The sequence below is a fragment of the Bradyrhizobium sp. CIR18 genome (assembly GCF_014198295.1).
Lineage (GTDB): Bacteria > Pseudomonadota > Alphaproteobacteria > Rhizobiales > Xanthobacteraceae > Bradyrhizobium.
The window spans coordinates 1-54,786 of record NZ_JACIHF010000024.1; the positions used below are offsets into that span (position 1 = coordinate 1).

Consider the following 54,786-nt stretch of genomic DNA (forward strand, 5'->3'; position numbering starts at 1 on the left):
GGTCCCCGCAAGGACGGCCCATGTGGTGTTCATGTCTTCCTCCGAAGCCGACGAGTCTCATGGCTCGTCTTTCGCGGAAAAATATGACGAAGGGCCATTGACCGGCCAAGTGACGGGCACCTCGTGGCAGTGCTTGCTCGCTGAAATTATGGCGATGATATCGATGATTGCGATCATGAATTGTTGCGTGCACGACCGCATCAAAAAGGATCCACGACAAATCTTCATTGACTGGCTGATTTCGTCAGAGGGCCAAGGGGCCATCGCCGACTACAAGGTGAACGGCTAGCAACTATTCTTCCCTAGCACCGACGATTCCAACGTAGATGTCCGCTTCGGGTCAAAGGCTGCCTTCGGCAGCTCCGCGAGGGCGTTCCGCTCAGCCCCTGGAAGCGGACCGTGCGAGGCAACGATGGGGAAGTCAGCCACGGGCCAACAGCGGAAGTCAAGGTAAGCTGAAATGAAAGAGGCCGCCAACTGAGGCGGACTTAATTCATCTTGCGACGGAGTTTCCGAATGATCTCACGGAGGTCTTCTACGTACTCCTCAATAAGGCGACGTGCGTCGTCCAGCCGTGACGGCTTGGCTTCCTTGCCCTCAGTCTGTTTATCGGGCGCGGCCATGGCCCGACGATCTGGCGTGGCGCTATGCGCCGCTTGAGATAGATCAAGGGGGGGCAGCTGAGGCGGCCTTACCACGTCTCTTCTTTGGGGAAGGGCTCTTGTCCGATCTATTCGATCACCGGTCGGTAAGTTGCTGGAGTTGCTTAGACAGGTCGAGCCCAAGCGTCTGGCGGTCCTCAATTGCGCGGCAGCATCCGTCGTCATCGAAAGCGCTCATGGACGCGACGAAGAAGCGTGCCGAAAAGCTGCAAGCCAAGGGCAAGGAGGTCGATTTCAAGCAATTGCTGCGGATGGAGCCCGATGGCGGCACGACCAACATCCGCAACGTTAATTCAACCCGAAACATAGGCTGCGTTCTATTTGGTTAGAGGAGCTCGAACGGCGCGGCGAGGCCGTCGACGGGCTTAGGCGCCTTCTCGATCGAAGTCCGCCTTCTTGGGGTGCTCCGCCCCCGAATGCGGCCGATCCCGACCTACCGCCGATGCCGCCGGAGAAGCGGCCGCAGGATCCGGCTTGTATGGCAGCGACGCTTCGAGGGCTAAGCGATTTTGCCGTTGTTCGATTGAGCACCAGCTCGAACTTGGTTTGCAGGTAAAATGGGATGTCAGCCGGTTTTGCGCCTTTCATGACTTGATCTGTCATATCGGCAAGACGACGCATGGCGTCCCCAAGGTCACTGCCGTAGCTCAGCAGACCGCCGACATCGACGAATTCGCGATGAGGATAGATCGCAGGCAGACGGTGTTTGGCTGCGAGATCAGCGATTAGTTGGCGGCTTGTAAGGTGCTCGCCGTGATGCGAAACCATAAGACCGTCAAGGCGGTCTGCTTCCATTTCATCGAACACCCGCTCATACGCTGCTCGGTCGAGCCTCTCGCTGAGCAATGCAGCGGCAATCCGAATACCAACCCGGCCAGTGGCTTCTCGGAGCGGTGCGAGACCCGTTTCCCAAAACAGCATCGTAGATGCAGGAAGGAGCAGCCGCACTTTGCGTAGGTTTCGCGCCGTCTCGCTAAGGAATTGCAGACGCTTGTCGTATACTCCCAATCCTGCATCAACACTCACTCCAGTGACATTTCCATCGGGTCTGGCCAGGTTTCGTCACAAGACCACCGGCGACTGGATCACCGCTGCTAACTAATATTGGAATTGTAGTGGTCAGGGGCATCGCGAATGGCGCTTGCGGGCGCGGCTTTTCGTTACTGGTCGTGATGATGGCTAGATCGCCGATCAACGTTTCGCCGTTCTCCAGACTTACGTGAAATTGCTCTCCCTTCCACGCGAGGGTCGTGGCACGTGAGTGGATGTGCCGAAGAAGCGAACCGGAGGGACTTCTTGCGGCGTGTTGTTCAAACGTGAGGTGAACGTACGTGCCTAGTTCGGTTCGTCGGGGGAACAGACTGCCGTCGGCGACAGTCATCTCTGGGTCGCGCTCGACGCGGCCTGTCTGTCGCAACCAGCGGTCAAACCCTTCCGCATCGTCGCCCACGACGAAATGGCTCGTGGCCGGCGCATTGATGCGGTGGTCGTGATCGGTGGCCGAAAAGGCCACCCCGCGCCCAAACTCGACGCGCGGTTCGATAACGGCGATGTCAAGGGGCACGGGGGCACGCCGGCATAGGGCAATCGCCAGCGCAGCTCCGGTGAAACCACCGCCAATCACGATGACTGCCGTCATGGCACCTCCTGATTGTTGCGCACGCGCTGCTGGTGGCCAGGTCCAGTAATTGCCTCCGCTTGACGTGGGTCCCTAGCCAGCAAGAGGCATCGTACCGGTCAGGTTTCCGCTGTGGAAGAGCCGTTCAAGTCCGCTTTGGGTCACATTCGGGCGTCGCGGCTATATTCATGCTCCGTCCGTTCGCAACCCGCAAGCCGACGTCAAAGCCACGGATGCAGACAGGCAGCTTCTCGGGCAGCAAAAAAATGCGCGCGCCATAAGATGCAACATTGCTTCAAACTTAAACGTACCAGTCTGGGGATGCAATCTCAGGCGCCGCCAGCAAACACATTATCAGTATTGTCAAAGTGACGACGGTTTCCGAGAACGCGTGCCCGCCGCAATCAAGTCCTGTTATGGGCAAATGTCCGTCATCAACCCGACGTAGTGTGGATACCGAAGCGCGATCGCCGTGTTTCTCTACCGTCCGCTGCCAAACATGAATCGGAGTTGTTATGCGCCGTTTGCCCAATGACACGATCACGCTGACCATCCCGGAAATCAGTTTCGAAACCCTGTTCGGCGATCCTGATTTCCCGACCTATGGGCATGGCGGCGACGACACCATTACGATCAACGTCGAGAGTATGACATTCGTCAATCTCGTGGGCGATACCGCAACCCTGCTAGAGAATTCGCGGGGCGGCAACGACACACTCACGGTCAACATCGAAGGCTCGCTCAACACCGTCATCGTCGACGGCGACGCACAATCAATGTCCGGCCATGCCAAGGGCGGCAACGACACGGTGACCGGTGACAGCACGAACTCGCTGCGGAACGGTTTTTCGCTTTATGGCGACACCGAGGGCGCCATGTCTGACCATGCAAAGGGCGGCAATGACACCGTCATCGGCGTGTTCGGCGGCAGGTCATCCAACACGCTGGTTGGCGACGGCGGCACCATGTCCGGCGACGTCCACGGCGGCAACGACACGCTGGTCGCGTTCCAGGCCAACCAGGATGGTTCAGCGGCTTTATACGGCGATGCTCTCGGCATGAGCGATCAAGCGCAGGGCGGCAATGACAACCTCATTTTCATGATCGGAAGCAACGCCCAGAACGGAGGCGGTGGTCTGTACGGCGATGCGCGTGAGCTCGCGGGTGATGCAAGCGGCGGCAATGACACCCTCACCGTTGTCGATCTCAGCGGTCATTTCAACTACGAATCTTTCACCATGATCGGCGATGCTTATTCCATGTCCGGCAGCGCGCGTGGCGGTAACGACGTCCTCACGGGCGGGTCGTACGGCGACTACGTGGCGGGCGACGCCCTGCACTACAGTCCCGCCGCGCCTGGCTCGATAACGGGCGGCCGGGACATCCTGAACGGCAAAGGCGGTAATGACGAGATGTGGGGCGGACCGAACAGCGACATCTTCGTGTTCGATAAGGGTTCGGCCGAGGATCTGATCCACGATTTCGACCAAGGCAACAAGATTGCCGGCAGCACGGCGGCCGAGCACGATCTGATCGACGTGCAGGACTACGGCTTTGCGAATTGGACTGCGCTGAAGAGCCTGATCGGCGACGATGGCTCGGGTAATGCCGTGATCCACCTCACGGCCAGCGATACGATAACGCTGCAGGGCGTCCGAACGGCGGACCTGCATGCGACGGACTTCATCGTCTAGTTCTTATCGTCTGGTTCTTAGTGGCCGGCGCGATGGCCGCGCCCGATGTATTCGCGCCGGCCCTAGGTCCGCAGGCTGCACGTCGGGCATGGAGCAGGTTTGAGCAGCCTAACGGTCGCCGACGGGTCAACGGAGATACATCGAGAAGCGCAGCGTTGCTGATTTGGTCTGCTTTGGGTCAAAAGCGCCGGTTTGAATGGCGCCGCGGCACTTCCAGTGTGCCCTGATCAGCAGAGCTTATCTGAGCCAAACCGAGCTTCGCCTCTGGGCCAGGAGCGGACCTTGAGGGGCGACGTTGATCCCCATCAAACACCGCCGCAGCGCAATTCTCTACGCTTACCGAGGCTATCGGCGAGGATCGCGCCATGCTTCCCTTCACGCTTGAGCAGTTCCTCAACGTCTTCGTGACCTACAATAGGGCGATCTGGCCCGCGCAGATTGTGGCTTACGTGCTTGGAGCCATAACCGTGGCCGCCGTTCTTCGGCCGGGCCGTGCCTCTGATCGCGTAGTCTCAGCCGTCCTAGGATTGATGTGGCTATCCACCGGCGTTCTCTATCACGGCGTCTTCTTCTCGTCGGTAAATACGGCTGCCTTCGCCTTTGGCGCCTTGTTCGTGGTAGAGGGCGTGGCACTACTCTACACAGGCTTCGTCCGCGACGGTCTTCGCTTCGCGATCAATTACGGCTTTCGAGCGGTGATCGGCGCGGGGTTTATTCTCTACGCGTCTCTCGTCTAACCGCTGGTCGGAATCGCGACGGGGCATTCTTGGCCAGCCTTACCGATGTTCGGCGTAGCGCCGTGCCCCGTCACGATTTTCACCTTCGGCCTGTTACTCACGACGACCCGCCGCTTCTCTTACTGGCTTCTAGTGATCCCCTTCATCTGGTCACTCATCGGCGGTAGCGCTGCTATCCTCCTCGACGTTCGACAGGATTGGCTGCTTTTGGTTAGTGGTCTCATTGCTGTTCCGATCATCGTCGTCAGGGACCGGCATGCAGGCCCAGTAGCCAGGAGGCCAACCTGACGCCTTCAGTCGAATTGCGTCCATGATCGACGAGGAGCAGCGACCGCGCGGTTATTTGGAAAGCCACTCCTGAGAACGGGTGACCGATATCATTCCTTCAGGCGATAGGATGTGGAAGGCAGTTGTTGCAGGGTTGTGCGGAAGCATCACGCATTCGCTGCTGATGTGTTTCAAATCTTGGGCTGAACTGCTTCCGTCATTCCAGCCCTACGAAAGTCTCCAGACGACACTGAGCCATGTAACGGGCACTGCAATCCATCCGGTGGTGCCTTGGTTATTTTCATTCCTGAATGGCTCAACCTTCGTCAGTTTCATCTTTGGACATCTTTATCGGTGGCTGCCAGGCAACGTCGATGCGATCAAAGGAATAATATGCGGTGTGCTCGGATGGGCGATTATGGGACTGGTGTTCTTTCCTATGATCGGCCTTGGGTTATTCGCACTCCAGGTTGGACTTGGCATTTCACCCGCACTGTTCTCGCTGGCAATGCTCCTAACCTACAGCGTAACGCTGGGCATGGTTTACAGCGCACTCAATTCCTGACTTGTTTGAATGTGAGCAGCGCATGTCCGTTTGGGGTCAAAACCGGCGGTCTAAGGGCCTGCAAACCGATTCCGATTTGCACTCGGCAGCCGACCATCGGAGCAGCATTTGGCAGCATCGGGCCACGAGCAGGCCCGTCGCAAGGCAGCAGCTCGCAGCCCTGTTTTATCCGATCGCCTCCACCGCCTCGCTCGCCTTCTTCAGCTCAGGTCTATACCTGACAGGCCGCAGAGATTTGCAATTACTCGATCAGCAGCAGCCCGCGCTTCTTATCGCCATCGTACGTATTTATAGCTGCGAACAGCCGTTTTCGCTCGACTAGCCATGGCTGGTAGCTGGAATTGACATCGAGCACGAAAACTAGATCGTCGGCTTCCAGATAGCCGCCAATGGGCGAATGATGTCCAACACCAGCACCAAAAATTTGCGCGCGATTGAAGTTCACGATGTAGCGTCGGCCTGGATCGTTGGAGCGACGCAGATGCTCCAGAAACTGGTCCTCGCTGAGATCACGCAAGACAGTGACTTTGCGGCTCGTGTTGGTCCCCGCGACCTCGGCCAGCTCGTCAAGCGTGAGACCTAGGATGCATAAGCCTGTCCAGCACCGCCCGGTGCCGGCCAGCACCTTGCCCTCCGTGCTTGCCGCCTCGCCGAGCGACCTATACGCATTCGCAACAGCTGCAGGTCCGCAACGCGAGCTATTTGATTGCCAGTTAACGTTCCTGTGGAACGTGGCTGCCACTGGGAGGTGCCACGCGCGTTCCATAACCTCCGGTGTACGTGTTACCGATGACGCTATGGCTTCTGCCGGTACGCGTGACTGGCCAACGACAAGGGCCCCGGCACCCAGTAGGCCCGCAGTGACAACCATGCAGATAATGCTGACTGGGCGCCACCGCTTCATGGGCCTGAACCTAGCAGCAGTCCGACTGGAGGCTGGCCAGATTATATCCTTAAGCAGATTGGCGGGAAGAGACCCCAAGTAAACGTCCGTTGAGGGCAATCGCGTCGATTTTTCCCGCCTTCTCGGTCCGCCCGGTCTGGCCTCCATTACTGACATGCCGAGCGCATTCGCGATCTTCGCCTTAGGGCCAATTCCGGACGTCCGCCGGTATAGGTCGGCAGCAATGATCTGTTAATCGTGAGCGCCTGCTTGACGTGAGATTTGATCGATTAGCGCTTAAGTTGTACCACCATAGTTGAAAGCTCTTTGGCAGTTCGCATGCAGCGATGGTACGGCGGTGAAGCATCCCAACCCAAGGAGACATCGATCCATTCGACGGTTCCACTGGAGTGCGGATCGTGCGGGCATTGTGTGGATGCTCGTGTCAGCTGTTATTGCAGTCGCCATCATTGCGACGGTTGTCATTTATTCCCCATTCCTGCCACAGCGGAACTCCAATGCGGGCTTTGGACCGGACTGGGATTGCACACCTCACCCCAGCGGCGAGCCCACCTGCATCAAGAAGATTGATCGCTAAAAAGGATGCAATATTAGCGACGCCCCCCGGGGTGAGCTAACCCACGGCCAAACAAAGGAGAGGTGGAGGTGACCGCTATAATCCTGCGGGCAGGTCTCGCGAGCACGCTTTTTGCGGTGTTGATTACTACCTTTCCGGCCGTGGCTTGCCGCGGCCCTCAATTTGAACATCGCATCCTGCTCGACGCGATCCCATCGGCAGCCGAGAAGAGCGAGGTCATCGCCAAAGTCGAGATCATTGAGGTGAACATTCAGGAAATTCCGGGAATGCATCCCTTTCATGTGGCTCGGGGTCGGGTGCTGCAATCAATCCGCGGCACCTCGGACGGACAGATGGTCGAAATCTACGCTGAACCGGATTCATGTGGCGGTGGGCTTGATCAGCGTGCCCTCGGACGCATCGGGTTCATAGCAGGCCGCTTTAGACAGATATCCAGCCAAATGTTTTTCGAGGGCAGCTGGACTAACCGTCAACTCGGCAAAGACTAAGGTTGGCAAGGCTGGTGCCTTCGCAGAAATCGAGTCGGCTTTGGGTCAAAAGCTGCCGTGCCGCACCATGTTGCTATGGTCCGCTGAGGGCCGATTTTGTTGCAAAAGTCGGTTGAGTAAGACCTCGAACGGTGATTCCGTTGGGTTGACGCGATTCTCGGCGAGGTCGATCCATGATGGGCCGTCTGAAGAGTGACCAAGGTCAACTGTTCTACGAGTTTCATCTCAGCGACGCGGTCCCCGAAGATCATCTGGTGCGGAGGATCGACACTGCTCTTGATCTGACTTGGCTTCGCAGCGAACTTGCTCCTCATTATTCGTCCACGGGGCGCCCGTCGATCGATCCGGAGCTGATGATCCGGATGCTGATCGTGGGGTATGTCTTCGCGATCCGCTCGGAGCGGCTGATCTGTCGCGAAGTGCAGGTGAACCTCGCCTATCGCTGGTTCTGCAAACTGGGTATCGAGGATGCTGTGCCGGATCATTCGGCGTTCTCGCGTGCCCGCAATGAGCGTTTTCGCGCGGGGGATGTTTTTCGTCGCGTATTTGAACGTGTCGTCGAGGCGTGCATTGCGGCCGGTCTGGTTGGTGGCGAAGGCTTTGCCGTTGATGCGAGCCTGATTGCGGCCGACGCTAACAAGCAGCGCTCGATTGCGGGTCAGGATTGGCGCAGGGATCGTGATCCGGCGAGGTCAAGCCGCGCGGTGAAGGAGTATCTAGAGACCCTCGACGATACGGCGTGGGGCGCTGCCAGCGATGTTATTCCGAAGTTCGTTTCGCTCTCCGACCCCGCGGCCCAGTGGACCGGCGCTCACAAGGGGCCGGCATTCTTCGCTTACTCCGACAATTATCTCATCGACGTGAAGTTCGGCGTCATCCTCGATATCGAAGCCTCCCGTGCCATTCGCCAGGCCGAGGTCGGCGCAGCAAGGACCATGATCGAGCGAACAGAGGAGCGCTTCGGCACCCAACCGGAAAGGCTTGTCGGGGATACCGCTTACGGGGCAGCTCCGATGCTGAACTGGCTGGTCGAGAAGGGCATCGCGCCGCATATTCCTGTTCTCGACAAATCGAAACGAGATGATGGCACCTTCTCGCGCAGCGACTTTCGATACGATCCGACCGCCGACGTCTACCACTGTCCGGGCGCAAAGCAGCTCGGAACAAGTGGCACCGTGCACGAGGGAAAGACGCTTCTATATCGTGCAAGCAAGCTCGACTGCGATGTATGCCCCCTCAAGCCGCAGTGCTGCCCAAAGGAGCCGTCACGCAAGATCCCGCGCGATATCCATGAGCATGCCCGAGACGTCGCCCGATCGTTCGCTGGCACCGAGGGCTTTGAGCGGTCCCGCCGCGAGCGCAAGAAGGTCGAGATGCGGTTCGCGCACTTGAAGCGCATCCTGAGGTTTGGTCGGCTTCGCCTTCGTGGTCCACAAGGCGCCCAGGATGAGTTTGTTCTGGCTGCCATCGCTCAAAATCTGAGGCGCCTCGCTTCGCTGGCTGCGCGACCACCACCTGCTCAGACCCTGTGTATTGCGTAGCGTAGGAGTTGCGTTGAGAGCGTCAGGGGCGGCGGGTCAAAGCGCTCGGCCCCTAGCGAATGGCCGAACGACACCCATCGGTTACAGCCGACTTTTGCAACACACAAGCAGACATAGGTTCAGCTCTACTTTATCCAGCTTATTGCAGTTGCCGCTGTGTTCTTGAGCATCAATATGTCGAAGAACGGTCGCGTACCACGGGATATGGCTGACTGCACCTCCGCTTCTGACGTTGCTACCTTGCTCTTTTGGTACCTTCGCGGCGGTTGCCGCAACCAGGGCGGCAAGGCAGCGAGCCGTTGCATGGTTCTTCGCCACACTGCCCCGTCCTTACTCAGAAATCGAGCCGCTTTGATGCTATTTTGAGCGCCCTCGACATTGCCTTCGTGAGGAGGGAAACTAACATGGTTCTTGATGCATCACGCTTTTGGAGATTTTATGAAATACATTGGCGTTATCACAGCCGCCGTGCTGGCAGCAGCCGTCGCCACACCTGCACTTGCAGGGCGTGCGGCACAGAACCCCGATTGGCTTACGAGGCAGAAGGCTTGCAAGAAGGAGGCTTCTGCGCAGGGGCTTCATCTGTCGAAGAAGAAGGCGTTTGTCAAAGAGTGCATGGCTAAAGCCTAACATTTACCAGCTGCACTGCATCAACAACCCCGCTTCGGCGGGGTTTTTTTGTTCATCGTTTGCCGCTGCTATTTCCCGTTCGCCTTTATGACCTTCTTGAGCACTCTTTCGCGGCTCGATAGGAGCGTTGTGCAAACTGCAAAGTATTGCGTCCGTGCCATCAGCGACACTCCGCTCTGCCTCTCGATGGTCAGGGAGCAAACTGAACAAATGCAAAAGTGATCTGCAAGCCGGACCGATGACGTCCAACTTTTCGCCGGGGACAGGGAAGGCTCCAAGTCCGTTTCAGGTCAGAAGCGGAAGCGGCGCCGCCCCTCATCGTGGCTCGATCAGGCGCCATTCACCGTTACGGCGCTCGATAGAGCTGGAGACCTTGCGTTCGGGCGCACTCAATGACGACGCGAGAAGTTTGACGCGACTGTTTCCTTCCCAGCCAGCAAATTCATAGAGCCATTGCGCATCGTCTGGGGTGCGATAGTGCCATTCCTTGAGAGAAGGAGTGCGTATGCTGGGTACGACGTCCATACCGTTGGGAGGTCCAGCGGGGCCCACAGACGAAGCAACCGATACAAGCCAGTGTCTGTCTGGCGAATAGTGCGGGGGTGCAACGATTGCCGTGTCGTCGCCCGTGTCGGCCCTTACGAGAAGCCAACTCGCACCTTCCCAATAATCGACCTCGATCAACATGAGGTCGTGTTCGGGAAAATATCCGGTCAGTTGGTACTCGATGCAGCCGTCAGCGTCGTTGGACTGACACTTCGCTTCCTCGTCGAGATATATTCTTGTCTTCCCATTCCTAAATTTCAACTGCAAGCCATGGCCGACGCGTTGGGCCAAGTCGCCAACCTGCGCCAGACAGGCCTTTTCGGACCGGTCAATTTCGCCTACGCTCTGGTCGCCGACGCAACGGCCGTCCTGCGATGGGTAGTCAGAAAAAGAATAGGGAGCGCCAGCCGAAACGGTCGCATAAATCTGCAAAAGAGCGAACGCAACGATTGTTGCGAGCCGTGTCATGGAAACCTTCATCGCGAAGCCTACGTCTCTCGAAAGTCCGCACTTGACCGCAGAGCCTGCTTTTTCGTCAAGTTAGAGCTGGGCGCAAACCTAATCGGCCCTAAACTTCCGCTTTGGGTCAAAGGCTGCCCTCGGCGGCGCCGGGAGGCGTTCCGCTCAGCCCTTGGAAGCGGACCGGGCGAGCCTAAGCGGGAAGGTCAGCGAGCTGACGTTCCATTTTGCGCGACAGGCGATAGATAGGGTGCGGCAGCCAACACCGATTGGTAAGGAAGCCCAATGCTGTCATTCTTGGGCTTTGCGGAGGTTATTGAAACTCCGCAGTCCCCCGAGGCGTTCGCTTTCCCTCAAAGGGCGCCAACGGCAGCGCAGGAAGTTGACGAGTTGACGAGAAGTCCGCGAATTCCTTTGTCCGCAGATCGTCAGCCTCCTGGGATCCAAGAATCTGGAAAATCTACCTCCCCTCCTGCCCAGAATCTTAGGCGCTTGAACGTATTGCTTCCGCCAAAATGCAGGGTGTGACCTCCGATGAGGGGTATGTGTCCCCACAGTCCGTGTCCGATTGTTGTCCAGCCAAACGTATCTCCACCGCGTGAAGTCAAGAACACGTAACCAGCGGAAAGCAAAAAGTCGGTGCCCGGACCACCTGAAGCAACGTTGCATCCATCAAAGTATATCCTGGTGGGATGGGGAAAGAGGCTCCCGAAGCCAACAAACTTATCCCTCAGAATGCTCTTGTTGAGAGCTTCTGAACCGAACCAAATCGTGCCGGGGCTCCCGTGCGTCTGGAACAGCACACGGTCGAATTTCGCTCGGGATTTTGCAAGCTGTTTGAAGGCATCCAGCAACTGCTGAATGCCCTTATCTACTCCTATGGTGAAGACGTTACCGTCGCCCGAGAAGCGACCTGCGGCTTGGCTCCGGTCTATATCGCTGCTCTTATCGTATATGTACAATTTGGTTGGACTCGTCACGACGTCCTCCTCCATTTTCACGCATATCTCGGAGAGAGCAGATCAGTGATCGGAAGAAGTTTGCTCCGATACTGCCGGCGGGACAAGAGCCGGACCGATCGCGAAAACAGCGCGCGAGCAAAGAATGTCATGCTTGCTAACCCAACGGAATGCGAGGTCCGGAACGGGTCAAAAGCAGTCGATCACGCTCAAGGTGGTGACTTCCGCTTTACGGTGGTGAGCCGACATTTATGGGTACACGCCCTGATTCAAGGCGCACCGGCGGCCCCGCGGCCTACAGCTTGGCCGTTTTCGCGTCGGTAAAGGCGCGGCTGCGCGTCGGGAATCGCACGTCAATGGGATAACATTTCTCTATCCACCGTTGTGTCGCGATCCGATGCGTCAAAAAATTTTTCCATCCATAGGCATCCACGCACCAGCCTCGGCCCGGCGCCGCCCTACCATCAATGCAGCAGCCGTCGCTTAAGCTTCCTGATCAGCTCTCGCAGATCGGCCGCGTACTCCTCAAGGTTCTTCATCGCCTGCTTCATTTGCCACGGCTTGGGCTCGGGCACAGGTTTCGGTGGGCGTGGAGGTTGGTCCGGGCGGCGGACCATGGGGTGACAAGTCGCAACGGACCGGCGGGGGACCCATTGAGGTGGATCAACGGACCACGCTTCCTCGCCGACCGCGACAGGGCGTCGTTCGGCTATCAGTTCGACCGCGCGCCGCGGCAGCTCAGCGAAAGCTTACCTTAGCTTGACCCGGAAGACCGCTGCAGCCAATCGCCGAATGCTCTTTGTAAACGGCTTCAGACCTGCCGTGATGAACGCGAAGAAAATCATCAGCCATGTCGCGAGCGCGGCGCACCACAGGATCACTTCCAGTATCTCGGGCATGAAGCCCTCCCGTATAAAAATTGCTTTGAAAATAACGGGGAGTGTTTCTGAACAGAGCCGCTGTGACAAGCTCCGGAAAGTTGCAAGCTAGCCAATATACCGGAGCATACTCGGTTGGCGGCCTCTTTCAATTCACATCCTGCTATGGCCGGGTTGGGTTGACTGGGGGTGGCGATCTGTAATCCGACGGGGTCATGATCGGATGGTCGCAACAGGCGGAGGGGAAAGGTTGAGGTGGATCAAGGGTCCGGAATCTGATCGAGCTCCCGTCATGAACGAACACAGGACCGCCCAGCGTCGTCGCATATTTAAGGCCGGGACGATAGAATCCGGCGGTGGTGGGATCGACTGCACTGTGCGGAATCTGTCAGAGACGGGCGCGCAATTGGAAGTCGTCTCGCCGTTCTACATCCCCGACCGCTTCACGCTGTTTATCCTCAGCGACGAGTTCAAGCGCCGTTGCTACGTCGTATGGCGCAAAGAAAAGCGGATTGGCGTCGCGTTCGAGTGACATTTTCCGAGGCATGAGAGTTCCGCCACGGGAACACCGGTAGTTGTACGGCCATGATCCGGCGGTGTCGTCAGACTATGATACCGGCTCCCGTCACTCACATGTGGGAGGGTGCCCGCATGGAGCGGTACATCCAAAACGAAAACATTCGCCGCTATCGCAAGCTCCTTGAAGAGGAGACCGACGAGGAGAAGCGAAGCACGATCCGGAGGCTGCTGGCTGAAGAAAGAGGCGCGCGAAGTCGCGCCGGACAAGCCACACCATCGCTGAGACGGCCTGCGCCCAAACTCTTACGTATCAACCCGTACCGCGCTCCACCGGAATAGCCGCGCTGCGAACAATCCGGCAAAGCAACGGTGGATTCGATCACGCAAGCATCGTCGCATTCACCCCGCAGTCCTTTGAGCGGCTGCCGGTTTTTTTGCTGCGCGACGTGGATGCGGCGGGCGCAGGATCAGTTCTGGACGGCAAGCTGCGTGGCGGCAATCCAAATGCAAAGACCCCGGCGCCAGGGTTGAGGAGCAGGCGCCGAGGTCTAGGCTTCCCAGAAAGGATGTCCGGGCGTGCGAGGCCGGACGTTATACGTCTTTAGTCGAGATCTCTTAAGCAAGCGTTACCCAATCGCCGCCCGGTCGCGAGCCGCACTGGGAAATTTCCCAATAGGAAGGGGACGGCGCCATCGGCTTTGATCCGTCAATTTTGTTAAGCCCTTGGAAAACGACATGCTCCGCCTTCGCGCGCTCGACCCTGACGATTACATTGTGTTTGAAGACGGCCAGATGATCGGCCGCATCCGGCTTGCTCGCGAGCGGTCGCCAGCACTCTGGCTGTGGACCGTCGTCGTTGCCATGCCAGGCGCACCGTTTGGCAATGCCGAGAATATCGAGCAAGCCAAGTCGAAGTTTGAGACGGCGTGGGAAGCGCTCAAAAGCGAGCATGGACCGGAGCAGATCGCAAAAGCGTTCGAGCGGATGAATGTGGCCAACAGGCCGGGACGGTTCGAGCGGTGATCGGACTGAGCGGATTGCTCATCCTCCGCTTGACCCATCCCAATCAATTATATAGGCGCGGCGCTATTGCCCTCCGCCGCTTTGCGAATGCGCGGCCACTACCTTCTGCGCCTCTTGCTCGATAATTTTTACCGCAGCATCAACGGCCCGCTCGTGATCATCGTCGAGAGATTTGTCCCTCATCCAAGAATATAAGTAGACCGCCAACGCATCCTGCAGTGTCATGGCAGGCTTCTCCCTCCAACAGCGCGTCATGTACCCCCGTTCGGAATGATCCTGCTTTACGGACACCGACGCAATCCGATGGAGTTCTATATCGAGATTAAGCTTGATAGCAGCAATGCAGTTCAAATCTGCGCGGCCGGCGCGGCACGGAGGTGCGGCCGAAATTTCCGAGGGGGTGACACGCAGGGGCCCTTAGATTCACCGGGTTAAGTCGAATTTTCCTGAGGAAAAGTCCCGCATCTCTGATCAAAGCACGAACCGAAGTGTCAGATTGATGCAGCTTCCGGTAGTGGACTTTGAGGGGATCATCTCAATGCAACGCGTCGATGCTTTCTATCTCTATTCGGTTGGCGGCCAACTCCGTCCGCTTAGCCAGATTAGGTCCGGCGGTCCGGATGCAACAAGTACCTATGGAGAAGCTTTTTTTCCATTGCTCATTGCAGAGGGGGCGCTTGAGCCACTGCTGTATCGAAGCATCTTCCGGATTCGAACGTCACTCGCAGCTGGCCAGCAACTGCTCCATGCAATCAGAACAATCAAGGACAAATCAAAAGCCGGCGAGAACGATGGGGAAGCGCTCGATTGGCTAGATAGCTATCACCTTAGTACCAGCCTCTCGACTTTCGAGTCGGTGCTTCAAGCTGAGCTTGCTCTTATGCCGCTGTACGTTGTGATGCCAAAGGCCGGCTACGATGTCACTACGCTCATCGAAGCCGGTAGCCACTGCTTTCCCGCCGAGGTCATGTTCAAAGTCCCGGAGGCGATAAATGACTTGCGCGAGGGTACGAGGTGTCTCGCTTTTAAGCTGAATACTGCGGCGGGCTTCCATCTGCACAGAGCCAATGAAGCAGTATTGAGAAAATACTGGGATGTTGTCTCCGACGGAGCACCTCGGCCAGTGCGCGGAAATATGGGGGACTATCTCAATCAGATGAAGCAAAACAACTTCGGAAATGAAAACGTCAGGGCGGCTCTAGAGCACCTAGTCAAATTCCACAGAAACCCTCTGATGCACCCAGATCAAAGCCTCCAGAATTCTGACGATGCCATCGCGCTTATGAACGGCATCCATACCGCAATGGTTCAGATGCTGAAGGCTATACCGCTTCCAGAGGAGGCCATCCAACACCAAGTTGGGGGCATGCCAGCGCCTCTACCCAACCCGTCCCCTGTGCTGCCGGATTGAGTGCGGCGCGCTCACGCTGCCCTCGGAAACCGGGTCCCAAGTTCAGGACAAGATCACCGCACCATCAGCGCCGCAGGATGGGCGCGTGCCATCGTGATCACTCTTCAAGGGGAGCAAGTCTTCAACATGGGGTACCTCACCCTCATCGGGTATCACTTTCATCGGCGTGATAAACCTAAGCAACGTGGTCTACCCGGTGGGTCTGTTGTCGAAATCATCCAATTGCCCCCAGCAGTGCGTTGCGCAGAAGACGGGGCATGCCCTGATCAGCGCCGGACGGCGCCGGGATCGGGGGTTAGATCGCCGCCACCTGTCGGCGTGCGGGTATAGCATCATGTCTAAACCCGTCGTACAGTGCCTAGCCGGTCGGATTTAGATGTCATGGCACAAGAACTACCCGCGAGGCTTGAGCGCAGGTTGGCGGCTATACTAGCCGCTGATGTAGCTGGGTATTCGCGACTAATGCACCATGACGAGGAAACTACGCACGCCAAATTGTCCGCCGTCCTTGCGAACGCTGTCACGCCGGCGATCTCCGCACACGGAGGCCGCGTCGTTAAAAATACCGGCGACGGGTTCTTGGCAGACTTTCCAAGTGCGGTCGAAGCTGTTCGATCCGCCTTGCAATTCCAGAACCGCATCAGAGAGCTTACATCGACCGATACCGAAGACGAACGGATTGCCCTCCGCGTCGGCATCAACGTCGGCGATGTCATCGTTGAACCGCACGATATTTTTGGCGACGGCGTAAACATCGCGGCGCGGCTTGAGAGTATCGCAGAACCAGGCGGCATCTGCATCTCCTCATCTGCTTACGAACATATTCAAGGTAAAATCGGCGCGCGCTTTATTGATATGGGCGAGCTGAGCCTCAAGAATATCGACCGCCCGGTGCGCGCTTATGCTGTCGTCTCGCATGAATTAGCGACGGCGACCGTTGGCGCGCGTTCTGGACCGAACTCGATTTTAGCGCCTCATCTCTCGATTGTTGTTTTGCCGCTTGCGAACCTCAGCAGCGACCCCGGTCAGGATTATTTCGTAGATGGCGTGACCGAGAGCCTGACCACGGATTTGTCACGCATCCGTGGTTCACTCGTCGTCGCCCGCAATAATGCCTTTTCATACAAGGGCAAATCTATCGACATCCGGCAGGTCGGCCGCGAGCTGAACGTCCGATACGTGCTTGAAGGATCCGTGCAGCGTGGCGGCAACCGCTTCCGGGTGAACGTTCAGCTCGTAGATGCACAAACCGGCAACCACCTTTGGGCCGAACGCTTCGACAAGCCTCTTGCCGACCTCCTCGATATGCAGGATGAAATCGTATCGCGGCTAGCCAATACATTGAATGCCCAACTTATTGCGGCCGAGGCGAAGCGCGCGGAGCGCTCGTTGCATCCCAACGCATTGGACCTGTATTTCCAAGGAATGGCTCGTTGGAACAAACGCTGGACTTTGGACAATTTGGTGCAAGCGCGAGGCTTTTTCGAGCGTGCCCTAAAACTCGATCCCGATCATGTTGAAGCGCTGGTGGGTATCGCTTCTATTGATATATCAATCGCTGGCTTCTTGCTTAGTGACAACATTGATGAGCATTTTGTTGCGGCTGAAAAGGCGTTGGTTAAGGCGATCTCCTTGGCCCCGCACTACCCTCCCGCTCACGCATTTTTGGGCTGCCTCCAATCATTGACCAACCGGGCCGCACAAGGCATTGCTGAGTGTGAGCACGCATTGGCGTTAAATCCGAACTTGGCCGACGCCCATGCTTTTATTGGCGTCGGAAAAACCTATCTCGGTCGTGCCGCAGAAACGGAAGCTGATATAAATGAGGCATTTCGTTTGTCGCCTCGCGATGAAGGCGCGCATCGATGGATGTTTTGGATTGGGTTCAGCAAATTTATACTCGGAGCTGATGACGACGCTATCGTCTGGTTACGTCGAAGTCTAAAAGCAAACCCAAACTATCCTATAGGGCATTTTCAGCTCGCCGCTGCACTGGCACTTATCGGAAGGCTGGATGAGGCACGAGCTGCCGCGAAGGAAGGGCTTGCGTTAGACCCATCGTTCACTGTCCGTCGCATAAAGAAGTATGCATTTAGCGATGATCCCATGTTTCGCGTCGCAGGCAAGCGCACTGTTCAAGGCATGCGCATGGCTGGTGTGCCAGAGGGTTAAAATCATAGACAAGGCCAAGGTGCGCCCAGTTTGACGAGGTCCGGACTTGCATCAGTTCGTTCCAGCTCCGGAATGCGGTGGCGCAAAAGTCTCGGGCGGTGCAGATTTACAACCCGCACAGACATTCCAGATACTAAACTCGTCCATTGATACGGCCGAAACATATTTTACTTCATACGAACAGCGGGGGCGCAAAGTGTTTGATGTCTATCGCAATGGCAAGCGGGACTTGCTCGTTCTAGGCACAGGAGCCGCGATACCCGGCGCTTACTCAGCAAATAGCTGGCGTAAGAGCAGGAAAAGAATTCGCAAAGTAAGCGACGAAATTAGGTCAGCCGTTCAGCGACAAGGATATTATGTTCGTAGCTTCCGTGTCGCGAAGGAGGGCACGATTAAGGGAGCGCCGTCGGCGGCCCTGATGCGCCTACTGGAATGTCTAGAACATCTGCAGCCACTACCGTCCGCGTCGCCTCCGCGCATCAGCTCGCGAGTCCGGTATTTGGCAAACCCATTGTTCGCCGAATTTCGATAAGCTCCCGACGCAACTTGCGTACTACAATACCGGTTGCTTGCAACCTGCTAACTCTTTTTCAACTGCTTTGACTTAAATTTTGTACACGGACAGTTTACCAGCAGGTCGACGCGGCCATCTTTGCAACGGCAATGCTTGCCCGAGTGTCCCGTTGTACTCGCTTTTCTATCATCGCTTTTTGGTTCTTTCGGCACGGCAACGCGAACCGCATTACAGAGAGATTTGCGACAGATGTCGTCAGTGCTGGAATTTCGACGGCCATACAAAAAAACTGCAGCAAGCCCCTCGTGCTATGGACTGCCCGATGTTTTGAGGAACGTCGTGGCTTGGTTGGCGCAGGTTCAAGCTTTCGAAATTCAGACAATAGATGACGCTCGTCAGGCCATCTTCATTCTTGAACTAGCGAATGGCTGCATCCAGTTGATCGTCGGACAGACCCGACTGAAGGAGACAACCAGAACGACTCTACTGTCTCAGTCGGCGCGGATCGATCTGCTGATTGCAGAGACGCGCAGAGAGGCAACCTGTTTATTTGAACCAACTGATTTAAAATCGTGGATTGCAGATGACAGAGAACAATCGAAAGGCGCACCGCGTTCAATTTGAACACAAGCACATCGTTGGCGAACTCCCGATCCCTCAGGACAACTTAGAAAATGCTCACTGCGTTCGGGACGCAGGGCAAGTCAGATCACAACTTGGACCGCAACCAAATTCGGGGGCGGCCAGCTTCTCTTCCACCTCGTCAGCCGGCTCTACGAGCGCGCCTCCGTCATCATGACCACCAATCTTGCCTTCGGCGAATGGGCAAGCGTGTTCGGCGACGCCAAGATGACCACCGCGCTGCTCGATCGGTTGACCCATCACTGCGACATTGTCGAAACCGGCAACGACAGCTGGCGGTTCAAGAGCCGCGACGACGATCACGCCACCCGCGCTCGTCTCGCCTCCGCTATCCCGACCAGCTCCGACGAGACGAGCGCTACCACCAAACATCGCTGCGCTAAGGGGTCAAAATTGGACGCCGATGAGGGGTCAAATTTGCAAGCCGATTGACACCAGACATCCCCCAAACTGCATCAAAAGTGAGTCAGAGCCAAATTTGCAAGCCGATTGACACACTATCTCGTTCTTAGCAAACGTGCCCTCAAGAAAACTGCATTCGCGGCCGCGCCACAAGGCACTCGGGGGTGAGATTATCGCAGGTCTCTGATTTAAAAAGAAAATTGTGCAACCTTAGCGGGAATCCCTCCCTCTCCGCCATACTAAAATCCCTCCCTCTCTGCCACTTGACCCTTTGATGGCGTCCGATTCGCGGTAACTTTGCTGCATTTGATTAGGCTGGAATTGCTCGACTTTGCGGGTTGGGTTCATGTCTTACGGTAACAAATCCCAGCAATTTCAACGGTTCTAATCAGACTACGAATCTGAGGGCGCCATGGTCTGGAAAGGGTAAGAGGCCGGTGTGTGGATAGATGTAAACGCGGGTAGCCCGCGCTCTTGCGTGCTCCGCCGTCAGATGTGCGGCGCCGCAGGTATCGATCGCTCTTCCAATGCATTTAGCGTAGCGCGCCCTGAACGATGCGATGTTCGCGTTGCATTTGTTGTCTCGATGCGAGAGCTACAGGTTGTCACAACATCAAACTAATTCAGGGGGGCGGTGGCATCTCTCTCGCGCAGCAGGGTCTCCACCATTCTCCGAAGCGTTCTGACTGAGCCGCCAGGCCAGTGATTGCGTAAAGCCTCTCGTTCACTTCCGTCAGGCAGCGCCACCCACCTCGCATCAACCCCGCGCTCCCTGGCGATATCGGCAATAATTGCGGGCAAGAGGCCATCCAGATCGGCGCACGTCGGCGTAGGAAAACGCACAATGCGGAAGCGATCAAGAATTGGAGGAGGAAGCGGATCAATCGTGTTGGCCGTCGATATATAAGAGACATGCGACAGATCGAGGTCGGTTTGCAGCGCCGGGTCGGGATAGCGCGCTGACGTTTCAGGCTCCAGAAACCCGAGCAAGACGTCCCAGAGTCGTCCGTAGTCACGACGCGTGCCAGCCTTCTCGATTTCGTCGACAATCACGATCGGGTTGGCAGCAGAGCTGCGCGCGATGGAAAGGAAGGGATGGCAAGGCTCGGTCGAATGCCAGCGGCGATCGGTACCCCCGAATGTCGCGCCATCCGCCCGGCTGGCATCGGTGCGCCAGATCGCCCGCGTGCCGACGAGGGTTTCGCCGAGCCGCCGCGCAAAGCGCGACTTGCCGCTGCCTGGGGCTCCGACGAGCAGCAGCGGGGGCAGCTTGACAGTCTGCCGCCCGACCAAATCGGCCAGCGCCAGATCAATGGCATTGCCAGCATAAGGGAATTCAAACAGCAGGGTGCTACGGACATCCCCCAGTCGCGGCACTTCGATCAGAGGGAGCGCAGCATTGATGGCGTGCCTGACGAATCCGATCGTTTCCTCGGTTTCTTCCCGAGTGAGCTCTGCGTTGTTCATACGCGCGATCACAGCACTCGGCCCGCTGCTCATGGACGTGGCCAGAGCAGTGGTGTTGTTCGTCAGATCGGCCGGCTCCTCCTTTGCTGCGTCGTCCCTCGCTCGTTCGATCTCCCGCGATTGCTGCCACGCCTTATGCTCGGCTGCTCCGATCCGGCGCTCGGCCAGACGAGCGCCGACGGCCGGTGCGTTTACTACCGCGCGGTTCTGCCGCCAGATCAGATCGTTATAGACGGGCAGGGCGGCCCAGCCGGCGACGAACGCCTCAAGGGTGAGGGCTACCTCGTCGTCGGGCTCAAGATTCGCAAGGCGGAAAGCCTGCAGCAACGATCGCCCGACCCGGCGGTAGTTGTCGTAGTGCGCGCCATCTAGCGGCAGAGGCATACAGATCATTCGGGCACAGTCGGCGAGACTGCGCAGGTGCGGCTCGTCCTGGTTGACCGCGCGTCGGTCGAGCTCGGCGGCTAGTTGAAGGCCGATGGATGGATCGAAGTTCGCCGCCCACTCGATATTCTCGGCGAGTTCAGGGCAGGCGTCGGCGACCTCCGCGGCGAGGCGTTTTTCAAGATGATCGGCGTCATCGCTGACTAGCATCGCATAGCGCAGAATTCTTGGAAGGTGACTGTATCGCTGATCGTCAGCCGAATTCGCCGCGGCGCCCGTCGCGATGGTCTCGCGTGCGTCGGCAAGCATTTCAGGCGTGTGGCCTCGATCGCTGTCTCCTGTCACGAGCCTACCTCGACAACCAAGGCGCCGTTGAAGGCGGGGTTTTCGTCTCCGTAACCGTGGGCGTTGCAGACAATACGGGTCTGTCCAACGTGATAATTGAACGATTTGTGCACGTGGCCATGCACCCACAGGCTCGGCTGAGCCGTCTCGATAAGCTGGGACAGATCGGAAACGTAGGCGGCAGTTAGCCAGTCGTCGCGATAGGCCGGATCCGCGGACTTCAAGTGTACCGCGTGATGCGTTACGACGACGGTCGTCGCGCCGTTAGACGGCGAATTCAAGGCCTCCTCAATGAACGAGCGCGAGCGATGATGCAGCAGCTCGGCCTCCTGCGGGCGAAAACGTCGCCACGGCGACTTTTGATAGCCAATGCGGCGGTGATCGTTCATGTCGCTGCCGCAAGTCTGCATCACTGGGATCTGCAGGGCATTGCCGAACATGCGATAATCAGTCCAAAGCGTTGCGCCCAAGAAGCGGACGCCACCAAGGGTAATCTCGCTGTCCTCCAAGAGATGAATATTGAAATCCGGCGCGAGCATGCGCGCTTCCTTCAACTCGACCGGAAGGAAGCGACGATAATACTCATGATTTCCCATCACCATCACGATGGGAATGGTGATAGGAACGATCTGGCGCAACCGGGCGAAGGCGCGCGATGCGCCTTCGCTCGTGTCGCCGGCGACCACGACGGCATCGATATCGTCCGCGATCGTGATGGGTTTGATCGGGAGCACATCAGCATGCAGATCAGAGAAAATCTGGAGTCGCATGCTTACCCCTCATCACGGCAGAAAGGTTCGGAAAGGGCAACTTGGTAAGCCGCGAACTGCTCGCGGCTCATCGGACATGACGTGTGGCGGTCGAGCCAGGCAAGGCCGAGGTCTTCGGCGCTAGCATTGCCCCATCCTCCACGTCCCAGGATATGCGCCAGCACGAGGACCGCAGCGGGATCGCCGTGAAGCGCGATGGACATCAAGGCCGTCATCGCAATATCGACCTTCAAACTGAGCTCGCGGACCGGAGCCAGGGAAAGTGCCGCCGCGATGGCGGCCGCGGCGTCACCCGCGAGCGCCGCGGTAAGGTTCTGGTCGGCACCAAAGACCGCGAGCGCGGTCAGCGAGTTGTTGAGATACAAGCGCTCGGGCTCGCCGAGGAAGCGAGGCGGAATGATGCGCCACCACGAAATCGGGTGCCCATCTGGCGGGCGATGAGGCACCGCAGGCGGATTGTGGGTCGACTTGCGGCGCGTCCGAGGCGTCTTCGGCGGCATGTTCGAGGAGGTCATGTTCGGCTCTCCCTTACATCATGACCAAAATCGGCTGCGCGTGCGGCCGCGGCACCCAGACGCTACTGGGAACGTGGGCACCGGTGACGACCTTGCCGGCAATTGAGGAAGACGCGAAGCGGACCCCGACGAGAAGGCGCTCTCGACCGGACCCCGGAATCTCCTCAAGGGCTCCAACACGCTTGAGCTCTTTGCGCCGCGTGGTCACAATTTTGTGGGCGCTCGCGTTGATTGCGCTCCGGAATTCCGCGCCTGGCATGACAACGAAGCTGCCGTCAGCTTCCGGCCACCCGCGCGCCCAGAGGCCGCAATAGCGCAACTCGTACTCGCCGCCGGCCGGTGGATGCAAAGGGACATCGATCTGCATCGCACCCTCGGCGCCCATCAGATCTTCCTCGTTGTCCGTCGCCGACAAAATGGTGCGGTACTGGCTCTCGAAGGCCGAATCAAAGGTCCGGCAGCCTGCGTCGAATATCGCCTGGCGGGCATCCCGGAAGTAGCGTTCCAGCGTGCCCCGCTCGTCCTCGGGCACGACCGGAAGAGTGGGGGTCTGCTTGTTGACGACGTTCATCAGGCCCGCCGCTTGGGCGACTTCAAAAAGGCGGTGCTGCAGAAAGAGCACGGGAAGCTTGTTCGGCCAGGGATCGGGCCAGGCGGTCACGACCAGCGCCTCGCGTGCGAATGACTTGGCAGGATCCAGCAGGTGCTTAATGAGACGCGTCTCAGCGCTGAGAGTCTCGCCCAGATAGACCGAATCGTGATTCTGGAGCACGTAGACCGCGGGCCCGGCCGGAAACACGACGTTGGCGAGCTCGCGCATGGGGAATGCGGTGACGGCGATGCGGCTCGCATTGTTGTAAATACACCGCGGTCCGGCGATTTCATCGCCGACACGGATGATCTTGGACGCGCAGGGGAGGTGATTGGAATTGGAAGACATTGTTCGAAATCCCTTTTCTGTCAGGGATCGCGAGGTCGAGATCACATCGGCGCTGAACTGCCAGTTCCGTCAGTCGGAAAGCGAGCAATCCGGACCCGTCGGATCCGCCACGGCGGACCAGATCGGGGAGCAAAGCGTCGTCGCGATCGTCACTGCGCCGCAACGGCGACGCAATGAATCGAACCTCGCGATCGGGAGGCCTAGCCGATGTTCGAGGTGCTGAACGCAGCTATGAAGTCCGCCAGAAAGCGGAACTCCCAAGCGTGCGAGCGAGACGGCTGCATCGCGTCGGGGCGGGGCACTGACAAGAAGAAAGGAAGAAAGGACGCCGAATCGGCGTTATAGATGGGCTTAGCCATGGGGATCTCCTACGGATCAACGTGGTTAGGCCGTCGCTCGGTATTACGAGTACTGGGCGGCGGCCGCGCGAATTTCGCGGTCTCACTGAGGTATTGTCCGATTCGACGCGTGTCAAAGGCGCGGCGAAAATTCTTCAAGTTCGTTAGTTAACGAACGGTTGGTGTTAGAACGAATTCGCGGGGCGCTCGTCGTCGTAGTGTTCGAGAATTGAGGCGCAGTCGTCGTTATCCATCTGAAATGCGGTCCTTTGGGGCTTGGGACGGTTGGCGCGCAACAGATCGAGGCGCCAATTGCCGGCAAGGTTAGAATACGGGGTCAGCCGCGAATTGCCGTAGCGGCGCCAGACGTCGGTCAGCGGCATGAAACGCCACTCGCCTTCGAATAGATGGCGTTGCCATCCTTGTGCACTGCCCTGGCGGGCAGGATGTCCCATTCGGTCACTCGGACCGACCAAGGCAGTTCGCTGACCTTGTTGACCACGTTGCCGCCGTAGAGTTTGTCGCGCGCATTCGGCAACCAGCATGCCTCGCGCGCGGACTGAGGGTCCTGCAGGGATTTGGTTATCTCGTCGTCGCGTTCCCGGCGCAGCGATTTGTGGATGAGCCCCAGCCGCATATCGAGCACCCAGAGCACCAGCTCGTCGGCCTCCGCGATGATCATCTGATTGCAATCTTCGAGCAGGAGCGGAAGGTCGTCGACCGAGACTTCAACGGACGGCACGCCCATGGCGGCGAACATCGCGATCGCGTTCTCGGCAACGCTCCGGTAGGAAACACGATGAGCTTCATCGCAAAGGGGTCTTCCGGATCGCAAATCCAGCGACGCTGCCAGAGCGGAGGCACGTTGCGATTCGAGGTGCTGCTTCATGTCCTCTGCATCTGCGCCAACCGCCACATAATAGACCCTTTAATCCTCACGCTCGCGCGGCGTCTCATGTCGGGACAGGGGGGTCTGCAGATTCATGCCGTGGTACGTTACGTCGCGCAAGAAGGGCAGCAGTTTGCGGGGCATCGTCTTTTGTCTCCTGGTTGGAAAAAGGCTACTTTCGGGTGTATCGCGCCTTTGGCGCAGCGTTGCTGATCGTTTGCTCCAGTACGCGCCAAGTAGCGCACACCAGGCGCGAGGATTCCTAATGAGCCTAACTGGGACGCGCGTTGAGCAGCGAGGAGGACGTCGAGATGGCGAGACGGCCCTGCAGCCACTCCAGGGTCCGGTCCGTCACGCTTTGATCGGCCTCTTCGAAGACCGTCATGGCCTCGATCGGGAATGTGACCCAGTCCTTCTTGGCTTCCGCGAAAACCGTATAGCGTGTCCGGGCGATGAACAATTCGACAGAACCGAGCGGGCCCGATCTCTTCGGCGCTCTCGGCATCGAGCGGAAGAGCCTGGCGATCGCAGCGTCGAACAAGGGCGCCATAATCAGCTCGAAATGCGGGTGATCGTGGGGGACCCCGCACCCAACATCATCGATCGTCATGTCGTTCTGTACGATGTCTTCCGTCGTCGCCCGCACGTACTTGACGTTGGGGTGTGCCGTGGGCCCGCAGCAAGCATCGCGATCCTCAGCGGTCGCGAAGACCTCGAAGCAATAGTAATGACTGGCGAGCGCAAGCGAGCGGTCGGAGACGGACGCGCGAAACTGAGGCTGGGCGAAAAAGAACTGCGGGGTCGGCATGAGATTTCCTTTGATATGATTCATCATGGGCGTTGCGCTTCAGGATCCGAGCGTCGAGAGAATATCTTCGGCTTCCTCATTGAGAGGCGTGCAGTCGAGCTTCTCCAGGCATCTTACGATGTCGCCTGCCGCCCGGATTGAGCCAGAGTCGATCTGCATCGGTGAGGCGCGGCACGGCCGCGCGCACCGTCCCGTATCTCACAAGACGCTGGATTTGCGCGAAGAGAGCCCGTGCACAGAGGCGCGCCGCGCGTTCGGGGACGTCGAGATCCAGAACGGTTTCGATGCGCGGCCGCAAATGGACTTCCTTGTGGGAGTCCGCCAGCCGCTCGATTTCGGCGTTGATCTCGCCCAACCCAAAGGCGCGGGAAAATTCGCAACAATCGCGCTGTTCGTCCTTGGCGGGTCCAGCGGTCCAGAGCGCTGAGCCAGCCTCGTCTGATCGTCGAACGCGACGAAAGAGCCGAGCTCGCCCTCGGCAGCAAATTCGATGAACTGGAGAACACTGACGGGACCGTCATCGGTCATCAGCGGCCACCAGCAACTGCCTTCGAACGATCGTACTACGTGCAGTTGTTCGGGATAGTCGTCGAAACATTCAGCGCCAGCGTGGATGCGATAGGCGTTCGGCGCCTCGCTCGGATCGATCTCGCGGACAATGATGATGACGTTCTCCGCGAGATGCACGCCAAGCTCTTTGCGGCACCTGTACAGCCGATAGGGCTGGTAGTAGGGCATGTGCAAGTTGATGCGCTGTTCCGTCACGTGAAAATCTCCTGACTTTTCTGCTGGCATGACCCTGGACGGTCCCACGAGAGACACGGCATCCGGCCGGGCGACGCCATACATCTTGCTTCGATCGATCTGGTTCGGCATCGACTGCTCGATCCTGCTAAACGTGCTGTTCCGGGCCGGACGTGTCCGGCTTCGGATCCTTGCCGAGATCGGGCTGGGAGTAGCGCTGGCGGACCCGGGCGATTTCCAGGGCGTCGGGCACGGGTACCGGGTAGCGCTTGTCGCGGCCATCCGCGCGCGCGTAGTGCGCCGTCGCCGACGCATCGCTGGCGTGGCCGAGCAGCGCCGCCACCATCGCGAGCCCGCGCAACTTTTCCTCCTGGGTATTCGCGGTTGCGACGTACGCGGCCTTGAAGCGGGCCGCCGCCGCATGGCGCACCGACGACAAGGTCGGGTGCTCGGTCTCGGTGCGGCGGGGAAACAGCGCCTTCGTGGTCCTGCGCATCAGGGATTCAAGGGTGTCCTGCAGGGTGTCGAAGCGTTCTTCCGAGGCGGCGGTCTTGGCCACGGTGATCCAAAACTGCAACTGCGAGACGAGATGATCAGGCAGTTCCGTCCAGCGCAGCGTCCGCGTCTCTCCGTGAGTACGGCCGTTGCTATTCTTGCCGTTCGTGAGCACGAGCTCCCACGCGTAGCCCTCCGTCGTGCTCGGTCCGAAGATGGCGGTCGGCCATTCGACGAAACGCGCGCCGGTCAGTTCGCCGCAATCCAGAGCGGCGACCAGCTTGTCGGCGTTCTCGCTGGTGGTGGCGAGCGCGTGATGGCGGATGCGAACAAGATCATCCGCGACGTCGGCCTTCTTCTTCCACTGCGACGTGCGCAAGTCGGCGGTGCTGCCCCGGCTGCGCCAACCGCTCAGCAGCGTGATGGCGGCGTTCAGATCGGCTGCGTGCTCCGGCCGAAGCCTGACCCCTTCGTTCATGGTGAAGGTGAGCGCAGCCCGGTACTGTCGGATGCTGGCGGGCCGCAAGTCCTTCATCATCACGACGGTGACGAGCTCGAGGGGAGCGAGCTTGCGGCCCGCAGTCTTCTCTTCTGTCTGGGCGATCCGCCTGGCGCGGTCGCGGTAATTTTTCACGGTCTTTGCATTACGGGTCATGTCAAGTCTCCTAGGCTTTCGTCCAGGGCGGCTGCAGCGGGTCGTGACGGCGGCAGTGACGGGCGATCTCATGCACGAACGACTCCGCGGCCGCCTTCGCTTCGCGGAGGTAGAGGGGGCTGTAGGGGCTGTAGATGATCGTCGTCTCCCTCGATTGCGGAGGCTGGATGTGACCGAGCCACAAGGCGATCTGTTCGTCGGGGACTGACTTCGCGCGCATATGGCGGCCGAGCGCGTGGCGGACTGAGTAGGTGTTCGCGCCGGGCGCAAGCTTGGCGCGGCGGCACGCGGCGTCGAAGGCGGTGTCGATCTCGCCGACCGGCTGCCCTCGCCATTGAACGAGATGGCCCGGCGGGAGATCAGTGGTCCAGGGCAGGAGCGTGCCCGGAATGGGGAGCGTGGGCCGCCATTTGCTGGTCTGAACCCGGCCAGGCGGATTGAGATCGATGATGTCTGAGCGATGATCAATCTGCGCTGCGATCGCATCGAGCAAGGCGCCGATCCGGCAGCCGAGATTCGCGAGCCAGACCAGGCAGATCAAGAAATGGATGAACTCGGCCTGGTCGATCGCGGCTGCAATTTCCTCGACATCCATCACGCGACCCTTGGGGCGCGCCGCGCGCAAATCATTCTTGGTGCAGAAATACGGCACGTCCGGCGCATGATGCCGGGACAGGCGGCGCTCTCCGACCGCCACCGCGCACGCCTTTCGTAAAACGGTCAGCGTCCGGTCAACGGTTGACAGCGCAAGGCCCTCTTCCATGGCTGCGTTTTTGAAGCGCTCGAACGTGCTCGGCACCATATGCTGCAGCATCGAACCGCCCATCAGACGCTCCATGCGCGCGATCGCGATAATGTTGAATTCAGCGGATGCCTGCGCCTCGGCCTTCGAACGATTGAATTCGAGCACTTCGGTCACCGTGCGGAGCGGTTTCTGGACGAGCGCTTCCTTGGGGTCGCCCGTGATCCCGCGCTCGATCAGGGAGCGCACAGCGGCCATCGCCGCTTCGAGATCGGTCGTGCCCAGAGAACGATAGAAAGAGGTTTTCTTGTCCTTGTCGTACCCGCCGACGTAGAGATTGTTGGTCCCGTCGTACGTGCAGATGATGTAGGGATCCATCGTGTGTCGAAGGGTGTAGGCCATCAACGCACCATGCCCACGCTCGCGTTGGGACGGCGTCCGGCCAGGCATTGCACGGCGGAGATCGCGGTCGCCAAACCGCTGAAACGCGGCGACCAGCGCATCGCCTGATGCTTCTCCGCGTCGGAGACGTAGAACGCGTCGCGGTATCGCAACACGCGGTACGCTTCGGTTTGATGGGGCTCGACGTATGCCATTAGCGCATCATCTCCATCGGGCTGGCATGGGCCCCGGCGTCCTGCGCCGCCGGCGAGGAGCTTCCGTCCGCCACGAAGTCGCGCACGGCCTTCACCGAGAAATAGAAGACACGAAATCCCTTGATCGCCTTGAGCCGGCCGTCCTTCTCCGCCTTGCGCACCAAACCGGCGCTGATGCCCAAGGTCGCCGCGACCTCAGCGGTCGACAGCAGTTGGTAGGACGAGAGTTCGTCGAGATTGATACGCATGATACTCAACTCCACATGTCTAACATCGCTGATATATTGCTTTGCGCTTCAATATGAGCCCTGATAGCGATTGTCAAGTTTATGTATAACAGATATGAGACATGATCTTCATGAAAGAATGTCCTCCAGTTTAATCAAAGTGCGCGAAATGCCTAGCATGTGCTCGATCTCGCCGCGAAGGCGGATGCGTCGCACCGTCGAGCTTGAAAGAAGCGTCGTGACATAGGCGGCCGGCAGCCGCCTGTGCTCTCGATAGTACCGGAGTACAAAGGCGGCTGCCTGCGGGCGCTGAACTTCGCGCTGGCGGAGCAGGAAGGCCACGCGGCGGGCTAGCCTATGCGGCGCGATTGCCATCCGAGCGCTCCGCGATCTTGGCCAGCGTGTTGCCGGTGAGCCGCCACCACAAGGCCAGCTCGGAGGCACAAGCGCGCGAGCGGAAGAGGTCAATGCCGAGACGGCGCGCTAGCGCATCACCATCCATCATCATGGCGCTAGCGACGTCGAGACCGGCGTCGGCACAGGTCTCGAGCGCCCTGCCGGCAACGCGCGGAATGGTGACGGTCGGAATCTCACCCGCCTTGTTGCGAAGACGGGTCAGACTCTCGGCTTGCTCGCTCAGGGGAGGAAAATCGAAATTGCCGGCACGGCCGCTCAGAACGAGCGCACGCTGAAGACCGGGGCGTCGAGCCTGTGGAGGGAAGATACTCCGGCCCAATCCACCACCACCGCGCCCTGCGACCTGGGGATTTCGAGGATTTCGTCCCAGAGAGCGGTGAGTACACCGCTCAGGCCGCCGGTGCGGCCAGCGGCCGTCGCGAAGTCCTCGGTCTTGATATAGACCTCGCGGTTCGCCGCGCCGGTCTCCGCGGTCTGGCGACGCCCCGTTTCAATACGGACCAGGGTCACCGAACGCCCGGCTTCGCGGAAGAGATGGCAGAGCCGGTTAGCGACGGTGCTCTTGCCGACGCTCGTGCCGTCGGCAACCACTTCCACCAAATCGGTGGGCTAAAAATGCACTGTTTTCTTCTTAATCGTCATCCTGCTCACTCCTTAATTGTTCGAGAAGTGCCGCTGAGCGGCGAGTGATGCCGGGACCTGCGTGGTTGCCGGCGAATTCGGCGAAGGCCGAATTTCTGGAAAGTGCGGGGATGCGGGCTGGGGGGAAGCCGAACGTCCCTGAAAGCTTGAGGGAAATCCTGCCTCGCTGCGCCGGTCTGCGGGATATTGCAGTGCATTCCCGGGCCTTGTAGGGACCTGCATGTCCCTGCCGAACGCCGCAGGTGCGTGCAGGGGGGCATCGAGGCGGGGGGCCGCGCGCTCTCGCGCGCGGGAAAGGGCGCTTGAGACCGTCCCTGGCGGCAGCGGGCTGCCATCCTCCCGGGCGATGCCGACCTCGGCCAGCATCCGGCCGATCATCACAGCGGTGGCGCCCCGCGCGGCGAGGTAATCGAACAGCGCCAGGTGGTCGTCGAAAACCTGTTGATAGGCGTAGCCGAAGCGGCAAAGCGCTTCCCGGCCGATCGTGATCAGCTCGTTTCGCCTGTCCTGCGGGAGGCGATCGATGAGAGGCTTACCGGCCTTGCGCGGTGTTCCGACGCTCATGACAAGGCCTCCGTCGCGCTGAAGGCGTTTCCACGAGACTTCCACGAAACCGCGAAAAAGCGTGAAAACCGGGCTTCATTGGCTGTCACGGAGTTGAACGAAAGCGAATTGAAATCAACGAGATGCGCCGGCGACCCCCACGTTGCGTGCTCGACGATCTGACTTGCGCGATCGGCCAGTGGACACAGCCGATTGGAGGGGCATGCAGAAGCGGATCATCGCGCTTATGGACGCGTTCGAGATGCATGACACGAAGTGATGCCGTGTCTGCAATGGGTCACAAGCGGCGGTGGAAGTGAGAACGGCCCCGCGTCCGGTCTACCACCGATAGCCGACACCGCAATGGCCGCGGCCTTGTTCGGCTAGGGCCATAACCCGACATGATTCCGCTGTGTGCGCATCCTCGATTCGGAAGCGCCGGGTCGCATCAGACGCTGGGTCTGCGACTACTTCTTGCGCGGATCGTCTGCTGGGTTGATGTAATCGATGCCTCCAGGACCGACGAACTGAACTTGGAGAATCCCCTCCTCATTTCCGGTCCAGGCGTAGTGAGCGTGTTTTGCCGGATAGACCCACAACGAGCCGGGCTTTAACGGCTCGCCTTTCTTCTCGAACTTTTCGCCATGGCTGGTCCCGACGTTGCCGCTGATGATCGTCACAACTTCGGAATAGGGATGAGTGTGCGGCGGCATTTGAAAGTTGGGGGGAAACTTGATCCGTAAGACGACCACATCTCCTGCCTTCGTCGGGTCGCCCACGAGAGTTGCAATCAGGACGCCCTTCGGGAAGGCCGGGTTCTCCGCCCACTTAAGCGCCTCTGGCGTGACCCGCGTCGGCGTATCTTGCGCCGTCGCCGGCAATGAGAATGCAATCAAGCCCGCTATCACCAAGAGTTCTCTCATGTGAGTTCCTCCCATTGTGAAGTAGAGCAAGGGACTATTAGAACTCTTACGGCGACCGGAGTCTATTAGAAACGAACTACCGGATTCCTGCGGAGGGACAAGTTTCGACAATGCCCGCTACGGGTCAGAAACGGCAATGCTCTAGCTGCGCGGAGGATTTCTGCTTAGCCACCAGCAACAGACTTCTGCGCCTTTGTGATTTTTGGCTTGCTCACGGCCCCTCAGGTTTAGCTGCTCATCAGGCCAGCATCGCGTCGAGCCATGGATCGGCGTCCGACCCATAGCTCGACGATGTGTGCGGTGCTTCGGCGTCGCCACCAAGCGAGGACAGCGTCAGACAAGCCGGGGTCTTGCCACTCCAGCTATCGAGGCCCGAACGCAAACCTCTCAACGTCTTCAAGGCTGGCGTCATACTGCCGGGTGCCACAGGCGCTGATCACGACGTTCCTGTGATCGACCACCATATAGCCGGGGCTATAGAATGCTCGCAGCCAGGACCGCGCGGGCGTCTTGCAAAGGCGCATATCCCGCTTGGCGAGCTGACGACGAACGCGATCTTCACGGATTTTGATTGAAGCCATAACAATGGGTTCCTTCTTAAAGGAAGTTCCACTGTTGTGGCGATCCCGCTAGCTCGCTTGTGGGTTGGCGAGGGGCGAGGGCAACCTTGGTTGCGCGCACCATCCAGCTAGATCGCTTTCGATCGCTCGTCAACGGCGACCGACAGCCCGCACATCGCTGCGGCGCGCTGGCCGCCCTGCGCGAGTTTGCAACTCGAATTCCGACCGCGAATGTTTTCCGAGCTGCGCATTGAGGGCCTCTTTCGAACGCCGAAGGGCGCAACCTGTCGACCATCGCGTTGTAGTCGGTCTGCGGGACGGTCGCGATCCACTCGTCCTGCGCTGCTCTCGTTCTTTCAATCCAGCCCGATGGGCCGCCCACCGAGCTACACGGAACGGGATGCGCAACGACCATATTTTAACGCTCAGCCAACTTGGAATTTGCGATGGCATCGGGAGATAACGGGAGCAACGCCAAGTCGCTCATCCCCAACGGGCCTCCAGCATCAGTTATCACCGGGCGGTAGCTTCGCAACCGCCCGACGCAGCTTGATTTCGATACACCGCGCGCAGATCAGCTCGCCGTCCCCGGCCGATGGCGCAAGAACGGTCAGTTCTTCTGGCGCGAACTCATCTTCGCAGTGATCGCAGCGGCCTGGGATTTCGAGCATCCGCGCATTGGCTCACGTAGTTGTGGCGGAATTCGGCAAAGGCCGTCGGAATGAACCCAAGAACCGCACCGCTGGTCAGTTGGTGTCTGAAGAACACAAAAAGTCGCGCCGACAGGGATGGGCGCGACTTTTCTCAAATAGCCAAAGACGATCAGGAATGATGCCCTCGACTATTTCTCCTTGATGACAGTCGTGCTGCTGCTGCTACCAACTGTCCCCTCCTCGCAGACTTTGGTCTGCTTGATGCGATCTTCGGCTTCCACGCGGCTCTTGAAAGCCAGCGGACCGATCTGTGTTATGACCTCCTTGTCCGCCGGACGTGTCGTGGTAACGGTGCATTGGCGGTTCGGACCCTGCACGACATAGTACTCATCGGCCAGTGCCGGGGCGACGCATCCGATGATGAATGCGCCAGCAAGAAGAAGTGGTGCCTTCATTGTCGCCTCTCTCTGTTCAAGTGCTGCCGACCGGCGCGATCGAAAACCATCACGTGCTATCGCGCACGCGACCGCTCATGCTCCATCCAGTCGGCGGCTCTGTAACTCATTGCGGACTGCAAGAGTTCCGAACGGCCACGTTCTGTGGTGAAGATAACAAGTGAGACCCAAGGGACCGTCTCAGAATTCAATTCACGCGCCCTGGAACTCCCCCGATTGCGTGCTCGCGTCAAAATACCAGAGTGGTAGAATACAAGAATTCGCACCGAACAGGGTGCATTCGAGACGGAGCTGGTCGGCAAGACCGTCGTCTTGACTGACGGCAAGGCTGGCACAGTTGATCGCGTCTTCCTCGATGATGAGCACGGACTTCGCATCTCGGTCGCGGGACATGAAGGTCGCTGGCCGATTTCGACGGTGAAGCACATTGAGGGCTGATCGGCCGTGCGCCCGGTGGCAGCGCACCCTTCCAGCAGCGCGCGCTCGGCGACCTGCGATCAATCAGTGGATGGTTGACTTCACCGGGTCTGCCGATTGATCGAGAGCTGTATTCTCCTCGGCCTCTCGCACTCGGCCCCGAAGGGTCTCAAGTTCGGCAAGCTGAGAAAGAAGCGCGTGAGCGCGCAGGCACAGGACAACGCGGTTGTATGCCCGATTACGTTTACTCACTGCACGCCCCCGATGTTTGTACAGTCGGCCGTGGGTCGGTTTTCAGCACCGTGTTGCAGGAGTTTCCTCACCCAGCCGGATCAAGTGAGCTGGTTGAGCTAGCGATGTTGCATTCCCGGAAGCGGGACGACAGCTCAAGCTCAGCCAGGTGCTTCCCTCGTCGAGGGGACTTTGAGCAACCAAAAGCGCTCACGCCGCCATATCCTGCGCCGATGGCGTGAGCGCATCATCTCGCATTGTTGGGAACGAGAAACTAGATGTGCACGGGTGATCGCGCACCGCATCGTTGGCTAAATGCTCCCAATACTCAGCTTCGGCGAGCAGTTTCCAACTTCTATCGGGATGATGCGCGGCAGTCTGACGGCACAGTAATGCCATCGCGCGCAGGCGACTCGCAGTATCCAACTACTCCTCCCAATGCTTTTGTTTTTTCCACCCTATTTTCTATTTTTGCGTCGGAGTCATTATGATTATGACGTAGAACCAATTTTAATTTCTAAGGCCCGATTCGGCTTTCGTTGCGGCTTCAAATCGCTTTTCAGAAGCTAAAGGCCAGCGCGGCCGACCTACAGCCCAAAGCCTCGGCCAATCTCCCGCGCAAGCTTGAGCGCGGCGTCGGTATGGCGGCCATAGAAGAACGCTTGATCAAGCTGTGAGAAGATGCCCATTGCAAATAGCGCGATGGCAATGCCTCTAAACATGGTTGTAGCCGTATTGAACGCATGGGTGCGAAAGTTCAAAACGGCCCCAGCCGCAGGATCGGGGTAAACAGCCGGGGCCGGTATTCCCATTCCAGTGTGCCGCATCGGCGGTAATCGGCACGCTTTCAGCTAGCCACACGAAAGCTAACGAACTGTTTCGAAGGACCCGAATTCGAATGAAAGTGCTTTGGAGACCCCGCTCACATTGCGGCAAGCCGCCGTAGGCCCTCTCTCGTGACTTGCTACGTCATACGAACTTGAAAGCGCGGCGGCGTCATGCTGAGCGCCAGGTAGACATCAGATTCGATGCCTTGACTTTCCCTCCGACCTCGCTTCGGCAAAGGCGTCTCATCGGGATCATCGATGTACGGTTGGATGATCTGCCGGGCTTCTCCTCACCTTGGCCTCTCGGCGCGAATGTGCAGAACGTAAATCGTGTTCTGAAACTCGTCCGTCACTTCCATCTTCCAGTCTCGACCCGGCACTAGCTTCCCGTCGATGCCTTGCAACGTCTGTCCAGCCATGACTGTGGCCTCCTTCCAGGCTGCATGTTTGTCAGGAAGCTCCTCGCCCTCGCTGTCGATCTCGATGCGCTCATGCGTGACGTGAAAGAAATATTTTGGCATGCGCGGTAATGCGCTACGTCAGGATTGGGTTCCGACGGCGACTTACCTCAGTTACCGCAAACCGGGCGAGGTCAGCCACTCGGTCATGTGCGCCCCGGTCTCGGCTTGGCGAGCCCTGCGTAATGCTGCATCGCGCACAGGTCCATGCGGCAGTAGTCCGGCTTCTTCGCGGAGCCTTCTAGTTGCTTCAGCAAGGCGCTCCTCAAGCGGGCGGGTCTGCTTTATTCGGCGCCGCTCTGGCATTGGCGCCCTCCTTAGACAGCGAAAACTCCTTAACGGCATCATCTATCTACTTTCAGTTCCAAGGATGAAACCGGCTTGGGAGAAAATGGGGGCGGCACGGGGCGGCTTTCGGGACTGACTGCCCAGCTCTGCTCCCGCTCCGGTGGATTCAGCCAAGCCAACGGTTCCGCAGATTTAGGATGCCATCAGATCGACCAACAGTCAAAGCTGGTCTTTGGCGCATCACCGGGGTCTAGAGCCACGTGTTGAGGTAGCTTCAATCCGGTTTGCTCCGTGCAGCAATCTCGTTGACCTTTGTTAACGTTCGCTCGAAGTCCGATCGAAGAAATTGCTCATGCGCGGCGTCTGTTGGCCCCGACAGAAATGCGACTTTCACGAAAAAGCGGTTTAGCAGCGAGGCGATCAAAAGATTGTCGGAGTGTTTCGAGCGCAGTGCCGTAAGTTGGCAACGCATCTCGACGAGATCAAGCTTTTCGTGGTCCGGCTGTTCACTCAAATGGCGCTCGCGACTATCCAGTTCGAAGTCGCTGCACCGAGTATAATGGTGCGGCGACTTCGCTGGGGTAGACCGGACAAGGGCAATGTCCGGTGTGAGCAAACCTAGCCCTCTAGCGCGCGCGACCGCAATCACGGTCTGGAATTAAGCTTGATGTTCGTGTTGCAAGTTAATTCTGGAACTATGGCTGAGGCGAAGGATAGGAAGGTCGACTTTTTCAGTGCGCCCTGGCCGTCAATGTTGAGCACAGCGTGGACACTCCCCGTCCGCTGCTAGGCTCAGTCGGAGCGCGATTTCTTCCTTGAAGTCTTGCGTCTCCCAATTCGCGCCATCGCTCCGAACGATCCGCTTGGCGCCCTCGAAGGCGTGGCTCTAGGCCGCATCGTCGCCGACGCGGATGGTGACTTCAGAGTGCGCAAGGCGAACTTGGAGCGCTTGCTGGCGCGGCGTCCTGAAGGCGCGTTCGTCAATCCGTTTGAGCGGGACGAGCTTGGGCTTGATCTGTTTCCAGAACATGGGGCTTGAGGGATTGGTGTCCAAGCGGCGGACCGTCCTTATGAGGGCGGCCGCTGTCGCTATTAGATCAAAGTGAAGAACCGCAAGCATCCAGCGATGGAGCGGGAGCTATGACCAGCAGAGCTTGTTCGCGCTCGCTTCCCCGTGCACTAACAGCGGACCTCAACGGCCGATCTGCACCGGAGGGATGACTTCGGCTCTACTCCCGGCTCCAGACCTGCCGCTGCATTGCGCCAACCGACGCGATGGCCAGCAACGGATATTGTCATCGGGCAAATCCTAGAAGCAAATGCGCCAGCGCTGACTCTCTTCCAAGCTCCCCTACCTGAAAAAAATGAAGGTGATTACTGCAAACAGCGGAAGCAATATTCCGCCGGACCAGAGCATGTAGCCGAAGAAGCTCGGCATACGAATGCCCCTCTCTTCACAGATGGCTTTAACCATGAAGTTGGGTGCATTCCCAATATACGTATTGGCGCCCATGAACACAGCGCCAGCCGAAATGGCGAGCAGCGTTTTGAACAAAGGCCCCATGAGCTGTTGCGCATCGCCGCCTGCGAGATTGAAAAAGACAAGATAAGTAGGCGCGTTGTCGAGAAAACTGGATAATGCCCCCACCAGCCAGAAATAGGCGGCCTCGTTTGGGCGTCCGTCAGCCGTCGTGACGAGCGTTAAGAGGTGGGCCAATGCACCGTCTTTCCCTGCGCGAAGGATCGCCAGCACGGGAATGATGGTGATGAAGATACCGGCGAAGAGGAAGGCCACCTCTTGAATCGGGGTCCATGCGAACGCGTTTTCGACCCGAATTGACCGACGCGTTGTACGCCACGAGAGGTAGCCCAGAGCAAGAAGAACGACGTCCCGAACCAGCCCTTCCAAGGGCAACGCCACGCCAAGGCCGAGTGGAATATCCACCTCCGGCTTCCACACCCCGCTCAGCAGCACTACAACCATAATGCCCGCCAGATACGCGACATTGTGCAAACCTTCGATCCTCAGTTGACGGGGTACGTGACTGATCGGCCACTTTGCTCCTTCTTTTCGCCAATGATAGTGGTCAATGCAGTAAAAAAGCAGCAGAAGCACAATACTTGCGACCGCCATTGGCGGAAACAAAGCGGTCACCGTCCAGAGAAAGTCCACGCCCTTTAAGAATCCGAGAAACAGTGGCGGATCGCCAAGTGGCGTCAGCGAGCCGCCGATGTTCGCGACAAGAAAAATGAAAAATATGAACACGTGACTGTTCTGGTGACGATCTTGGTTTGCACGGATGAGGGGACGGATCAACAACATGGCTGCGCCAGTGGTCCCGACGAGACTTGCCGCCACCGCCCCAATGCCGAGCAGGGCCGTGTTCGTTGTTGGGTTGCCTATGAGATTTCCCGCGAGCTGAATGCCGCCTGCCACGACAAACAGCGAGAACAGAAGGATGATGAACGGGAAGTATTCTAAAGCTGCGGCGTGAAGCACTTCAGTTGCGGTGACCAAAATGCCGAACGACGTGGCGCAGGCCACCAAGAGCGTTGCGGCCCAAAACGCGGTGATCTTGCCGAAGTGGTGCTCCCAGAAATGCGGCGCTACCAAAGGAAAGAGCGCGATCGATAGGAGAGTTCCGGCGAACGGCAATCCCCACAGCAAGCTTAGCCGAGAGCCGATGAGATGGGCCCCTTCACTTGCAGTAGCGGTTGCGGGAAAAACCATTGTCAGCACGGCGCCAATGGCAGCCACGCGGCGCATTTTGTCCACCAACGAAAGCCCCTTCTCTAGCTGTTCTGGAAGCCCAAGCAAAACGGCAAAGAATGGTCGAGAGAACTAGCCAAGACCAAAGTCCGAAGCTAGTTTGTAAACATCGGTTAAGCGACCACGCTCTTGCCGAAGCTGGCCTCCAATCGCGTCAGCCATTTTTCGCAGGCCCATAAGCTCTCGGGCTGAAGCTCGAAGAGGACAAAGGCATCGCCAGTTTCGGAGGCTGCCAGCAATTCCTCTCGAAGTTGGGAGACTGACAGGTCGCTGTTGAAGACCCATACTGACTCAAGCACCCTAGTGGCTCCCCAGCTTTGAAGTTTGTACACCATGGCATGACGGTTCCGGAGGCGCACCCGGTGTAGATCGTAACTTGCAAGGTAGTGAGCCATTGTCGCCTCCTTCTGACTGCGAGGCCGATCTTATTTGCACCCCGCTGACCAAATGGTGTGGCGGGCTGTCGCAGGGCGCCCCTTCGGTCTATTATCTAGAGCCCGGAACGGCCCGACAAAGGATTTCATCCCGGCCGCAATTGCGGCCACCTTCACCGCCGGGTGATTCAGATTTCGCCACTTCGGTTACAGACTATTCTGATCGTCCATCCCGCCGATTCCGTCCAAGATATTCTTGGGCGGAACGTATCAGACGTTGGCGGCTTGGTTATAGTCGGGGTGACTAAAATTGAGGTGCAGGTGTGTGCACACACACATACAGTCGCCGGCCAGCCGCAGCATCGACATGGAATGTGCCGGGCGCCCGAGTGGATCAAAGGCCGCCCTCGGCCCGCTCGCATCGCCCTGTTCGAGTTTCACCCACGGCAAGCGAACCTCGCGTCTCTTAAGCCAAAGGTCAGTCCGCGGCGCTCTTCGCTGGGCAATGGCGGTCAGCAGTCGTACTGAGCTAAGGCGAACGTCACTTCCACTCGCTCCTCTCACAGTCTGCTCAGAGCGCAATGGAGAGGAGGGCGAGCAACCCGGCAGCAGCGATTGCCCAAACCAGCGCATGCTCGATCCATGGTCGATCCCGCGACACGGCGACAATCCGCTACTCGCTGTCTCCGTTACTCAACCTGGGAACACGTTGGCCCGTTGATCCAAATCAATGGATTTCGGTCCGCAGCGCTCCGCATCAATGTCCGCAGCGGGTCACAAGCGGCGGTCCGGCGCTCGCATACGGCGGTCCGCTCTACCCTTGATACCAGACCTCCCTGCGCCAAGGACACCGGTCCGATCCCCAAGAGCTCGTGCGAGAATCGGAGCGCTGCGAACGACGCTTAGTCGCTCGGAGGCGTGGCTTCGGCTGAATCATTACCTCTGACTTCAGAATGGAAGGGCAGACGACGACGGCACGGATTGTCTCTCAGCAATCGGGTTGTCTCGCAGCAACGGCGATTTGCTGGAATTCCATGGGCCTCGTACAAGCGATAGACGGGCGACCCTAAATGGCTTTCGGACAATCATGGGCAAGTCCATATAGGTCGATTTGAGCGCGCGTGCCAACTGAGCAGAACCTTCAATCTGGGCGCTCGGCTCAGCCTTTGATGACAATTTACTGCCGGGGTGTAGCCTGTGCTCGGGCGGAGCTTGATTCGTCATGCTGGAAGCTATTCTCATGCTACTGGGAATTGGAGCCGTGGCCCTTCTGCTTATTGCGTTTTGGGGACTGCACAGGCACGTGTGAGCGGCCCCGTCGTGCCTGAAGAATCTAACGGTGGACGCTAGCCGGTTCACGACTGGCGATCGTCTCACGGTCTCAAATAGAACGAGAGGGATCGGAGGGCTCAGCACTCTGCTCCGGCGCCGTCTCAGCGGAACGGGAAAAGCCGCAGCGTGGCTCCAGCCCCTAATGCTCCGGCTGCCGATCCAATTGCGGGGTAAGAGCGCCGAGCAACGACGAAGGGCCGCAGGAGCGCCTAAAAGCTTATAGGACAGTGCCGATGCACAAAACCATTTAACGCCGTCGGCGAAGTCGTCCAGAAACAGGCAAGGTTGTAGGTTGACGACATCAGACCCGAGGATGCCACCATGCTAGTGCTGATGAACCTGATTTGGCGACGACTTACCTACACAATGCTGATTGGCATGCGATCCAAGCTCCTACGCCAGTGAAACTAGAGGCGGCTGTGGGTCAGGAGGCCACCATGCCGAAACAGGTCGTGATAGCTCTCTGCTCTTTGGCAGTTGCGTGCCGGGCAGGTTTCAGCTCGGCCGCGTTGGTTGCGCAAAATGGCGCGAACGCCCACCACGGAAATGTGCAAAGTGAGGCGAAATAGTCTGGGAAGCTGGCTTCAAACCGTAGTCTTCCAGCAAATAGTCGGCGGCGGCCGTTATGCATGGTGCGGCCGATTGTGAAATGGATCATATTGCGAGCCAGAAATGTCGCGATAGGATCATTCCACCGGGGGTATTTCACTTAGATCTTTTCACCCGGTGCCTTTTGACCATGCGCGGATCGCAGCGAGAACATCGCTGCGGCCTTCGTGCAGGCGGGCTGCTTTTGATCACCAACAAGCTTTGTTTCCCTCGGCGCAAGGTCTACGTTTTCTGTACCGACAATTGCGGAATCCAAATTGCCGTTGGAGGACGTTCATGCCCAAGGAGAATTGCCTGATTGTTCGTGCCGCCGGGAAACGACTGGACCTGTTACGAGGCGAAGCTGCTCGCATCGCCAAGGGAGCTAACGCCGGCTGGTGGACCGACCGAGCGGAGATCGGCACCAGGTTCTGCTTTGAAGATTCTAAGTCAAAAGAGCTATTCGCACTCACCTGCGACAGCCTCGGCATCATCTGTCAGGACGGCTAATCCATTAAAAAACCCGCCGGCCTGGGAGCCGGGGGAGTTTGGACGGTAGACCAGACCGGACAGACCATGAGCCGTTGCAGCATGAAGGCTCGCCAGCTGTAAACGAGAGGCCGCGAGTTGAGGCGGTGGCCCACATCGGAATGTGACTGATTTTCGCGGCTCCCTTCGTCCCATAGCGCACTCTTTCTCGGTTTGCGGGATCATCGCACGCGCTGGCACACTCCAAGAATTTCTGTCCGGGTGCATTCGCATTTCTACGTCCTCCGGTCTAGCTCATCGGTCGCAAGCATTTCACGAGGAAGTGCTCGCTGCTCCGGACGAACATCCAGCGCTCGAATGAATCAATGGTTCGGCGCAAGTCCCAAGGCATGGAGCAACACTACTCCATCGGCACTGGCGCGCAGGCAATCCGATGACGCACCGGACTCGTCCGGGCGCCCGAAGCGCTTGCTAGGATTGCTCGTCCCGACTTCCTCCGTTACCTCGCTCATATTGCGCGATGAATTCCTGGCGAGCGCGGTGAGGTTGGCCTTCAGGCCATCAGCGTCGAATGTTCCAGGCAAGAGGTTGTTGATAGTCACTTTGTGCTCAGCGACGGACCGCGATAGGCCTGCGACGAAGCGGGTCAGCCCCGTGCGTGCGCCATTCGACAGCGCAAGTATTGCAACGGGCGCCTTTACCGCCTGGGGGTGATGTTGACGAGACGACCGAACTTGCGTTCAATCATGCCGTCGATCGTCGCCTTAATCAGCGCGTCAGTGCCAGCATGTTGCCGTCAAGGGCCTTGATCCAATCGCCGCGGCCGAAATTCCTGAGATCGCCTGGCGGCGGCCCTTCGGCATTGTTGATGAGAATATCAATTCCATGACAGATTGCTTTCACCGGCACTTCGACGAGCATGGAGGGCGACGCGGCCTTAGCAACGATCGGAAGTTTCGCTGGTTAATGTCTCTGTTGGCGGAATTGATGGGTCGGCACTTCTGCCGCTGGGATCTTACGAGCTTGTGCGCCGCAGAAGGCCAGCTTTCAACGGTCCTCCTAAGGTGGTTCATGCCCGATCCTGATAGTCTGCGTTACCGAATGGTCGAGGTTCAGCAAAAGGGCACTAGGCTGATCTCGAGGAAGTCAAATGTCGCTGCTTCATCCTATCCGGAAGCCGTGCCCGCAGTGTGGGCGGCGGCCGCCAGAGGCTGGGAGCGCTATGTCTGACCCTATTGCGACGACGACCTCCGCTGCACGATCCCGCCGGCCGGAATTGGGTGGAAGGCCCGCTGCGGCCGCCGGCGAAATAGTGGTCATCGCGCTCGGCGGCACTGCGACCGTCTTTACCGGCCTCGTCAGCAGCCGCTCCGGCGAACTTCTGCGCCAGCGCCATGCTAATCGAGAAGCATGAAATTCGCCGCAAGCGTGAGGCGGGCCTCGCCGGCGAGCGCCGCGGGCAAATGGCGGCCGCGGTCGACTCCGCCGGCGCCGCGCTCGGCATGCTGGCCTTTGCGATCGTCTTTTCGTTGACGGCGGAAGCCAGCATCGCAGTTGCGTTCATGGGTGCATCGCTTGCCTGGCTGGTCATCTCGATGGCGGCCTGGTACGTGCGGCGCAAGACACGATCAGTGCGGAGAGCGCGGACGGAACAAAAAGGCAGTGGTCCCGCAATTCAGCGAAGCCGCTGAAGTCAATTCACGCTGCCATCAAGCCGCGCTCGACGCCTTCCTGTTCACACCCTTTGCGCAGCGCAACCGTATTGAGTTTGGTATTCGCTGCCATCTCTTCGTTGAGGTTCGTGGTGAGAAAGCGCACGATGTCGTCATGCCCGAGCTCCTCGGCCCACGCGATCAGCGTGCCATACCGATTTCATAGTGCTCGACGGCCTGCGCGGCCGCGACGAGGGCCGCATCGAGTACGGCCTTGTCCTCGATCTCGCCGGCGATTTCGTCGGCCTCCTTGATGATTCCATCGATCGCTGGACAATGCGTGCCGCTGGGCTCCTTGCCGAGCTTCTCGAACACGTTCTGAAGCCGCTCGACCTGCTTGTTGGTCTCTTCGAGATGGCCTTTCAGCCCCGCGACGAGGTCTCGGTTGGTCGCCTTTTCGATCATCTTGGGTAGTGATTTGATGATCTGCTGCTCGGCGTAGTACATGTCCTGTAGACCGTGCACCAGCAGGTCTTCCATCGATTTTATGTCCTTCGTGAACGTTCCCATATTTGAATCTCCTCTCCCAAAGATGGCAATGGAACGCGGCTGACCAGCTGCCGTTTCTGTCTCTGCAACGCATTCGGAGGATCGAGATGGACGGCAAGAACGTTTCGTCAGCCTGCGGCATGGGCGGTGGAGGGGCGATATACCGCGGGCATCCGGGTTGCGTTGTTGGAGACCGCGATCAAAGGGGCAGGGGTGTCAGGAGGTTTGCGCACCTGCATCTCGATTGTCTTCCAAGCGTGCATCCGTAACCAGGCAGGAACGAGATAACCCCAAGCGTGGTTGATACAAGCCGCAGGTTTGCTTGCGGCTTGTTCAAGGCTCAGATGACTGGCGAAACGATCACGACCACCGGCATTGCCGCTCACGGCGCCTCCCGCCTCCCGTCAGTGGAGGTCGACAGCTTCAGTATTGAGTTGAAGGATGAGGAAGGATTTCTTGGGGATCGCGCTAGCAAGACCGCCTTCCGGGACACTCTCGAAAAGTGGCGGAAGCCGCTGCGTAAGGCCGGCGAAGACCCGTTCGGCAAGGAGCTTTCCGAAGACATCAGCAAGAAGGAACTTGACGCCATCCTGGTCGGCGACGACACCGAGGCTTGGGCGGTCGTGCAAAGCGCTATCGAGGACTTCGCACGGGAGCTTGCCCACGTGACGCGTCGCTTCGTCAAGACCAAAGCCTGGGAGCAGACCGAGCGCATTGTGGTGGGTGGCGGCTTGAGCAATAGCCGGCTCGGCGAACTCGCCATCGCGCGCGCCGAAATCATCCTGAAGGCCGAGAACTTCAAGATCGAAATGCTGCCGATCCACCAGCACCCCGACGACGCAGGTTTGATCGGCGCGCTCCACCTCGCTCCGTCCTGGATCTTCGAAGCTCATGATTCCATTCTTGCCGTCGACATCGGAGGCACGAATATCCGCTGTGGCGTCGTGGAAACACGCCGCAAGAAGGCACCTGATCTCTCCAAGGCGTGCGTGTGGAAATCCGAGCTGTGGCGTCATGCCGACGACGAACCGAGCCGAGAGGAAGCGGTTAAGCGTCTCGTCAAAATGCTCAAGGACCTGACCACGAAGGCGGAGAACGAGGGATTCAAGCTTGCGCCGTTCATCGGCATCGCGTGTCCTGGCGTCATCGAGAGCGACGGCTCGATCGTGAAGGGCGCGCAGAACCTGCCCGGCAACTGGGAGAGCAGCAAGTTCAATCTGCCGGCAGCTCTGGTCGAAGCCATCCCTCAGATCGGAGAACACGACACGACCATCGTCATGCATAACGACGGCGTAGTGCAGGGCCTGTCCGAGGTGCCATTCATGAAGGACGTGAAACGTTGGGGCGTGCTGACGATCGGCACCGGCCTCGGTAACGCCCGCTTCACCAATCGCAACGGCAAGGGCGGACGTTGAGGCTAACCCCTTCGATGCAGGCCGACGCAGCAAGAACATCGGGTAGCGGAGGAACGTCGCGTCCCACTAGCTGTTTGCTCAATCATCGCGGAGCATGGGAGGTGCATCTATGCCTACGCAGAACACGGCCGCGAACGTCCACGAGCTCGACGGGCGCGGGAACGGCGAGGATGGGTTGGTGTCCTGTCTGCCAGCGAGGTGATGCTCGCGCAGAAGATTGCGCTCGAGACTAGCAAGAACGCCGCGCCCCGGCGAACGAGCTGCGGACGCCGTTTGATGGTCGTAGGAGAATGCTATGCTCGATTAATCCGCGGCCGCCTTACCCGAGCCAAAAGCCACCGATGCCCGGCTCGACATCGGCGAAGCCACGTCCGGACCATGGCGAGGAAAGCTACCAGGGATCCGGCCGTCTCGCAGGTAAGAAGCCGTCATTACCGGAGGAGACAGCGGGATCGGGCGAGCGGTGGCAATTGATATGCCCGTGAGGGGGCCGACGTGCTCATTTCTTATCTCGACGAACATCGAGATGCCGAGGAGGTGAAGGCTCTCGTCGAGAAGGTAGGCCGCAGAGCTATCTTGTTTCCCAGAGACCTGCGAAAGCCAGATTATTGCCGCGCCGTCAACGGGCCGTCGATGAGCTGGGCGGGATCGATATCCTCGTCAACAATGCGGCCCACCAAGCCACGTTCAAGGATATTGCGGATATCAGTGATGACGAATGGCAGAGCACGTTCGAGGTCAATATCCATGCGATGTTCTATCTTGCCAAGGCGGCCGTTGCGCATATGCCGTTGCGCATATGAAGTCGGGGTCCGCCATCATCAACACCGCTTCCGTGAATGCCGTCGTGCCGGGCCCGATCTGAACGCCGCTGATCCCGTCAACCATGCCGTCGGAAACAGTAAAGAGCTTCGGCAAGCAGGTGCCGATGAAACGAGCCGGGCAGCCGGCTGAGCTCGCAACTGCCTATGTCATGCTCGCCGATCCGCTCTCGAGCTATACGTCCGGTGCTACGCTCGCTGTAACAGGCGGGAACCTTTCATCTGATCGCGAGACCGACGACACGGAAGCTCGGTGTGGCGTAGCACTTAGCGCGCACCTGCGGCTCTCGTCCTGCTTGTTTACTTCTCCGGTTTGCCGGTCACGGACCGCGAATCCCGCTTTGAAACCCGCAACCTCTGCCCGGCAGCTTTTGAGCGCCGAGTCGGGGCATCGTCTCCGATCGATTGCTGGCTAACGCCAGAAGAGTGCCAGCAGCAGGATCACCGGAAGCGGAATGCCCAGCAGCCACAATAATGCGCCTCTGCCAAGTGTCATGGCGCTATCCTCCTGTTGTTTCCCCGAAAACCAAGTCCGGAAAGCCATCCGAAGTTCCTGCAACAGGAACGGACGATTCAACCGCGCGTTTGGAACCAACGCATAAGCTAATTGGAGGAGTTCGCCATGGCTACACGCACCGTTCCCAATGTGTTTTTTGGCTGGACATGGTCAGCCGTACTGGCCGGCGTGTTCACCTCGTTAGTGGTCCAGATCCTGCTGACCATGCTGGGGTTCGGCATCAGTCTGCTCGCGATCGATATTCCCACTGCTGCATCGGCGCCTGCTGGCGCAGGTTGGGCCGCATTCGTGTGGTGGGCGGTCTCAGGCATCATCGCCGCATTTCTGGGTGGCGCCGTTGCGGCAGCCAATTCGCCGGATCAGACTGGCCTCGGTCGGGTCGGGCATGCGATGGCCGCCTGGGCGGTCGCAACCGTCGTGGTGATCGGTGCGGCGGCGATGTTGCCGGCGTCGGCGACCAGCATCGCCAGCAACCTCGTCGGTCCGTCATATTCCGCCAGCACGCGCATCGCGTACTGGTCGAACAACACGGGACGGGAAACCGTCGGCGCGACGACGCGAATTGCAACACCCGCTCAAATTGATGCAGCCCGGAAGCACTTCGCATATGCGATGTTTGCAAGCTTCTGCGCCCTTCTTCTTGGCGCGGGAGCTGCCTACGCCGCCGGAATGGCGACCACGGGCCAGCTTGTCAAGGAAGCGGCGCGACCCATGACATGATGGGTCCTAAATGGCCGAGGTTTGGTGCAGAGCTCCGCGCAGTTGATAACGTGACCCTGTGTTGAGGTCTGCCTTGGGAAGGGGAGCGGCGGTTTGGGGCGGCAAAACCCCCACCGCCCGACCGATGTATCTTTCCGTCCTACTCCCTACTTAGTACCAGCCATCACGCATCTGGGAGTCGACCGCAGCTCTTGGAACCAATGAAGTGCATCCAGCATTTGGCCTGCACCAACAGGTAGGCCAGAAGGCAATAACATATGGCTGAACCGAATGAGGACGAGATCCGAACCTACGCCCATCAGCTTTGGGAAAAGGCCGGGCGGCCTGAAGGCCGCGACAAGGAATTTTGGGAATTGGCCCAACAAGAGTTGCGGAATCAGAACACATCTTCTCCGGTGCGCACCCCCGATAACCTCTAGATGAGCAAGATTGTCAATCTGCGCATCTGCTGGGTTTGTGAACATCCGCAGCTGGCTTGGACCCAAGACCCAATGAGACGTCAGTTCGGCGCGGGGAGATCGATGGTTGTCAGCACGGAGGACGTGATCCGTCGGGGATCTGCTTGCCGGCGGTTGCCAGGCAGAGCTCGTACGCCATACGCATGGGCGAGAGATAGGCACTCGCCGCGCATATTACGAATCTGAAGCCCGGCGCGGAACCGCCAGGACGAAAGAACGAATGTACCGGCGCTGATCTCTTTGGGCTTGCGTCGCACCAGTCTTCAATCCGCCGGGAGTTTTTTGGCTCCTAGCGAATAGCCATCATTTTCTCTGGGCTGCCGCCCCTGAGAATGGCGCCGCGCTGACCGCAAGCCTGGCAGACGAACCGCGGATCGAGCTGAGATAGCTGGATATCGTCCGGCCACTCGTCAACCACCACGGCGGAAAGCTTCAAGTTGTGGCCACAGCGATAGGCGGCCCTGGGATCAAAGCAAGCTAGCTCTCCTCCGCTTAGCGTAGGACCAAGCGTAGTCCCATTCCGGCCACGCAGCGAACAGCAATGGCCAAGCATGTCCATTGAATACTTTGGGTGCCCGTTGACCTACCAGGCTCCATAGGTGATCAGCTCTTAGCCCATCACCCTCTTCGGCCGCTTCGACGAAGAGCCTGAAGAAGTCGCTCTTGTACGGCTCCTGATGGAAATATCCGCCGCTTCTGTCTTGGATACGCAGCTGCTCGATGATCTTGTCGACGATTTCGCTATGGCTCATGACGCTGCTCTCTGGCCGTGATGGGCAACCCCATGTTGAACGATTCGCCGATGCGGTGAGAACAGGCAAACTACGGAGGGTTGTCGAAATCAGTAAGCTCTAACACCGACTGCAGCCGCCGACCAGCATCCCGCCAACCCGGACCTGCGGAGTAAAGGCGCAGCGCGGTGGCCCGGCCAGCCACATCGAGAACCAGATCAACGCGACCGCCAACAGCGCACCGGCCAGCATCTCCATCACCCGCGACATCGATATTCCCCCGCCATTTTGAAACCAGGCGGCGGAATAAGAATCACGCATTTGCGGGCTTGTCGAAGCTACGGTCTGGCACTGCTACCGTAGTTGGGACCGTAGATTGCAAGCGATGAGGGCGGAAAATACGAGCAATTTCAAGAGGGTTGACAGATACCCTTCCGCTACGAAGCGGGGCTTCTTCATGGCGGATGCTCAAGCGGCGCGGTGAGCGCCGACGCGCCGGTGGTAGCTGGTTCCTGCGCACGAATCTTAAGCAGCACATGACAGTCATCAACTGCCCAATGGGTCTGGTGGCAGAAGCCCGCGCCGTTCAAAAGATAGCCAAGACGCTTTTTCGAAGCCGTGCTTACGTTACTCGACGGTCAATCGTTGGGACGCCTCAGGGGCGATCGGCTCACCAACTGCGATTCAAAGGCCCAGTCGCGGAAATGGGCCCGTAGCCTTGCGACCGCGGCGCTCATGGCCGGCTGACTCAGATTGATGCTGTGCGCCGCGGCCGTGAGGCTTCGCTCGGTCATCAGTGCGTCCAGCGCGACGAGGAGATTGAGATCGAGGCCCTTGAAGCGCATCGCCGGCTTCCTTATCGCGCGTCCTTTTCTGTGCGTCGGGAAACACCATGCCCTTGCCCGCATTTGGGGGGCTTCTTGTCGGACCAGATGTACCACTCGAGCGATAGGCGAATCCTTGCGGTGCCGCGCCTCGTGAAAACCATGAATGCTGATCGGACGTGTGTTGACGACGAGATCGATGATGACGCACATACCGCGTGGCGGCAACCATCGGTAAATTCGACGAAGTCGCCGAGCGTGCCGTAGCTCGCCGCCACGCACTGTCTCCGAATCCCGTCGGAGCCAATGAATCACGGTCGACGGTGGGTGACGAGCGCCTTTTTCAACAGCCTGCTAAGCGGTGACCAAAAGCGACGCGGCCCTGAGGAAACGTTGATAGGAATGTTAATGTCATCGCAGCTAACACTAAGGACCAACTTGCATAACAAACGAACATCACCTATAAACCTGTCGCAAGTGTGGTGGCGTCACCATGCGTTATTTTCCGAATCTTGCCACTTATGTTATTTAATTTCGGCCAGGTCGACTCTTGGCTAAGCCAGAATTTCGCCGCGCACGCATTGGCTGCAACGAATTTTGGCTATTACGAATTTTGGACGCAAGTATGAAGAAGCATTCTCACAAAGAGATCGCACTGAAGCTGACTCAGGCAAATGAGCTAGCCCGAGCAGGCAATTCACAGGTGGAGATTTCCAAGGCGCTTGGGGTGAGTATCATGACGCTGCATCGTTGGCGGAAATTGCCACTCGGCAACGACGAAGCGAAATCTTCGAATCGTGGTGGGGCGGCCACGAACGCGCCGACCGATCTCCCGAGCATGGATGAAATGCGTCGTGTGTTGGAAGAGCTCACGTTCGAGAACCAGCGCCTGCGCAAGCTTGTCACGGATCTTATGCTCGAGAAGATGAGACTCGAAGATGCTTCACCACCGGCCTTCCGCGTTGGCCAGGTGCGCAAAGCCTGATCCAAGTTTCCATTCATCTCACTGGTCGAAAGAAGGCCTGCATCTCTGCGGATCTTCTAGCGGATGTGCTGAACGCGCGTCCCGTGATTGTCGGCTGCCGCTATTGCGCGAGTCCGACGACTTTCTCGACTTCGTCTGCCAGGGCTTGAATGTCTCGATCGGCAGCATCGCCAGGCACGAAGCGCGCGATCGACTGCCCGTAGGTAAAGGATCGGACGAATGCGAGGCGGCTTGCGATCGGAGGGGCAACAATCTCACCGAACTCGCTGAGCTCCTCGACAAGTTGACGGCCCTCGAGCGTGCGGCCGTCGAGCCGGTTTGGGACCAGAATCACCTGAACGCGATCTCGTCGGCGCTCGCGCGCCGCCTCGATGATCGCAAGTGTCTGGGCCGTTGCGTCCAGATCCAGTCCTGAGGCGGTGCAGGGGACAAGAATCAGATCCGCCACGGCGATCGATGCCCCCATTCCACGCGCGTTAGGGGCCGTATCGATGACGACCATGCCAGCTTGGATGCTTCGGACCTCCTGTGCCCAGCTGGATACCGAAACGTCCTCCAATGCCATTTCGTAGACAGGGAATTCCAGATTGCCCAATTCCGCCCAATGGGCGGCGGAGCGTTGAGGATCGCTGTCGACGAGCGCGACATCGTGACCCCTGCGGGTCAACTCGGCGGCGATACAGATCGCGATCGTCGTTTTGCCGACCCCGCCCTTGCGTTGGGTGACGGTGATTGTTGTCCGCATCGGTCGGGGAGAGTTCATGCGGCGCTACAATAACAAATGATCGTATTCTCGGCAGATTCGGTCGGTGCTCTTCTTCTCGCGGGCTACCGACCGCTTGCTCCTCGTTTCAGTGAGGCGTGCGAACCTCGTACATATGTTCTCCACACATGCCTCGTCGAGGAATTTCGTATCGCTACGGATCAAACCGCCGGCACATGGCGAGAAAAGCGTCATTCGATCACGGATTCCCCTACAACGCCGCGCGACAGTTATATGACATTGCCTCAAATTGGAGTTAACAGCGCGTGAATTTGATCCTTGACAGTGATTGTGCGTTGCGACTAACATTCATCATAACAAAAGCAGCCCGCTCCTTAACATTATAACACAAGGTGCAGCTGAGCCAGGCGGATGCAGCCTGTTTGCTCCCGTTCAAGTCGCAGCACATTCAGTCTCAAGCACCTTTGCCGCTGATTGGCGCGCGTCGGATCATCATCAGTAAAACTTGAAAGGGGGTACCATGGCCGTCTCGTACCTGACGAAGACTGAGCTGGGCCAATTTCTTCACCAGAACGGAAACCACATCGAGGCGAGCGTCAGATCGGCGTTGATCGACTCGCTCGAGCAAAGCGGTGTATTCAGTGACGATCCCGGGGATGCTTCGCGGGCCTGGTTCGAGTCCGGACCGTTCTCCGGAGGGAGCGTTCCACCGGTCGTTAATGTCCTCGACATTTCGCAGTCCACCACGGTCGAGACCACGCCGAACCTGAAGGCGATCATCCTCGATGACGCCGGCGGCAAGACGCTCGACGTGATCGGCGGCGATAACGACGTGTTCGTCGCCATGGGCAAGGGTTCCGACAGCGTGAACCTGTACGATAGCGGCAACGACACGGTCTATGGCGGCAGCGGCAACGATGCGATCCATGGGGGGCACGGCAATAGCTCGCTGTTCGGCGGCGCCGGCAATGACAGCATCTATGGCGGCACTGGCAACGATACGTTGACCGGCGGCACCGGCAACGACCGTCTCGAGGCGGGCTCCGGCGCTCAGTTGCTCGAAGGCGACGGTGGCAACGACTTTCTGAAAGATCTGTCGTCGGGGCACAGCACCCTGTCCGGTGGCGACGGCAACGATACGCTGGTCGGCGTGCAGGGCGATGTCTTCCAAGGCGGTGACGGCAAGGACGTGTTCTGGGTCTACGGCGGCGGGGCTGCTGCGAACTCGACGCTGCAGGGTGGAAGCGGCGACGATACGTTCCATGTCCAGACCCATACTGGAAACGACACGATCGTTGGCGGCACCGGCACGGACACCGTGGACTTTGCCAATCGCTCCTTCTTCGATGTCACGAAGATCGACGTCGACGCGAAAACGAGCACCTACACGCTACATTTCAGCGACAACCAGACGGTCGCGGTCAGTGGCGTCGAGGATCTCCACTTCACCGATCAGGACGTCCATCTGCCGAAGCTCTGATCCGGCTCATGCAAGCTATTTTGTGAAAGCCCCGCTCACGGCGGGGCTTTTGCTTTGTCTCTCAAGAGTAAAGACGTCTTCGACCTATTGTCGTCTTATCATTGCCATGTCTTGCTTCGATGCTGAGGGCTAATGTTGTCACCCGGCGCCCTCTGGGCGCCCATGCCAGGAACGGATCTTGTCTGCCAAGATGAAACGCTTGCTCAATGCGGGCTCGGGACCCGGTACGGCCCAGCGCATTGCCCGAATGATCGTCGACGATGGCTGGGAGGAGACCCGGTTCGACATCGACCCGGACGTCAAGCCAGATGTGCTCGGCTCGATCCTTGAGTTGAGCGGTGCGTTCGCGCCTCAGTCCTTCGACGCGGTTTGGTCATCGCACGTGCTCGAACACCTCTATGCCCACGAGGTCTATCCGACGCTGCGTCAGTTCCACCAGGTCCTGAAGCCCGATGGATTCGCGTTGATCATGAGCCCGGATGTGGAATCGGTCGCTCAGTTCATCGTCGAGCACGGCATTGCCGCAATAGCCTATCATTCGCCGGCGGGGCCCATCAGGCCGCTCGACATGCTCTACGGCCATTCGCACGCGATCGAGGAGGGGCGCGTCTACATGGCTCATCGCACCGGATTTACGGCGGAGCGACTCGGCAATCTGCTGCTGATGGCCGGCTTTCCGACCGTTTCAGTCCGCACGCAAAATTTCGAGGTCTGCGCGCTTGCGCTGATGCCCGGGGCCGACGGTGAAGGCATCCAGACGTCTTTGTTAGAATCCGGCTTCAATTTTCGGGAAGTCCCGGCCTGACCTACTGAGAGTGCGGCCATTCCCTACAATTTCAACGATAAGTGTTGCTGGCCTTTTTGTTACGCAATGTTATACTTATAGCTGAGCGTGAAAGTCTTAACATAAATGGCAGATGGCTTGACGTCCATGACCGTCCACGGTGTCGGTGAACAGAACCTTGCCGACGCAGCACCCGCATCGGCACTGGGGTGCCTGATCATCGTCGCACGACAGCACGGGCTGCACCTCACGTCCTCGCAGCTCATTCAAGACAACCTTCTGGCAGACGAGAACATCACGCTCGATCAGATTGTCCGCTGCGCGGAGAAAGCGGGCATGCGCGCGAAGTGCGTCGAGCTCGATTGGGGCGGACTAGCGCATCTGAAGAAGGCGCTCCCGGTCATCGTTCGGCTTCGCAATGGGAGCCACATGGTGCTCCTGCGTGTCGAGGGAGACGCCCACAATACGCGCATGGTGCTGAGGGATCCGAACGCCGCGGAAGACGCGCTGCTCGTGATCGACCAGCCACGATTTGAAGACATCTGGTCCGGCGATGTTGTCCTGGTCAAGCGCAACTACGAGATATCGGACGAAGCGCAGCCGTTCAGTTTCGGCCTCGTGGCCGCGTTGTTGTTCCGCGAACGCCGCATGGTCCGCGACGTCGCGATTGCCGCCGTGATCCTCGGGCTTCTCGGCCTAGCGCCGATCATGTTCTGGCGCCTGTTGTCGGACAAGGTGATCTTCTACAAAGCGTACAACACGTTCTATGTGCTCTGCGTTGCGATGCTGGCGGTCATAGCTTTCGAGGCGGCGTTCTCATTCTTGAGGCAGTTCCTCGTCCATCGCTTGACGACCAGGCTCGACGTCAAATTGTCGACCTACGTCTTCGAAAAGGTCCTTAACCTCCCCATCGACTATTTCGAGCAGACGGCCGTCGGCCTCGTCGCGCGCGACATTCGCGAAGTCTTTCGCATCCGCACGTTCCTGATGGGGCAATTATTCGGCACCATCCTCGACTCCACGACGTTGATCTTCTTCCTACCGGTCATGTTCTTCTTCAGCCCCGTCATGACGTTCGTGGTTCTCGCCTTGGCGGGCTTGATCGTCGCGTGGCTCGTCCTGATGCTGCCGAATTACCGCAAGGCGTCGACCGCCGTGTTGGCCGCGGAGGGCGCGCAGGGCGCTTTTCTGGTGCAAACCTTGAATGGCATCCGGACGATCAAGTCGCTCGCACTCGATGCGCGGCAGCGCCACATGTGGGATGTCCTGGTCGCACGCGTTGCCAAGGCCCGACTTGCGGAAGGCATGACCGGAAACGCCATCCAGTCGGTGGTGCGTCCGCTGGAGCGGCTCGCTGTCAGCGGCTCCTATGCGCTCGGCGTCTATCTCGCACTTGAAAGCAATGATCCGGTCTATATCGGGGCGCTATTTTCCTTCCTGTTGCTGTCGCAGCGTGTCTCGGGTCCGCTGATGCAGATGGCGCAGCTCATCAATCAGTACGACGAGGCGCGAAGTGCGGTTGCAATTGTCGGCAGTCTGGTCAACCGGCCGGCAGAAGAGGGGCGTTCCGGCCATGGCGTGCGTTCGCCGCTCAAGGGCAGAGTGGAGTTCTCCGGCGTCACCTTCAAATACAAGGGAGCGCTATCGCCGACGCTGAACAATATCTCTTTCGAAATCCCGCTGGGAACAACTTTGGGTGTGATGGGCAAGAGCGGATCCGGCAAGACCACGATTACACGGCTATTGCAGCGGCTACATTCCGACTATGAGGGATTGATCAAGATCGATGGGATCGACGTTCGCGAGTACGACATCGACCATCTCCGTCGTAACGTCGGCGTCGTGCTCCAGGAGAATTTCCTGTTCAGCGGGACCATCCGCGAAAACATCACCGCGGCCAAGCCGGACGCGTCCTTTGATGATGTGGTCAGGGCGGCGAGGCTGGCGGGCGCGGAAGAATTCATCGACAAGCTGCCGCGTGGCTACGAGACGCATATTTATGAAGGTTCGCCGAACCTCTCGGGAGGGCAACGGCA

The 54,786-nt window shown here is 58.7% G+C and carries 59 protein-coding genes and 9 pseudogenes (1 of these 68 only partly in view); 26 read left to right on the forward strand and 42 right to left on the reverse strand.

Annotation, left to right across the window (positions count from 1 at the left end; genetic code table 11):
* Window positions 1-289: pseudogene (locus GGD65_RS37595) on the forward strand (hypothetical protein); the annotation flags it as partial.
* A 528-nt stretch (window positions 290-817) separates the two neighbouring features.
* Window positions 818-958: pseudogene (locus GGD65_RS37600) on the forward strand (SOS response-associated peptidase); the annotation flags it as partial.
* Here GGD65_RS37600 and GGD65_RS41290 read toward each other — a convergent pair.
* Entirely contained in the window at window positions 951-1,688 is a 738-nt protein-coding gene (locus GGD65_RS41290; protein WP_183238460.1) for an ABC transporter substrate binding protein, read from the reverse strand. The pseudogene GGD65_RS37600 and the gene GGD65_RS41290 sit on opposite strands and share 8 nt — an antisense overlap.
* Window positions 1,678-2,301, reverse strand: coding sequence for an FAD/NAD(P)-binding protein (locus GGD65_RS37610; RefSeq protein WP_183238461.1), 624 nt, complete (start codon window positions 2,299-2,301; stop codon window positions 1,678-1,680). The genes GGD65_RS41290 and GGD65_RS37610 overlap by 11 nt, the downstream gene beginning before the upstream one ends.
* A gap of 494 nt (window positions 2,302-2,795) precedes the next feature.
* Here GGD65_RS37610 and GGD65_RS37615 point away from each other — a divergent pair, with 494 nt between their 5' ends.
* From GGD65_RS37615 to GGD65_RS37625, 3 genes and pseudogenes are all read left to right on the forward strand, one after another.
* Window positions 2,796-3,974 carry a hypothetical protein gene (locus GGD65_RS37615; RefSeq protein WP_183238462.1) on the forward strand — a complete coding sequence of 393 codons (1,179 nt, stop codon included), beginning with the start codon at window positions 2,796-2,798 and terminating at the stop codon, window positions 3,972-3,974.
* A gap of 365 nt (window positions 3,975-4,339) precedes the next feature.
* Window positions 4,340-4,999: pseudogene (locus GGD65_RS37620) on the forward strand (DUF6064 family protein).
* 79 nt (window positions 5,000-5,078) lie between these two features.
* Window positions 5,079-5,543: a DUF6789 family protein gene (locus tag GGD65_RS37625; protein ID WP_312017768.1), complete on the forward strand. Its 465-nt coding sequence runs from the start codon at window positions 5,079-5,081 to the stop codon at window positions 5,541-5,543.
* A gap of 241 nt (window positions 5,544-5,784) precedes the next feature.
* Here GGD65_RS37625 and GGD65_RS37630 read toward each other — a convergent pair whose 3' ends face one another.
* On the reverse strand, window positions 5,785-6,447 hold the full coding sequence (locus tag GGD65_RS37630; RefSeq protein ID WP_183238463.1) for a phytochelatin synthase family protein: 663 nt from the start codon (window positions 6,445-6,447) through the stop codon (window positions 5,785-5,787).
* Window positions 6,448-7,092: 645 nt separating this feature from the next.
* Here GGD65_RS37630 and GGD65_RS37635 point away from each other — a divergent pair.
* The 3 genes from GGD65_RS37635 (at window position 7,093) to GGD65_RS37645 (ending at window position 9,683) form a co-directional block, all read left to right on the forward strand.
* Window positions 7,093-7,512: a hypothetical protein gene (locus GGD65_RS37635; RefSeq protein ID WP_183238464.1), complete on the forward strand. Its 420-nt coding sequence runs from the start codon at window positions 7,093-7,095 to the stop codon at window positions 7,510-7,512.
* 173 nt (window positions 7,513-7,685) lie between these two features.
* On the forward strand, window positions 7,686-9,053 hold the full coding sequence (locus GGD65_RS37640) for a transposase (protein WP_183238465.1): 1,368 nt from the start codon (window positions 7,686-7,688) through the stop codon (window positions 9,051-9,053).
* A gap of 438 nt (window positions 9,054-9,491) precedes the next feature.
* Window positions 9,492-9,683: a hypothetical protein gene (locus tag GGD65_RS37645; protein ID WP_183238466.1), complete on the forward strand. Its 192-nt coding sequence runs from the start codon at window positions 9,492-9,494 to the stop codon at window positions 9,681-9,683.
* A 315-nt stretch (window positions 9,684-9,998) separates the two neighbouring features.
* Here the strand turns inward: GGD65_RS37645 and GGD65_RS37650 are convergent, their stop codons facing one another.
* From GGD65_RS37650 to GGD65_RS37660, 3 genes are all read right to left on the reverse strand, one after another.
* Window positions 9,999-10,697, reverse strand: a complete 699-nt coding sequence (locus tag GGD65_RS37650; RefSeq protein ID WP_246783544.1) for a hypothetical protein — start codon at window positions 10,695-10,697, stop codon at window positions 9,999-10,001.
* Window positions 10,698-11,116: 419 nt separating this feature from the next.
* Window positions 11,117-11,683: a DUF4347 domain-containing protein gene (locus GGD65_RS37655; RefSeq protein ID WP_246783550.1), complete on the reverse strand. Its 567-nt coding sequence runs from the start codon at window positions 11,681-11,683 to the stop codon at window positions 11,117-11,119.
* Window positions 11,684-12,396: 713 nt separating this feature from the next.
* Window positions 12,397-12,546: a hypothetical protein gene (locus GGD65_RS37660; RefSeq protein ID WP_183238468.1), complete on the reverse strand. Its 150-nt coding sequence runs from the start codon at window positions 12,544-12,546 to the stop codon at window positions 12,397-12,399.
* A 271-nt stretch (window positions 12,547-12,817) separates the two neighbouring features.
* On the opposite strand from GGD65_RS37660, the gene GGD65_RS37665 reads away from it, so the two are divergent.
* A complete protein-coding gene (locus GGD65_RS37665; protein ID WP_183238469.1) occupies window positions 12,818-13,057 on the forward strand; it encodes a PilZ domain-containing protein in 240 nt (79 codons plus the stop codon).
* 722 nt (window positions 13,058-13,779) lie between these two features.
* On the forward strand, window positions 13,780-14,067 hold the full coding sequence (locus GGD65_RS37670; protein ID WP_183238470.1) for a hypothetical protein: 288 nt from the start codon (window positions 13,780-13,782) through the stop codon (window positions 14,065-14,067).
* Between the two features lie 63 nt (window positions 14,068-14,130).
* On the opposite strand, the gene GGD65_RS37675 is transcribed toward GGD65_RS37670, so the two are convergent.
* Entirely contained in the window at window positions 14,131-14,292 is a 162-nt protein-coding gene (locus GGD65_RS37675) for a hypothetical protein (RefSeq protein WP_183238471.1), read from the reverse strand.
* 313 nt (window positions 14,293-14,605) lie between these two features.
* Here GGD65_RS37675 and GGD65_RS37680 point away from each other — a divergent pair, with 313 nt between their 5' ends.
* From GGD65_RS37680 to GGD65_RS37695, 5 genes and pseudogenes are all read left to right on the forward strand, one after another.
* The gene (locus GGD65_RS37680; RefSeq protein ID WP_183238472.1) at window positions 14,606-15,478 is read left to right on the forward strand and encodes a hypothetical protein; all 873 of its coding nucleotides are present in this window, start codon (window positions 14,606-14,608) and stop codon (window positions 15,476-15,478) included.
* 381 nt (window positions 15,479-15,859) lie between these two features.
* A complete protein-coding gene (locus GGD65_RS37685) occupies window positions 15,860-17,650 on the forward strand; it encodes an adenylate/guanylate cyclase domain-containing protein (RefSeq protein ID WP_183238473.1) in 1,791 nt (596 codons plus the stop codon).
* 196 nt (window positions 17,651-17,846) lie between these two features.
* Window positions 17,847-18,044, forward strand: a pseudogene (locus GGD65_RS41060) (hypothetical protein); the annotation flags it as partial.
* A 369-nt stretch (window positions 18,045-18,413) separates the two neighbouring features.
* Window positions 18,414-18,788 carry a hypothetical protein gene (locus tag GGD65_RS37690; RefSeq protein ID WP_183238474.1) on the forward strand — a complete coding sequence of 125 codons (375 nt, stop codon included), beginning with the start codon at window positions 18,414-18,416 and terminating at the stop codon, window positions 18,786-18,788.
* 114 nt (window positions 18,789-18,902) lie between these two features.
* Window positions 18,903-19,238 (forward strand): annotated as a pseudogene (locus tag GGD65_RS37695) (ATP-binding protein); the annotation flags it as partial.
* A gap of 588 nt (window positions 19,239-19,826) precedes the next feature.
* Here the strand turns inward: GGD65_RS37695 and GGD65_RS37700 are convergent.
* The 20 genes from GGD65_RS37700 to GGD65_RS37795 form a co-directional block, all read right to left on the reverse strand.
* Window positions 19,827-21,404 (reverse strand): AAA family ATPase, encoded by a 1,578-nt coding sequence (locus GGD65_RS37700; protein ID WP_312017769.1) that lies wholly within the window; start codon window positions 21,402-21,404, stop codon window positions 19,827-19,829.
* Entirely contained in the window at window positions 21,401-22,174 is a 774-nt protein-coding gene (locus GGD65_RS37705) for a metallophosphoesterase (protein WP_183238475.1), read from the reverse strand. Before GGD65_RS37705 ends, GGD65_RS37700 begins: the two co-directional genes overlap by 4 nt.
* A gap of 2 nt (window positions 22,175-22,176) precedes the next feature.
* Window positions 22,177-22,674, reverse strand: coding sequence for a hypothetical protein (locus tag GGD65_RS37710; RefSeq protein WP_183238476.1), 498 nt, complete (start codon window positions 22,672-22,674; stop codon window positions 22,177-22,179).
* A 28-nt stretch (window positions 22,675-22,702) separates the two neighbouring features.
* Window positions 22,703-23,629: a hypothetical protein gene (locus tag GGD65_RS37715; protein ID WP_183238477.1), complete on the reverse strand. Its 927-nt coding sequence runs from the start codon at window positions 23,627-23,629 to the stop codon at window positions 22,703-22,705.
* Window positions 23,630-23,829: 200 nt separating this feature from the next.
* On the reverse strand, window positions 23,830-23,988 hold the full coding sequence (locus tag GGD65_RS37720) for a hypothetical protein (protein ID WP_183238478.1): 159 nt from the start codon (window positions 23,986-23,988) through the stop codon (window positions 23,830-23,832).
* A gap of 164 nt (window positions 23,989-24,152) precedes the next feature.
* Window positions 24,153-24,350, reverse strand: a complete 198-nt coding sequence (locus tag GGD65_RS37725) for a hypothetical protein (RefSeq protein ID WP_183238479.1) — start codon at window positions 24,348-24,350, stop codon at window positions 24,153-24,155.
* Window positions 24,341-24,856, reverse strand: a complete 516-nt coding sequence (locus GGD65_RS37730) for a hypothetical protein (protein WP_183238480.1) — start codon at window positions 24,854-24,856, stop codon at window positions 24,341-24,343. The genes GGD65_RS37725 and GGD65_RS37730 overlap by 10 nt, the downstream gene beginning before the upstream one ends.
* 271 nt (window positions 24,857-25,127) lie before the next feature.
* Entirely contained in the window at window positions 25,128-25,664 is a 537-nt protein-coding gene (locus tag GGD65_RS37735; protein WP_183238481.1) for a hypothetical protein, read from the reverse strand.
* 198 nt (window positions 25,665-25,862) lie between these two features.
* Window positions 25,863-26,540, reverse strand: a complete 678-nt coding sequence (locus GGD65_RS37740; RefSeq protein ID WP_183238482.1) for a hypothetical protein — start codon at window positions 26,538-26,540, stop codon at window positions 25,863-25,865.
* 16 nt (window positions 26,541-26,556) lie between these two features.
* Window positions 26,557-27,558, reverse strand: coding sequence for a hypothetical protein (locus GGD65_RS37745; RefSeq protein ID WP_183238483.1), 1,002 nt, complete (start codon window positions 27,556-27,558; stop codon window positions 26,557-26,559).
* A gap of 10 nt (window positions 27,559-27,568) precedes the next feature.
* Window positions 27,569-28,678 carry a hypothetical protein gene (locus GGD65_RS37750; protein WP_183238484.1) on the reverse strand — a complete coding sequence of 370 codons (1,110 nt, stop codon included), beginning with the start codon at window positions 28,676-28,678 and terminating at the stop codon, window positions 27,569-27,571.
* 23 nt (window positions 28,679-28,701) lie between these two features.
* A complete protein-coding gene (locus GGD65_RS37755; RefSeq protein ID WP_183238485.1) occupies window positions 28,702-28,896 on the reverse strand; it encodes a hypothetical protein in 195 nt (64 codons plus the stop codon).
* A complete protein-coding gene (locus GGD65_RS37760) occupies window positions 28,896-29,144 on the reverse strand; it encodes a helix-turn-helix domain-containing protein (protein ID WP_183238486.1) in 249 nt (82 codons plus the stop codon). The genes GGD65_RS37755 and GGD65_RS37760 overlap by 1 nt, the downstream gene beginning before the upstream one ends.
* Before the next feature lie 108 nt (window positions 29,145-29,252).
* Complete coding sequence (locus tag GGD65_RS37765; protein ID WP_183238487.1) at window positions 29,253-29,498, reverse strand: hypothetical protein; 246 nt, start codon at window positions 29,496-29,498, stop codon at window positions 29,253-29,255.
* Entirely contained in the window at window positions 29,479-29,859 is a 381-nt protein-coding gene (locus GGD65_RS37770) for a hypothetical protein (protein WP_183238488.1), read from the reverse strand. Before GGD65_RS37770 ends, GGD65_RS37765 begins: the two co-directional genes overlap by 20 nt.
* Window positions 29,796-30,131 (reverse strand): hypothetical protein, encoded by a 336-nt coding sequence (locus GGD65_RS37775; RefSeq protein WP_183238489.1) that lies wholly within the window; start codon window positions 30,129-30,131, stop codon window positions 29,796-29,798. Before GGD65_RS37775 ends, GGD65_RS37770 begins: the two co-directional genes overlap by 64 nt.
* 63 nt (window positions 30,132-30,194) lie before the next feature.
* Window positions 30,195-30,746, reverse strand: coding sequence for a hypothetical protein (locus GGD65_RS37780; protein ID WP_183238490.1), 552 nt, complete (start codon window positions 30,744-30,746; stop codon window positions 30,195-30,197).
* A gap of 446 nt (window positions 30,747-31,192) precedes the next feature.
* Entirely contained in the window at window positions 31,193-31,648 is a 456-nt protein-coding gene (locus GGD65_RS37785) for a cupin domain-containing protein (protein WP_183238491.1), read from the reverse strand.
* 238 nt (window positions 31,649-31,886) lie between these two features.
* Entirely contained in the window at window positions 31,887-32,048 is a 162-nt protein-coding gene (locus GGD65_RS37790) for a hypothetical protein (RefSeq protein ID WP_183238492.1), read from the reverse strand.
* Between the two features lie 1,001 nt (window positions 32,049-33,049).
* Window positions 33,050-33,316: a hypothetical protein gene (locus tag GGD65_RS37795; protein WP_183238493.1), complete on the reverse strand. Its 267-nt coding sequence runs from the start codon at window positions 33,314-33,316 to the stop codon at window positions 33,050-33,052.
* A gap of 258 nt (window positions 33,317-33,574) precedes the next feature.
* Here GGD65_RS37795 and GGD65_RS40610 point away from each other — a divergent pair, with 258 nt between their 5' ends.
* A complete protein-coding gene (locus GGD65_RS40610; protein WP_312017771.1) occupies window positions 33,575-33,754 on the forward strand; it encodes a PRC-barrel domain containing protein in 180 nt (59 codons plus the stop codon).
* A 420-nt stretch (window positions 33,755-34,174) separates the two neighbouring features.
* Here GGD65_RS40610 and GGD65_RS37805 read toward each other — a convergent pair whose 3' ends face one another.
* From GGD65_RS37805 to GGD65_RS37835, 7 genes are all read right to left on the reverse strand, one after another.
* Window positions 34,175-34,390 (reverse strand): hypothetical protein, encoded by a 216-nt coding sequence (locus GGD65_RS37805; RefSeq protein WP_183238537.1) that lies wholly within the window; start codon window positions 34,388-34,390, stop codon window positions 34,175-34,177.
* A 161-nt stretch (window positions 34,391-34,551) separates the two neighbouring features.
* Window positions 34,552-34,725 (reverse strand): hypothetical protein, encoded by a 174-nt coding sequence (locus GGD65_RS37810; RefSeq protein ID WP_183238538.1) that lies wholly within the window; start codon window positions 34,723-34,725, stop codon window positions 34,552-34,554.
* Between the two features lie 356 nt (window positions 34,726-35,081).
* Entirely contained in the window at window positions 35,082-35,312 is a 231-nt protein-coding gene (locus GGD65_RS37815) for a DUF6894 family protein (RefSeq protein ID WP_183238495.1), read from the reverse strand.
* A 499-nt stretch (window positions 35,313-35,811) separates the two neighbouring features.
* Window positions 35,812-36,051 carry a hypothetical protein gene (locus GGD65_RS37820; protein WP_183238496.1) on the reverse strand — a complete coding sequence of 80 codons (240 nt, stop codon included), beginning with the start codon at window positions 36,049-36,051 and terminating at the stop codon, window positions 35,812-35,814.
* A 372-nt stretch (window positions 36,052-36,423) separates the two neighbouring features.
* Window positions 36,424-36,591 carry a hypothetical protein gene (locus GGD65_RS37825; protein WP_183238497.1) on the reverse strand — a complete coding sequence of 56 codons (168 nt, stop codon included), beginning with the start codon at window positions 36,589-36,591 and terminating at the stop codon, window positions 36,424-36,426.
* Between the two features lie 297 nt (window positions 36,592-36,888).
* Complete coding sequence (locus GGD65_RS37830) at window positions 36,889-38,304, reverse strand: sodium:proton antiporter (protein WP_183238528.1); 1,416 nt, start codon at window positions 38,302-38,304, stop codon at window positions 36,889-36,891.
* A gap of 116 nt (window positions 38,305-38,420) precedes the next feature.
* Window positions 38,421-38,702 carry a SinR gene (locus GGD65_RS37835; RefSeq protein ID WP_183238498.1) on the reverse strand — a complete coding sequence of 94 codons (282 nt, stop codon included), beginning with the start codon at window positions 38,700-38,702 and terminating at the stop codon, window positions 38,421-38,423.
* 2,196 nt (window positions 38,703-40,898) lie between these two features.
* On the opposite strand from GGD65_RS37835, the gene GGD65_RS37840 reads away from it, so the two are divergent.
* Window positions 40,899-41,111, forward strand: a complete 213-nt coding sequence (locus GGD65_RS37840; RefSeq protein ID WP_183238499.1) for a hypothetical protein — start codon at window positions 40,899-40,901, stop codon at window positions 41,109-41,111.
* A gap of 341 nt (window positions 41,112-41,452) precedes the next feature.
* Here GGD65_RS37840 and GGD65_RS37845 read toward each other — a convergent pair whose 3' ends face one another.
* Together GGD65_RS37845 and GGD65_RS37850 are read right to left on the reverse strand one after the other, a co-directional pair.
* The gene (locus GGD65_RS37845) at window positions 41,453-41,692 is read right to left on the reverse strand and encodes a hypothetical protein (protein ID WP_183238500.1); all 240 of its coding nucleotides are present in this window, start codon (window positions 41,690-41,692) and stop codon (window positions 41,453-41,455) included.
* Window positions 41,693-41,858: 166 nt separating this feature from the next.
* A complete protein-coding gene (locus tag GGD65_RS37850; protein WP_183238501.1) occupies window positions 41,859-42,011 on the reverse strand; it encodes a hypothetical protein in 153 nt (50 codons plus the stop codon).
* Window positions 42,012-42,553: 542 nt separating this feature from the next.
* Here GGD65_RS37850 and GGD65_RS40620 point away from each other — a divergent pair.
* Window positions 42,554-42,781: a hypothetical protein gene (locus GGD65_RS40620; protein ID WP_246783546.1), complete on the forward strand. Its 228-nt coding sequence runs from the start codon at window positions 42,554-42,556 to the stop codon at window positions 42,779-42,781.
* An 18-nt stretch (window positions 42,782-42,799) separates the two neighbouring features.
* On the opposite strand, the pseudogene GGD65_RS37860 reads toward GGD65_RS40620, so the two are convergent.
* A pseudogene (locus GGD65_RS37860) lies at window positions 42,800-43,312 on the reverse strand (ferritin-like domain-containing protein).
* A gap of 323 nt (window positions 43,313-43,635) precedes the next feature.
* Here GGD65_RS37860 and GGD65_RS37865 point away from each other — a divergent pair.
* The 4 genes and pseudogenes from GGD65_RS37865 to GGD65_RS37880 all read left to right on the forward strand — a co-directional run bounded on the left by GGD65_RS37865 (window position 43,636) and on the right by GGD65_RS37880 (window position 47,183).
* Window positions 43,636-44,706: an ROK family protein gene (locus GGD65_RS37865; protein WP_183238502.1), complete on the forward strand. Its 1,071-nt coding sequence runs from the start codon at window positions 43,636-43,638 to the stop codon at window positions 44,704-44,706.
* Between the two features lie 341 nt (window positions 44,707-45,047).
* Window positions 45,048-45,739: pseudogene (locus tag GGD65_RS37870) on the forward strand (SDR family oxidoreductase); the annotation flags it as partial.
* A gap of 410 nt (window positions 45,740-46,149) precedes the next feature.
* Window positions 46,150-46,764: a hypothetical protein gene (locus tag GGD65_RS37875; protein ID WP_183238503.1), complete on the forward strand. Its 615-nt coding sequence runs from the start codon at window positions 46,150-46,152 to the stop codon at window positions 46,762-46,764.
* Between the two features lie 257 nt (window positions 46,765-47,021).
* Window positions 47,022-47,183 carry a DUF2934 domain-containing protein gene (locus GGD65_RS37880; RefSeq protein ID WP_183238504.1) on the forward strand — a complete coding sequence of 54 codons (162 nt, stop codon included), beginning with the start codon at window positions 47,022-47,024 and terminating at the stop codon, window positions 47,181-47,183.
* 506 nt (window positions 47,184-47,689) lie between these two features.
* On the opposite strand, the gene GGD65_RS37885 is transcribed toward GGD65_RS37880, so the two are convergent.
* From GGD65_RS37885 to GGD65_RS41295, 4 genes and pseudogenes are all read right to left on the reverse strand, one after another.
* The gene (locus GGD65_RS37885) at window positions 47,690-47,974 is read right to left on the reverse strand and encodes a hypothetical protein (protein WP_183238505.1); all 285 of its coding nucleotides are present in this window, start codon (window positions 47,972-47,974) and stop codon (window positions 47,690-47,692) included.
* A gap of 99 nt (window positions 47,975-48,073) precedes the next feature.
* The gene (locus GGD65_RS37890) at window positions 48,074-48,274 is read right to left on the reverse strand and encodes a hypothetical protein (RefSeq protein ID WP_183238506.1); all 201 of its coding nucleotides are present in this window, start codon (window positions 48,272-48,274) and stop codon (window positions 48,074-48,076) included.
* A 365-nt stretch (window positions 48,275-48,639) separates the two neighbouring features.
* Window positions 48,640-48,798 (reverse strand): annotated as a pseudogene (locus tag GGD65_RS37895) (LysR family transcriptional regulator); the annotation flags it as partial.
* Window position 48,799: 1 nt separating this feature from the next.
* Window positions 48,800-49,055, reverse strand: a pseudogene (locus tag GGD65_RS41295) (alpha-amylase family glycosyl hydrolase); the annotation flags it as partial.
* 347 nt (window positions 49,056-49,402) lie between these two features.
* Here GGD65_RS41295 and GGD65_RS37900 point away from each other — a divergent pair.
* A complete protein-coding gene (locus GGD65_RS37900) occupies window positions 49,403-49,762 on the forward strand; it encodes a helix-turn-helix domain-containing protein (protein ID WP_183238507.1) in 360 nt (119 codons plus the stop codon).
* 100 nt (window positions 49,763-49,862) lie between these two features.
* On the opposite strand, the gene GGD65_RS37905 is transcribed toward GGD65_RS37900, so the two are convergent.
* Entirely contained in the window at window positions 49,863-50,507 is a 645-nt protein-coding gene (locus tag GGD65_RS37905) for a ParA family protein (RefSeq protein ID WP_183238529.1), read from the reverse strand.
* A gap of 499 nt (window positions 50,508-51,006) precedes the next feature.
* Between GGD65_RS37905 and GGD65_RS37910 the strand changes: the two genes are divergently transcribed.
* The 3 genes from GGD65_RS37910 to GGD65_RS37920 all read left to right on the forward strand — a co-directional run.
* Entirely contained in the window at window positions 51,007-51,966 is a 960-nt protein-coding gene (locus GGD65_RS37910; RefSeq protein ID WP_183238508.1) for a calcium-binding protein, read from the forward strand.
* A gap of 190 nt (window positions 51,967-52,156) precedes the next feature.
* Window positions 52,157-52,771 carry a methyltransferase domain-containing protein gene (locus GGD65_RS37915; protein ID WP_183238530.1) on the forward strand — a complete coding sequence of 205 codons (615 nt, stop codon included), beginning with the start codon at window positions 52,157-52,159 and terminating at the stop codon, window positions 52,769-52,771.
* Between the two features lie 126 nt (window positions 52,772-52,897).
* Window positions 52,898-54,786, forward strand: the 5' portion of a protein-coding gene (locus GGD65_RS37920) for a peptidase domain-containing ABC transporter (RefSeq protein WP_183238509.1). It continues 346 nt past the right edge of the window; the window shows 1,889 of its 2,235 coding nt (coding positions 1-1,889); it begins with the start codon at window positions 52,898-52,900; its stop codon lies off the right edge, out of view.

Excerpts from the sequence above, each read along its gene's own strand:
- GGD65_RS37650 (WP_246783544.1), bottom strand. The coding sequence starts at position 10,697 with ATGACACGGCTCGCAACAATCGTTGCGTTCGCTCTTTTGCAGATTTAT.
- GGD65_RS37715 (WP_183238477.1), bottom strand. The coding sequence starts at position 23,629 with ATGTCTTCCAATTCCAATCACCTCCCCTGCGCGTCCAAGATCATCCGT.
- GGD65_RS37665 (WP_183238469.1), top strand. The coding sequence starts at position 12,818 with ATGAACGAACACAGGACCGCCCAGCGTCGTCGCATATTTAAGGCCGGG.
- GGD65_RS37905 (WP_183238529.1), bottom strand. The coding sequence starts at position 50,507 with ATGCGGACAACAATCACCGTCACCCAACGCAAGGGCGGGGTCGGCAAA.
- GGD65_RS37705 (WP_183238475.1), bottom strand. The coding sequence starts at position 22,174 with ATGCGACTCCAGATTTTCTCTGATCTGCATGCTGATGTGCTCCCGATC.
- GGD65_RS37710 (WP_183238476.1), bottom strand. The coding sequence starts at position 22,674 with ATGCCGCCGAAGACGCCTCGGACGCGCCGCAAGTCGACCCACAATCCG.
- GGD65_RS37815 (WP_183238495.1), bottom strand. The coding sequence starts at position 35,312 with ATGCCAAAATATTTCTTTCACGTCACGCATGAGCGCATCGAGATCGAC.
- GGD65_RS37740 (WP_183238482.1), bottom strand. The coding sequence starts at position 26,540 with ATGCCGAACCAGATCGATCGAAGCAAGATGTATGGCGTCGCCCGGCCG.
- GGD65_RS37690 (WP_183238474.1), top strand. The coding sequence starts at position 18,414 with ATGTCGTCAGTGCTGGAATTTCGACGGCCATACAAAAAAACTGCAGCA.
- GGD65_RS37910 (WP_183238508.1), top strand. The coding sequence starts at position 51,007 with ATGGCCGTCTCGTACCTGACGAAGACTGAGCTGGGCCAATTTCTTCAC.
- GGD65_RS37750 (WP_183238484.1), bottom strand. The coding sequence starts at position 28,678 with ATGGATCCCTACATCATCTGCACGTACGACGGGACCAACAATCTCTAC.
- GGD65_RS37755 (WP_183238485.1), bottom strand. The coding sequence starts at position 28,896 with ATGGCATACGTCGAGCCCCATCAAACCGAAGCGTACCGCGTGTTGCGA.
- GGD65_RS37745 (WP_183238483.1), bottom strand. The coding sequence starts at position 27,558 with ATGACCCGTAATGCAAAGACCGTGAAAAATTACCGCGACCGCGCCAGG.
- GGD65_RS37850 (WP_183238501.1), bottom strand. The coding sequence starts at position 42,011 with ATGCTCGTCGAAGTGCCGGTGAAAGCAATCTGTCATGGAATTGATATT.
- GGD65_RS37890 (WP_183238506.1), bottom strand. The coding sequence starts at position 48,274 with ATGCGTGATTCTTATTCCGCCGCCTGGTTTCAAAATGGCGGGGGAATA.
- GGD65_RS37765 (WP_183238487.1), bottom strand. The coding sequence starts at position 29,498 with ATGGCAATCGCGCCGCATAGGCTAGCCCGCCGCGTGGCCTTCCTGCTC.
- GGD65_RS37795 (WP_183238493.1), bottom strand. The coding sequence starts at position 33,316 with ATGAAGGCACCACTTCTTCTTGCTGGCGCATTCATCATCGGATGCGTC.
- GGD65_RS37725 (WP_183238479.1), bottom strand. The coding sequence starts at position 24,350 with ATGCCGCTGACCGACGTCTGGCGCCGCTACGGCAATTCGCGGCTGACC.
- GGD65_RS37830 (WP_183238528.1), bottom strand. The coding sequence starts at position 38,304 with ATGCGCCGCGTGGCTGCCATTGGCGCCGTGCTGACAATGGTTTTTCCC.
- GGD65_RS37615 (WP_183238462.1), top strand. The coding sequence starts at position 2,796 with ATGCGCCGTTTGCCCAATGACACGATCACGCTGACCATCCCGGAAATC.
- GGD65_RS37785 (WP_183238491.1), bottom strand. The coding sequence starts at position 31,648 with ATGAGAGAACTCTTGGTGATAGCGGGCTTGATTGCATTCTCATTGCCG.
- GGD65_RS37720 (WP_183238478.1), bottom strand. The coding sequence starts at position 23,988 with ATGGCTAAGCCCATCTATAACGCCGATTCGGCGTCCTTTCTTCCTTTC.
- GGD65_RS37660 (WP_183238468.1), bottom strand. The coding sequence starts at position 12,546 with ATGCCCGAGATACTGGAAGTGATCCTGTGGTGCGCCGCGCTCGCGACA.
- GGD65_RS37645 (WP_183238466.1), top strand. The coding sequence starts at position 9,492 with ATGAAATACATTGGCGTTATCACAGCCGCCGTGCTGGCAGCAGCCGTC.
- GGD65_RS37835 (WP_183238498.1), bottom strand. The coding sequence starts at position 38,702 with ATGGCTCACTACCTTGCAAGTTACGATCTACACCGGGTGCGCCTCCGG.
- GGD65_RS37685 (WP_183238473.1), top strand. The coding sequence starts at position 15,860 with ATGGCACAAGAACTACCCGCGAGGCTTGAGCGCAGGTTGGCGGCTATA.
- GGD65_RS37900 (WP_183238507.1), top strand. The coding sequence starts at position 49,403 with ATGAAGAAGCATTCTCACAAAGAGATCGCACTGAAGCTGACTCAGGCA.
- GGD65_RS37675 (WP_183238471.1), bottom strand. The coding sequence starts at position 14,292 with ATGACACTGCAGGATGCGTTGGCGGTCTACTTATATTCTTGGATGAGG.
- GGD65_RS37630 (WP_183238463.1), bottom strand. The coding sequence starts at position 6,447 with ATGAAGCGGTGGCGCCCAGTCAGCATTATCTGCATGGTTGTCACTGCG.
- GGD65_RS37680 (WP_183238472.1), top strand. The coding sequence starts at position 14,606 with ATGCAACGCGTCGATGCTTTCTATCTCTATTCGGTTGGCGGCCAACTC.
- GGD65_RS37780 (WP_183238490.1), bottom strand. The coding sequence starts at position 30,746 with ATGAGCGTCGGAACACCGCGCAAGGCCGGTAAGCCTCTCATCGATCGC.
- GGD65_RS37760 (WP_183238486.1), bottom strand. The coding sequence starts at position 29,144 with ATGCGTATCAATCTCGACGAACTCTCGTCCTACCAACTGCTGTCGACC.
- GGD65_RS37640 (WP_183238465.1), top strand. The coding sequence starts at position 7,686 with ATGATGGGCCGTCTGAAGAGTGACCAAGGTCAACTGTTCTACGAGTTT.
- GGD65_RS37735 (WP_183238481.1), bottom strand. The coding sequence starts at position 25,664 with ATGCCGACCCCGCAGTTCTTTTTCGCCCAGCCTCAGTTTCGCGCGTCC.
- GGD65_RS37655 (WP_246783550.1), bottom strand. The coding sequence starts at position 11,683 with ATGGAGGAGGACGTCGTGACGAGTCCAACCAAATTGTACATATACGAT.
- GGD65_RS37670 (WP_183238470.1), top strand. The coding sequence starts at position 13,780 with ATGCTCCGCCTTCGCGCGCTCGACCCTGACGATTACATTGTGTTTGAA.
- GGD65_RS37840 (WP_183238499.1), top strand. The coding sequence starts at position 40,899 with ATGCCCAAGGAGAATTGCCTGATTGTTCGTGCCGCCGGGAAACGACTG.
- GGD65_RS37880 (WP_183238504.1), top strand. The coding sequence starts at position 47,022 with ATGGCTGAACCGAATGAGGACGAGATCCGAACCTACGCCCATCAGCTT.
- GGD65_RS37885 (WP_183238505.1), bottom strand. The coding sequence starts at position 47,974 with ATGAGCCATAGCGAAATCGTCGACAAGATCATCGAGCAGCTGCGTATC.
- GGD65_RS37610 (WP_183238461.1), bottom strand. The coding sequence starts at position 2,301 with ATGACGGCAGTCATCGTGATTGGCGGTGGTTTCACCGGAGCTGCGCTG.
- GGD65_RS37875 (WP_183238503.1), top strand. The coding sequence starts at position 46,150 with ATGGCTACACGCACCGTTCCCAATGTGTTTTTTGGCTGGACATGGTCA.
- GGD65_RS37915 (WP_183238530.1), top strand. The coding sequence starts at position 52,157 with ATGAAACGCTTGCTCAATGCGGGCTCGGGACCCGGTACGGCCCAGCGC.
- GGD65_RS37730 (WP_183238480.1), bottom strand. The coding sequence starts at position 24,856 with ATGAAGCAGCACCTCGAATCGCAACGTGCCTCCGCTCTGGCAGCGTCG.
- GGD65_RS37865 (WP_183238502.1), top strand. The coding sequence starts at position 43,636 with ATGACTGGCGAAACGATCACGACCACCGGCATTGCCGCTCACGGCGCC.
- GGD65_RS40620 (WP_246783546.1), top strand. The coding sequence starts at position 42,554 with ATGGCGGCCGCGGTCGACTCCGCCGGCGCCGCGCTCGGCATGCTGGCC.